The 56615-nt window shown below is 70.4% G+C and carries 53 protein-coding genes and 1 pseudogene (1 of these 54 only partly in view); 21 read left to right on the plus strand and 33 right to left on the minus strand.

What is annotated here, in order from left to right; genetic code table 11:
• Positions 1-250: 250 nt before the first annotated feature.
• Positions 251-3247, plus strand: coding sequence for an RICIN domain-containing protein (locus ACXIZN_RS16380; protein WP_457955459.1), 2997 nt, complete (start codon positions 251-253; stop codon positions 3245-3247).
• Positions 3248-3330: 83 nt separating this feature from the next.
• Here ACXIZN_RS16380 and ACXIZN_RS16385 read toward each other — a convergent pair whose 3' ends face one another.
• Genes ACXIZN_RS16385 through ACXIZN_RS16400 form a run of 4 tightly spaced genes read right to left on the minus strand, consistent with a single transcriptional unit; the run spans position 3331 to position 6432 of the window.
• Positions 3331-4056 (minus strand): SRPBCC family protein, encoded by a 726-nt coding sequence (locus ACXIZN_RS16385; protein ID WP_457955460.1) that lies wholly within the window; start codon positions 4054-4056, stop codon positions 3331-3333.
• A 30-nt stretch (positions 4057-4086) separates the two neighbouring features.
• Entirely contained in the window at positions 4087-4956 is an 870-nt protein-coding gene (locus tag ACXIZN_RS16390; protein WP_457955461.1) for a sucrase ferredoxin, read from the minus strand.
• A complete protein-coding gene (locus ACXIZN_RS16395; protein ID WP_457955462.1) occupies positions 4953-6236 on the minus strand; it encodes a cupin domain-containing protein in 1284 nt (427 codons plus the stop codon). The genes ACXIZN_RS16390 and ACXIZN_RS16395 overlap by 4 nt, the downstream gene beginning before the upstream one ends.
• Complete coding sequence (locus tag ACXIZN_RS16400) at positions 6223-6432, minus strand: hypothetical protein (protein ID WP_126731016.1); 210 nt, start codon at positions 6430-6432, stop codon at positions 6223-6225. Before ACXIZN_RS16400 ends, ACXIZN_RS16395 begins: the two co-directional genes overlap by 14 nt.
• A 335-nt stretch (positions 6433-6767) precedes the next feature.
• Here ACXIZN_RS16400 and ACXIZN_RS16405 point away from each other — a divergent pair, with 335 nt between their 5' ends.
• Positions 6768-7136, plus strand: a complete 369-nt coding sequence (locus ACXIZN_RS16405; RefSeq protein ID WP_457955463.1) for an STAS domain-containing protein — start codon at positions 6768-6770, stop codon at positions 7134-7136.
• Here ACXIZN_RS16405 and ACXIZN_RS16410 read toward each other — a convergent pair.
• The 3 genes from ACXIZN_RS16410 to ACXIZN_RS16420 all read right to left on the minus strand — a co-directional run bounded on the left by ACXIZN_RS16410 (position 7122) and on the right by ACXIZN_RS16420 (position 10345).
• Positions 7122-8345 (minus strand): FAD-dependent oxidoreductase, encoded by a 1224-nt coding sequence (locus ACXIZN_RS16410; protein WP_457955464.1) that lies wholly within the window; start codon positions 8343-8345, stop codon positions 7122-7124. The genes ACXIZN_RS16405 and ACXIZN_RS16410 overlap by 15 nt on opposite strands.
• A gap of 35 nt (positions 8346-8380) precedes the next feature.
• A complete protein-coding gene (locus ACXIZN_RS16415) occupies positions 8381-9394 on the minus strand; it encodes a DUF5914 domain-containing protein (RefSeq protein WP_457960531.1) in 1014 nt (337 codons plus the stop codon).
• Positions 9395-9463: 69 nt separating this feature from the next.
• The gene (locus ACXIZN_RS16420) at positions 9464-10345 is read right to left on the minus strand and encodes a MerR family transcriptional regulator (RefSeq protein ID WP_457955465.1); all 882 of its coding nucleotides are present in this window, start codon (positions 10343-10345) and stop codon (positions 9464-9466) included.
• 418 nt (positions 10346-10763) lie between these two features.
• Here ACXIZN_RS16420 and ACXIZN_RS16425 point away from each other — a divergent pair, with 418 nt between their 5' ends.
• From ACXIZN_RS16425 to ACXIZN_RS16455, 7 genes are read left to right on the plus strand one after another with little or no spacing between them, the layout of a single operon-like run.
• Positions 10764-11846 (plus strand): polyprenyl synthetase family protein, encoded by a 1083-nt coding sequence (locus ACXIZN_RS16425; protein ID WP_457955466.1) that lies wholly within the window; start codon positions 10764-10766, stop codon positions 11844-11846.
• The gene (gene crtI, locus ACXIZN_RS16430) at positions 11843-13360 is read left to right on the plus strand and encodes a phytoene desaturase family protein (RefSeq protein WP_457955467.1); all 1518 of its coding nucleotides are present in this window, start codon (positions 11843-11845) and stop codon (positions 13358-13360) included. The genes ACXIZN_RS16425 and crtI overlap by 4 nt, the downstream gene beginning before the upstream one ends.
• Entirely contained in the window at positions 13357-14319 is a 963-nt protein-coding gene (locus ACXIZN_RS16435) for a phytoene/squalene synthase family protein (RefSeq protein ID WP_457955468.1), read from the plus strand. The genes crtI and ACXIZN_RS16435 overlap by 4 nt, the downstream gene beginning before the upstream one ends.
• Positions 14320-14661 (plus strand): lycopene cyclase domain-containing protein, encoded by a 342-nt coding sequence (locus ACXIZN_RS16440; protein ID WP_457955469.1) that lies wholly within the window; start codon positions 14320-14322, stop codon positions 14659-14661.
• Positions 14658-14978 (plus strand): lycopene cyclase domain-containing protein, encoded by a 321-nt coding sequence (locus ACXIZN_RS16445; protein WP_457955470.1) that lies wholly within the window; start codon positions 14658-14660, stop codon positions 14976-14978. The genes ACXIZN_RS16440 and ACXIZN_RS16445 overlap by 4 nt, the downstream gene beginning before the upstream one ends.
• On the plus strand, positions 14975-15706 hold the full coding sequence (locus ACXIZN_RS16450) for a class I SAM-dependent methyltransferase (protein WP_457955471.1): 732 nt from the start codon (positions 14975-14977) through the stop codon (positions 15704-15706). The genes ACXIZN_RS16445 and ACXIZN_RS16450 overlap by 4 nt, the downstream gene beginning before the upstream one ends.
• Positions 15703-17271 carry an FAD-dependent oxidoreductase gene (locus tag ACXIZN_RS16455; RefSeq protein WP_457955472.1) on the plus strand — a complete coding sequence of 523 codons (1569 nt, stop codon included), beginning with the start codon at positions 15703-15705 and terminating at the stop codon, positions 17269-17271. Before ACXIZN_RS16450 ends, ACXIZN_RS16455 begins: the two co-directional genes overlap by 4 nt.
• Positions 17272-17315: 44 nt before the next feature.
• Here ACXIZN_RS16455 and ACXIZN_RS16460 read toward each other — a convergent pair whose 3' ends face one another.
• From ACXIZN_RS16460 to ACXIZN_RS16495, 8 genes and pseudogenes are all read right to left on the minus strand, one after another.
• Positions 17316-17615: a hypothetical protein gene (locus tag ACXIZN_RS16460; RefSeq protein WP_457955473.1), complete on the minus strand. Its 300-nt coding sequence runs from the start codon at positions 17613-17615 to the stop codon at positions 17316-17318.
• Positions 17608-17961, minus strand: coding sequence for a DUF3253 domain-containing protein (locus ACXIZN_RS16465; RefSeq protein ID WP_457955474.1), 354 nt, complete (start codon positions 17959-17961; stop codon positions 17608-17610). The genes ACXIZN_RS16460 and ACXIZN_RS16465 overlap by 8 nt, the downstream gene beginning before the upstream one ends.
• Positions 17962-17998: 37 nt before the next feature.
• Positions 17999-18226, minus strand: coding sequence for a hypothetical protein (locus ACXIZN_RS16470; protein WP_457955475.1), 228 nt, complete (start codon positions 18224-18226; stop codon positions 17999-18001).
• Positions 18227-18539: 313 nt separating this feature from the next.
• The gene (locus tag ACXIZN_RS16475; protein ID WP_457955476.1) at positions 18540-19112 is read right to left on the minus strand and encodes a hypothetical protein; all 573 of its coding nucleotides are present in this window, start codon (positions 19110-19112) and stop codon (positions 18540-18542) included.
• Between the two features lie 51 nt (positions 19113-19163).
• On the minus strand, positions 19164-20105 hold the full coding sequence (locus ACXIZN_RS16480; RefSeq protein WP_457955477.1) for a ribokinase: 942 nt from the start codon (positions 20103-20105) through the stop codon (positions 19164-19166).
• A complete protein-coding gene (locus ACXIZN_RS16485; protein WP_457955478.1) occupies positions 20090-21124 on the minus strand; it encodes a phosphotriesterase family protein in 1035 nt (344 codons plus the stop codon). Before ACXIZN_RS16485 ends, ACXIZN_RS16480 begins: the two co-directional genes overlap by 16 nt.
• Positions 21117-22112 (minus strand): DMT family transporter, encoded by a 996-nt coding sequence (locus ACXIZN_RS16490; RefSeq protein ID WP_457955480.1) that lies wholly within the window; start codon positions 22110-22112, stop codon positions 21117-21119. The genes ACXIZN_RS16485 and ACXIZN_RS16490 overlap by 8 nt, the downstream gene beginning before the upstream one ends.
• Positions 22109-22895: pseudogene (locus ACXIZN_RS16495) on the minus strand (glutamine amidotransferase). Before ACXIZN_RS16495 ends, ACXIZN_RS16490 begins: the two are co-directional and overlap by 4 nt.
• 109 nt (positions 22896-23004) lie before the next feature.
• Between ACXIZN_RS16495 and ACXIZN_RS16500 the strand changes: the two are divergent.
• Positions 23005-23994, plus strand: coding sequence for a LacI family DNA-binding transcriptional regulator (locus tag ACXIZN_RS16500; RefSeq protein WP_457955481.1), 990 nt, complete (start codon positions 23005-23007; stop codon positions 23992-23994).
• Positions 23991-25049, plus strand: a complete 1059-nt coding sequence (locus tag ACXIZN_RS16505; RefSeq protein WP_457955482.1) for a M20 family metallopeptidase — start codon at positions 23991-23993, stop codon at positions 25047-25049. The genes ACXIZN_RS16500 and ACXIZN_RS16505 overlap by 4 nt, the downstream gene beginning before the upstream one ends.
• Before the next feature lie 9 nt (positions 25050-25058).
• Here ACXIZN_RS16505 and ACXIZN_RS16510 read toward each other — a convergent pair whose 3' ends face one another.
• Positions 25059-25634 carry a TetR/AcrR family transcriptional regulator gene (locus ACXIZN_RS16510; RefSeq protein ID WP_457955483.1) on the minus strand — a complete coding sequence of 192 codons (576 nt, stop codon included), beginning with the start codon at positions 25632-25634 and terminating at the stop codon, positions 25059-25061.
• A 41-nt stretch (positions 25635-25675) separates the two neighbouring features.
• On the opposite strand from ACXIZN_RS16510, the gene ACXIZN_RS16515 reads away from it, so the two are divergent.
• The 7 genes from ACXIZN_RS16515 (at position 25676) to ACXIZN_RS16545 (ending at position 34518) form a co-directional block, all read left to right on the plus strand.
• Positions 25676-26611 carry an SDR family NAD(P)-dependent oxidoreductase gene (locus ACXIZN_RS16515; protein WP_457955485.1) on the plus strand — a complete coding sequence of 312 codons (936 nt, stop codon included), beginning with the start codon at positions 25676-25678 and terminating at the stop codon, positions 26609-26611.
• Between the two features lie 600 nt (positions 26612-27211).
• Positions 27212-28327, plus strand: coding sequence for a FecCD family ABC transporter permease (locus tag ACXIZN_RS16520; RefSeq protein WP_457955487.1), 1116 nt, complete (start codon positions 27212-27214; stop codon positions 28325-28327).
• Positions 28324-29136 (plus strand): ABC transporter ATP-binding protein, encoded by an 813-nt coding sequence (locus tag ACXIZN_RS16525; protein WP_457955488.1) that lies wholly within the window; start codon positions 28324-28326, stop codon positions 29134-29136. Before ACXIZN_RS16520 ends, ACXIZN_RS16525 begins: the two co-directional genes overlap by 4 nt.
• On the plus strand, positions 29129-30127 hold the full coding sequence (locus ACXIZN_RS16530; protein ID WP_457955489.1) for an ABC transporter substrate-binding protein: 999 nt from the start codon (positions 29129-29131) through the stop codon (positions 30125-30127). Before ACXIZN_RS16525 ends, ACXIZN_RS16530 begins: the two co-directional genes overlap by 8 nt.
• Entirely contained in the window at positions 30124-31782 is a 1659-nt protein-coding gene (locus ACXIZN_RS16535; protein ID WP_457955490.1) for an ABC transporter ATP-binding protein/permease, read from the plus strand. Before ACXIZN_RS16530 ends, ACXIZN_RS16535 begins: the two co-directional genes overlap by 4 nt.
• Positions 31779-33440, plus strand: coding sequence for an ABC transporter ATP-binding protein (locus ACXIZN_RS16540; RefSeq protein WP_457955491.1), 1662 nt, complete (start codon positions 31779-31781; stop codon positions 33438-33440). Before ACXIZN_RS16535 ends, ACXIZN_RS16540 begins: the two co-directional genes overlap by 4 nt.
• A 214-nt stretch (positions 33441-33654) precedes the next feature.
• Entirely contained in the window at positions 33655-34518 is an 864-nt protein-coding gene (locus ACXIZN_RS16545) for a hypothetical protein (RefSeq protein ID WP_457955493.1), read from the plus strand.
• 17 nt (positions 34519-34535) lie between these two features.
• Here ACXIZN_RS16545 and ACXIZN_RS16550 read toward each other — a convergent pair whose 3' ends face one another.
• Together ACXIZN_RS16550 and ACXIZN_RS16555 are read right to left on the minus strand one after the other, a co-directional pair.
• Positions 34536-34751: a hypothetical protein gene (locus ACXIZN_RS16550; RefSeq protein ID WP_126730977.1), complete on the minus strand. Its 216-nt coding sequence runs from the start codon at positions 34749-34751 to the stop codon at positions 34536-34538.
• An 80-nt stretch (positions 34752-34831) separates the two neighbouring features.
• On the minus strand, positions 34832-35929 hold the full coding sequence (locus ACXIZN_RS16555) for an NAD(P)/FAD-dependent oxidoreductase (RefSeq protein ID WP_457955494.1): 1098 nt from the start codon (positions 35927-35929) through the stop codon (positions 34832-34834).
• Positions 35930-36115: 186 nt separating this feature from the next.
• Between ACXIZN_RS16555 and ACXIZN_RS16560 the strand changes: the two genes are divergently transcribed.
• From ACXIZN_RS16560 to ACXIZN_RS16570, 3 genes are all read left to right on the plus strand, one after another.
• Positions 36116-36793 (plus strand): sensor histidine kinase, encoded by a 678-nt coding sequence (locus ACXIZN_RS16560; protein WP_457955496.1) that lies wholly within the window; start codon positions 36116-36118, stop codon positions 36791-36793.
• Between the two features lie 3 nt (positions 36794-36796).
• Positions 36797-37447 (plus strand): response regulator, encoded by a 651-nt coding sequence (locus ACXIZN_RS16565; RefSeq protein WP_126730974.1) that lies wholly within the window; start codon positions 36797-36799, stop codon positions 37445-37447.
• A gap of 100 nt (positions 37448-37547) precedes the next feature.
• Positions 37548-38171 (plus strand): response regulator transcription factor, encoded by a 624-nt coding sequence (locus ACXIZN_RS16570; RefSeq protein WP_457955497.1) that lies wholly within the window; start codon positions 37548-37550, stop codon positions 38169-38171.
• Between the two features lie 6 nt (positions 38172-38177).
• Here the strand turns inward: ACXIZN_RS16570 and ACXIZN_RS16575 are convergent, their stop codons facing one another.
• From ACXIZN_RS16575 to ACXIZN_RS16645, 15 genes are all read right to left on the minus strand, one after another.
• Positions 38178-39497 (minus strand): COG1470 family protein, encoded by a 1320-nt coding sequence (locus tag ACXIZN_RS16575; RefSeq protein WP_457955499.1) that lies wholly within the window; start codon positions 39495-39497, stop codon positions 38178-38180.
• A 503-nt stretch (positions 39498-40000) separates the two neighbouring features.
• Positions 40001-44011 carry a DPP IV N-terminal domain-containing protein gene (locus ACXIZN_RS16580; protein ID WP_457955500.1) on the minus strand — a complete coding sequence of 1337 codons (4011 nt, stop codon included), beginning with the start codon at positions 44009-44011 and terminating at the stop codon, positions 40001-40003.
• A gap of 434 nt (positions 44012-44445) precedes the next feature.
• The gene (locus ACXIZN_RS16585) at positions 44446-45420 is read right to left on the minus strand and encodes an NADase-type glycan-binding domain-containing protein (RefSeq protein WP_457955501.1); all 975 of its coding nucleotides are present in this window, start codon (positions 45418-45420) and stop codon (positions 44446-44448) included.
• Positions 45421-45422: 2 nt separating this feature from the next.
• Positions 45423-45962 (minus strand): phage tail protein, encoded by a 540-nt coding sequence (locus ACXIZN_RS16590; protein ID WP_457955502.1) that lies wholly within the window; start codon positions 45960-45962, stop codon positions 45423-45425.
• Positions 45959-47920 carry a putative baseplate assembly protein gene (locus ACXIZN_RS16595; protein WP_457955503.1) on the minus strand — a complete coding sequence of 654 codons (1962 nt, stop codon included), beginning with the start codon at positions 47918-47920 and terminating at the stop codon, positions 45959-45961. Before ACXIZN_RS16595 ends, ACXIZN_RS16590 begins: the two co-directional genes overlap by 4 nt.
• Entirely contained in the window at positions 47920-48330 is a 411-nt protein-coding gene (locus tag ACXIZN_RS16600; RefSeq protein ID WP_126730964.1) for a GPW/gp25 family protein, read from the minus strand. The genes ACXIZN_RS16595 and ACXIZN_RS16600 overlap by 1 nt, the downstream gene beginning before the upstream one ends.
• Before the next feature lies 1 nt (position 48331).
• On the minus strand, positions 48332-48613 hold the full coding sequence (locus ACXIZN_RS16605) for a PAAR domain-containing protein (protein WP_126730963.1): 282 nt from the start codon (positions 48611-48613) through the stop codon (positions 48332-48334).
• Positions 48614-48825: 212 nt separating this feature from the next.
• Positions 48826-50646, minus strand: coding sequence for a VgrG-related protein (locus tag ACXIZN_RS16610; RefSeq protein ID WP_457955505.1), 1821 nt, complete (start codon positions 50644-50646; stop codon positions 48826-48828).
• Complete coding sequence (locus ACXIZN_RS16615) at positions 50639-51403, minus strand: CIS tube protein (protein ID WP_126730959.1); 765 nt, start codon at positions 51401-51403, stop codon at positions 50639-50641. The genes ACXIZN_RS16610 and ACXIZN_RS16615 overlap by 8 nt, the downstream gene beginning before the upstream one ends.
• A 2-nt stretch (positions 51404-51405) precedes the next feature.
• A complete protein-coding gene (locus ACXIZN_RS16620) occupies positions 51406-51852 on the minus strand; it encodes a phage tail protein (RefSeq protein ID WP_126730957.1) in 447 nt (148 codons plus the stop codon).
• An 11-nt stretch (positions 51853-51863) separates the two neighbouring features.
• Positions 51864-54350 carry a hypothetical protein gene (locus ACXIZN_RS16625; RefSeq protein ID WP_457960532.1) on the minus strand — a complete coding sequence of 829 codons (2487 nt, stop codon included), beginning with the start codon at positions 54348-54350 and terminating at the stop codon, positions 51864-51866.
• Between the two features lie 7 nt (positions 54351-54357).
• Positions 54358-54516, minus strand: a complete 159-nt coding sequence (locus ACXIZN_RS16630) for a DUF6760 family protein (protein WP_016333592.1) — start codon at positions 54514-54516, stop codon at positions 54358-54360.
• A complete protein-coding gene (locus ACXIZN_RS16635; RefSeq protein WP_457955508.1) occupies positions 54513-54962 on the minus strand; it encodes a hypothetical protein in 450 nt (149 codons plus the stop codon). The genes ACXIZN_RS16630 and ACXIZN_RS16635 overlap by 4 nt, the downstream gene beginning before the upstream one ends.
• A gap of 4 nt (positions 54963-54966) precedes the next feature.
• A complete protein-coding gene (locus ACXIZN_RS16640; protein ID WP_191250584.1) occupies positions 54967-55410 on the minus strand; it encodes a phage tail protein in 444 nt (147 codons plus the stop codon).
• A gap of 15 nt (positions 55411-55425) precedes the next feature.
• Positions 55426-56615 carry the 3' portion of a phage tail sheath family protein gene (locus ACXIZN_RS16645; protein WP_457955510.1) on the minus strand. The gene runs 352 nt beyond the window's last position, so the window shows 1190 of its 1542 coding nt (coding positions 353-1542); the start codon falls outside the window, past its right edge — the gene reads right to left on this strand; its stop codon occupies positions 55426-55428.

A 56615-nucleotide genomic window follows, 5' to 3' on the forward strand; every position in this document is an offset into this window, starting at 1 on the left:
CCCAGACCCCAGAATTGCGTGCTCGCGCACGCCTGAGGACGACTATGGCACAAGGACACAACGCCCGTAAAGGACGTGATCCACATCACAGTCGCGGTCTTTTTTTCGCCATTAACTGGTCTCCTATTCGAACTCGCGATGGAGACCGAATGACGGTCTCGCGCGTTACATCCAAGGAGAGGATGTCTTGAACGGATACTGGGGTCCCTCCGGCGTGCCATCGGCACGGCGAAGAGGGGTTTTCAAGAGATTGATCATCGCCACCGCGATCGTCGCGACGACGGCGGGCGTCGCGGCACCCGTCACGGCCTTCGCCGCCCCGCCGTCCGCGCCGGCGGCCGCCGCGCAGTCCACGGACATCGACAAGGGCAACGCCGCCGCCGTCCTGAAGATCGTGGCCGGGCCCGATCTCCTGGTCCTCAGCGACCGGGGCTTCGTCGCCGCGATGTACTACGCGGCCGACGACATCGACAAGCAGCATCCGCTCGAACCCGAGCACCAGAAGCTCAAGGAGACGGCCATCGCCGCGCTCGCCGCCGACGGCGAGGCGGCGTCCACGCAGTGGATCAAGGTCGGGATCCACGACGCGCACCGGGAAGACGAGAAGATCGTCACCGACCGCCGTCAGCAGCAGGAACAGGAACGCGCCGCCAAGGCGCTGGCCGCCTCGACCCTCAGCATCCCGGTGGACAACACCGTCCTGGCGAAGTCGATCTTCGACTTCATCGTCCACTTGGAACTCAACGCCGACGGCTACAAGGACATGGCCGTCAAGGAGGCCGCCCGCACGGCGCTGCGGGGCACCGCGGACGATCAGTGGCGCTTCCTGACCGTCGTGCTCTTCGCCGAGCACAAGAAGGACGTGGACCGCGTCATCCAGGACGACGCCACCAAGGACGAAGCGGCGAAGGCCGCTGAACGGGCGAAGGCCGCCAAGGCGAACGCCGTGTCGCACACGCTGGGCTCCGTGCCCCCGGCGCGGCTGGAGTACCTGATCAACCTGAAGGACCGGGATTTCGTCGTCGAAATCTGGAAGTCGGTGCCCCGTGACACCGAGGTCCACGGCGCCGCCGAAGACGCCGTCGGCAGCCTCGACCCCGCCGATTGGGCCTTTTTCATCAACCAGGGCGCCGAGGAAGCGCACCTGCGGGACATCGTCAACGAGCTCGCCAAGCGCGACCAGGAGTACATCCGCCTGATCACCGAACTGCGCACGCGCGCGGCGAACCAGCTGATCCGGCCGGCGCTGGTCGCCGCCGCGGACGCGGCACTCGCCGCCAAGCGCAGCGATCGCGAGAAGTTCCTTCGCACCGGCCAGTACGAGAACCTGGTCCAGACCTTGCGGGTCGACGCGTACAGCGGTGTCGACGTCTACCTCACCGACCGTAACGGCGACGTGGTGCTCGAACAGTGGCAGCCGGGCGACCGTCCGGAGGCGCGGTGGAGGATCGAGCCGGGGCTGAGCAATCCCGAATGCTTCTCGTTCCAGTCGGTCAGCCGTCCCAACCACTATCTGCGCTGGCGCTCGGGAGCGTCTTCCGCAGCGAACACGGCGATGATCCCCCCGCAGTCGCAACGTGTGCGGGCCTACGTCGACCCGACCGACGGCTCCAACGCCTTCAAGGGCGACGCGACCTGGTGCGTGCGGGGCGACGCCTCCAGCGTCTCCATCCGTCCTTCGCGCAGTTCCGGCAAGTACCTGTTCGTCACCGGCGCGATCGATGACGACGCCTACGCGATCGCGACGAAGTGGCACGCCGAGGCTCCGCTGGCCCCGCATCCGATCGACCGGCGCTACGCCGCGGAGCAGCCGCTGCGCGACAAGCTCGGCAAGCCCGTCGGCGACTTCGTTCCCGAAGGGACTTCCAACGGGGTCGGCCTCGGCCACCGGTTGTACGAACGGGGCAGGCTCTACCTCACCGCCGGCAACGACGGGACCACTCAGCGCTTCGCGGTGCAGGCGGTCTACAACGGCCCGGTCCTCGACAAGCTCCTGGCGCTCGGCGGGCCCGCCGGCGTCGGCGGCGCGATGACCGACCAGGTGCCCACCAAGGACGGCAACGGCCAGGTCCTGCGGGTCGTCAAACCCACGATGGGCGGGCCGAACCTCCACATCATGTGGAGCGCGTCGACGGGGGTCCACATCGTCTTCGGCCTGATCGGGGAGATCTGGGCGAATTCGGGCGGGGAAACGGGTCCCTACGGCTACCCGCTCTCCGACGAGGGCACCGTCAGTGGCACGAACGTCCGGTACAACCGGTTCGTCGCGGGCACCATCTACTACGTGCCCGGTAGCGCGATCCGGCAGGTCAAGGGTGAGCTCCACCGGAAGTTCGCCGCCATGGGCTTCGAGGCGGGCATGGGTTATCCCCTGGCGGACGCCGGCACCTACGGCCCCGACGCCAGCCCCATGCAGCGCTTCACGTCGGGCTCGGTCTACATCACCCGCAACGGAACCGTGGCGATCAACGGTGACATCCACCGGAAGTTCGCCGAGCACGGTTACGAGACCGGCCCCCTCGGGCATCCGACGGGCGATATCCGGTCCACTTCGGACGGTGTGGGCAAGGTCGCCGACTTCGCCACCGGCTCGGGCTCGATCTACTGGCATCCCAGCACCGGCGCACGCCTGGTCTACGGGAGCATCAGTGCGAAGTACAAGTCGATGGGGGCCGAGCGGTCGTACCTGGGCTACCCGAAGTCCGACGAGACCGGGCTCCCCATGGGCAGGCGCAACGTCTTCCAGAACGGCCGGATCGACTGGAGCAGTGAGACCGGCTCGACCATCGCCTACCGGGTCGCGGCGGTCCCCCACAAGACGGTCGACCTCAGGGGAGCCAAGTCGGGCCGCTGCATCCAGACCGCGGGCCTCATCGGGGAAGGCGCGTTGAACGACCTCGCCGGCATGGAGCTCTGGGACTGCGTCGGTGGCGTCAAGCAGCTCTGGGACGTGACCCATCTCGGCAACAACGTCTACGTCCTGAAGAACCGCCACTCGGGTAAGTGCCTCGACCTGCGGTACGGCGAACTGCACAACGGCAACTCGATCGTCCAGTACCAGTGCCACAACGGGACGACGCAGCAGTGGGAGTTCACCACCACCGCGGACGGCTCGGTCGCCCTGCGCAGCGTGCATTCGGCGAAGATCGTCGAAGCCGCGGGTGGCGCGGACCCCAACGCCACCGCCGTCGTCCAGCAGGTGGACAGCGGTCAGCCGCACCAGCGATGGACCGTCCGGCCCTACTGATCGAAGACAACGCTTCGTGAGGAGCGAGTGCGATGACGGCCGCGACCCGGATCAGGGTCGCGGCCGTTCCGCACATGAGGCCGTCACGAGTCCCGGTGTCCCGTCCAGCCTCCTTCTTTTTCGGCGGCGTCCACATCGGCATCCGCGGTCACGGTGTGCGCCAGCGCGGCAACGGTCTCCTCGAGCCCGCGCTGCACCTCCTCGTCATCCGCGTCCCGGACGCTGTGCAGGGTCACCGTGAGACGGGACGCCGCGGGACCGGCGTCCTCGATCGACAACTCCCCCTGATAGTCATGCGGCCCTTGGGCTCCCCAGCGCAGTGAACGGTTGGCGTCGTCCACCTTCAGCCACGCCTCGCCTTCCACATGCTCACCGTGGACATCGGCTTCGACGTGCACCGCCTCGCCGCCTTCAGGCTCGGCACGACTCATTCGAGGGAAGTAGCGAGGCAGGTTCCGCGGCTCTCGCAAGTAGGCGAACAGGTCCGCGGCGGGCATCTCGATGGTCGCGGTGTGCCGGTATTCGGTCATGCGGCCGGATACCCCGCGGCTCCTGCGCGAAACGGCACCGAGGCGGACGAGCAGCGGAACCGCGAGGACACCCAGCACGATCACGCTCAGGATCGTGATCCCGAGGACGTTCGCCGGGACCAGCGGCCCGATCACGAACAGGGCGACCAGCATCCAGCCCGCCGACGTGACGATCCCGACGGCGAACGATCGCCACTTCCGGTCGCTCGGCCGGCGTATCAGCAAGCCGCCGACGACCATCACCGCGCCGATCGCGCCCCACCACCACTGCTCCCCCATGGGCTCCCCCACCTTCCTGGCGGCACCCGGTCAGTACCGGAGATCCACCAATTCGAACACTCTTATCGTCCGCACGGGCTCGGACGCGCACGTGAGCCGCCTGCCCGCCGGGACCCGGCCTTCGCGCAGGTACACGGTGCAGTCGGGTTCGGCGAAGCCCACCTGCCAGGTATCACCTGCACGCGTGGTCTTCGTCAGCCGGAGATCGTCGATTCCAGCGGCGCCCGTGGCGGCGCGGGCGTGGTGGTGAGCCGCTTGGACGATCGGCGGATACGAGGAACGGCCGCGCAGGAACCTGGGATCGAGGATGCCGTCCGCGTACTGGTGATAGAGACCGATCGCGTCGTCCGGACGCAGGCCGCCGAAGGTGAAACCGTGTGGCAGCAACACCATCGAGGGAGCGAAGCGGCAGCCGCCGAGGTGGCTGCATTCCCAGGTGGCCCCGGCGAACTCCGCCGCCAGCGCGGTCGCGAGCGAACGGCCGCGCACCGCGCAGCAGGTGTCGTGCCTGCCGTGGACGCACACCAGCGCGAGGGGTTCCGGCCACACGCTCCCCGCCGCGGAGGTGACGCGGGAGAGTTCCGCGGCGTCGGTGAATTCCCCGGTCCGGATCTGCTCGTGGCCGGGACGAGCGTCGACCCGGAACCAGCGGAAGGGGCGGTCGCGAGTGGACGGACGCCGGGCGACCCGGCGGACCAGAGCGATCCGGCCGCCGACCCGCGCCGCCCACGAACCTAGGTGGGCGACCGCCGCCGGATCGATCCCGGACTCCTTGAGCGCGAACCGGCCCCACGGGCCCGGATGCTCGATCAGGAGCCAATGCTCCGCGGGCGGGGCCGTCCCTTCCCCGGGATCGCCCGCGGCTTCGGCCAGTTCCGCGCACCGTTCCGCCGCGGTCATGCGGTCGAGGCCATCAGCACGCCTTCCCGGAGCAGGCGGCGCACGAGTACGAGCTGGTCGGCCCGGTCCATTCCCGGGATCTCTCCCAGCCGCCACGTCCTTCCGTCCAGCAGCGCCGCCAAGGCGGTCGAGGTGGAGGCCGGCAACGAGAGGCGGCGATCCGGGAGTTCGAGAACGATCCGGCCGTCCGCTGGCTCACCGATACGGAAGCGCAAGCCGTCACGAAGCCGCACCGAATCCCCGTCGCCGAGGCCCAGAACGAACCTGGCCGTCGCGATCGGCGCCAGCGGTTCCGGACGATTTCCGCGCCATGTCCTGTTCCGGACGCGCCGCGCGACGGCGTCGCCGGGCACCGCCCGCAGGGCGGCGATCAGGTCTTCCCGGACGGACTCGACATGGGCTTCCAGCAGACTCGGGTCCGCGACGTCGATCCCCAGCGGGAGCGACGTGCGCAGCCGTTCCTCGGAACCGGCGAGCGCGGTGAACGCTTCCGCCAAGGCGAAGGCGGTGATCACGTGGACGCCGACGGTCAGATGCGCGGAGACGTCACCCAGCGCCGTCGCCGAATGCAGCCAGCCGCGGGGCAGATACAGCACGTCCCCGGGCTCGAGGACTTCGTCGATGACCGGAGCATCGTCGCGGGCCCGCCTGGTGACGGCGTCGGCGTGCTCGCCCCACGGCTGGTCGCGCAGGGGCGACCGGTGGACGGGCGCGTGCACCTTCCACCGCTTGCGGCCCGCCGTCTGAAGCACGAAGACGTCGTGCACGTCGTAGTGCGCCGAGAAGCCCTGCGACGACGGCGGGGTGATGTAGGCGTTGACCTGCGCGGGGTGGCCGAGCTCGCCGGTCAAGCGCGTGGTGAAGGCGATGATGGCAGGCCAGATGCGGTGCAGCCCCTGGAGCACGATGGTGCTGCCTTCGGCGAACAGGGCGGCGACCCGGTCGTCACGGACCTGGTCGCCGATTTCCGCGCCGACACCGGCTCCACCGGTGAACGAACGGGAATCGACCACCTCCCCGTCGCGGGCCAGCCGCAGGAACGGCGTCCGCAACCCACGGCGGGACAGCATTTCGTCGACGCCGTCCAGATCGAGCAGATCACCGAAGTCGCCGCAGGTTCGCCGCAGCAACGGTTCCCTGCCCCAGTGCCGGGTGGCGAACTCCTCGACGTCGGAACCGACCAGACGCGACAGGACACTTGCCGGCACGTGGCCGTCCACCGGCTCCGGGACGCTTTCCCCGGTGCCGGTGGACGGCTCGCTCAGCTCAGCTCGCGCCACTGTCCGCGCCGCCGTCGGCTCCACCGTCGTGCTGGCCCGCGGTGCCTTCGCCGGCGCCGGAATCGGCAGGCCCCTCGGCGCCACCGTCGGCCCCGCCGTCGTGTTCGCCGGGAGTCCCCTGGCCGGCACCGGCGTCGGCCGGTCCTTCCCGGTCCTCGCCCGAGGTGGTGGAGATGTCGTCGTCGTTCAGGCTCATGTCGATTCCCTTTCCCATGATCCGGATGAAGCAGTGGCCGGTTACCCCGGTTCTTCCCGGAGCACACTTGCGCGGCCATCACGATCGGCTTACCCGCCACCACCGATCGCAAACCGATTCGCGACCGATTCACCGCGTCGGATTTCTCTGCCTCGCAGACTGCGGAGGCGGCTCCGGCGACGTACGGTGAGAGCACGTGAGGTTCAACTCGCAGCTTCGCGTGTTCGGTGACCTTGCCCGGCCCCGCACCGTCCGGCCGAAGACCGGGTGCGTCCGGCGACGTGCTGCTGCGGGCACTCGAAGTGCGCGTCATACCGCTTCCCGAGGAGACCTCCATGTCATCACCGCACCGAAAAACATTTGCCCCCGTACTGGGGCACGAGCACACCGCCGGTCTGCTGATCCTCACCGTGACCGGCGAACTGGACGCGAGCACAGCCCCGCTACTGGACCGGCATCTGGACGGGAACCTCCACGATCGGACGGTGATCGATCTGTCCCGTGTGACCTTTCTCGGCGTGGCGGGGCTTCAGGTGCTGGAGGCCGCCGTCACCCGGGCCGGTCACGAGCGCCGCCGGCTGGCGTTGGTCACTTCGTCGCCGACTGACCTCAGGATTTTGCGGCTCTTCGGCCTCGACGTGCGGGTGCCGGTGTATCCGCGGCTGTCGGACGCGATCCGGAAAGTCGCCTCACAGGTCCCGTAGCACCGCGCGAGCGGTCCGTCCGCCGGAGGCGAGCGCGCCCTGCAGCGAACTGGTGTCGCGGTGATCCCCGCAGACGTAAAGCCGTTCACCGAACCGGATCTCGCCGCGAACGTCGTGCGGCGGAGGCATGGCCGGGAGCGCGCGGGGGATCTCGTAGCGCGCGACCAACGGCCAGCGCGAAGCGTCCACACGGTACATCCGGCTCAGTTCCCGCCGCACTTCCGATTCGCCGAGCGGCGTGAGCGCCGAGGCGCTGACGAGGGCCGCGCCTTTCGGGGCGTAGCTCGGACAGACCTCGCTCAGGACCGAGGTGTTGAGGATCGGGCCGCCGCGGGCGTCGACCACGATCACCGGCTCTCGCAACGGTGACCGTGGTGGCGCGAAATACCAAGTCGTGACGCTGTTCCACCGCGGTTCGGGGACGCCGTCGACCAGGCCCGCGGCGGTGGTGCCGTCCGTGGCGACGACGACGGCGCGCGCGGTCCAGACGTCTCCGCCGGAGGTGCGTACCTCACCGTCGCCGACTCGCTCGACGCGCGTTCCGGTCCGCACCGCGGAAACGGGCAGCAGCCGGGCGAGTTGCCGGGGCAGCTCGCCCATGCCCAGCGACGGCAACGACGGCGCGGACCGCAGGAAGCTGCGCCAGACGAGCCGGAAGAACCGCGAGGAGGTACTCAACCCGGCCTCCAGGAAGACCCCGGACAGGAACGGGCGGAGCACCGTTTCCACCGCGCGGTCCGACAATCCCGCACCGCGCAGTTCGTCGGCGGTCGTGCCGTCGCGTCCCTGGACGATCGACCGCGCCGGACCGCCCGCCGCCCGCGCGGTGAAGGCACCGAGCGCGGCTAGGTCCTTCGCCGACAGATAGCGCCTTGCCGCGACGTCCCGCAGCGCCTTGGGAGTGTCGAGCGGGTTTCCGAGGAGGCTGAGCCGGTCGTCGTCGGCCACCCGGACCGCGCGCCAGAACCTGCCCAGCCGCAGCGCGTCGACGTCCACCAGACGCTGGATCGCGGGGTACGCGGGATTGAGGATCTGGAAGCCGCGGTCCAGCCGGAAGCCGTCGACGACGTCGGTCCGCACGCGGCCACCGACCTCGTCCCCGGCCTCCAGGACGGTGCAGACGACGCCGGCGCGGTGAAGGTGCAGCGCGGCCGAGAGGCCGGCGAGTCCGGCACCGACCACCACGACGTCGGTTTCGTGCACAGCCATCGGGAACGCTCCTCGGAGTCACGGTGGACGCGAGCTCAGACGTGTCCTGCTCGCAAGGCATAGCGGCGTTCCGCGTAGGCGAGATCGTCCCGCCACAGCCGCGCGGACGCCCGGCGCATCAAAGGCCGCAGTGCCGGGGCGATCCGGGCGGCCTTCGCGAACCCAGGACGATCGGAGGTCGCGATCGTCGCCTCGATCACGGCGGTGCGCGGACGGCCGTCGGGGCCGGTTCCGAGCGGGGTGGCGTGCGTCTCCACCACGCTTCCGGTGCCCTCGCCTTCGACGATGGTCATCAGCACGGTCCGGGGCTCGGGACAGGTGAATTCGGCGATCACCGGCACACCCAGCTTCCCGGCGAGCCGGAAGGTCACTTCGACCACGAACTTGTCGTCCGCGTCGGAGACCTCGTTTCCTTGCGGCGCCGAAACAACCCGCAGCCGCGTGAACGAATACGGGTGGAACCAGGCGCCGTGCCAGGGGTCGAGCCGGTTCGCGACGACGTCCATCGGTTCACAGATCCCGGTCAGCGTCGCGACCGCGTCGACCGCGAGGTCTCCTTGCGGGCGGTCCGGCACGACAGGCCGTTCCGTCGGAGCCTCACCGCCGAAGCGATCGAGGCGGACCCAGGCGAGCACACCGTCGTCATATGACGGCAATGGCGTCCAGCCCGGCCGATCGGACCCGACCCGCAGGCCGTGCCATCGGCAGACCAGCTCTCCACAATGGACACGCGCCTCCGCCAGCGGAGCGCCCAGATGAGGACAGGCACCGGGTCCGATGGTCAGGACACCGTCCGGACCGCGCCAGGCGACCAGTTCCCGGCCGCCCGCCCGCAGGCCGAGTGGCTTGTCCGCACGGATTTCACGGCTCGCCGCGACGACGAACCAGTTGCCGGCCACCCGGGCGTCGGCGCGTTTGACGGCGGCGTCGATCAGCGCGGGGCCGCATTCCCGATACGTCGGTTCTTGCCGCGCCCAGGCCGGTTCCCGGAAGGGCTGGACCGGCCAGTCCGACGGCCACCGCTCGAGCACCTGCCGCCTGAGATCCACCACAGACTCTCCCGTCCCGCGATATCCGACGGAACCATCCTCTGGCACTTGGAGCGATCTCGCAACGGTTCAGGACTTCAGCCGCTCGGCGGCGACCTCCAGCGCGCCGTCGAGATCGTTGACCCACGGGGTGCCGTGCACATCGAGTCCTTCCCAGCCGGGACCCGCGACGACGACCTCGAAACCCTGTTGCTGGAGACGACGGCGGAGCAGGTCGTCCACCGTGGTGACGGACATCGACCAGAGCACGATCAGCACCGGATCCAGTTTCGAGGCCATTCCGGCGATGGTCTCCGCGGGGACCATCTGACCGAGATAGAGCGCGGGGATACCGACCTCGACCAGTGAAGCGCGAAGGATCTCGACGGGCAGGCTGTGCCGTTCGTCCGGACAGCAGGAGATGAGCACGCCGCGTTCCGAAGGTGCCGTGGCGAATCGGGCGACGTAACGCTGCAGCGCCAGGGAAACCTCGGTGGTGAGCGCCCATTCGGATTCGAAGCAGACGTCGCCCCGCTGCCAGCGGCCGCCGAGGTTCCGCAGGATGGGCAGGAGCACGTCGGTCCATGTCGCCGCCGCGCCGAGCGAGTCCAGCGTTTCGTCCAGCAACGCCGCGATGGAGGCGAACTCCAGATCTTCCGCGGCCTGTTCCAGTTCGTCGACCCGCCGGTCGGCCGGGACTTCGGGAAGCGCGCCGCCGGCGCCGGAGAACGCGGCCGCGGCGGCCTCGCGGGCACGGATACCGCGGTCGATCAGCCGCTGCATGTGCTGGAGCCTGCGGACGTCCGCGTCCGAGTACCGGCGATGACGCCCGTCGGCCCTCAGGGAAGGCCCCACGCCGTACCGCGTCGCCCACGTCCGGAGCGTGACCGGCGAGATGCCCAGCACCTCGGCGACCTTGCCGGGCGTCCACGAACCCGTGGGCCGAGGGCCGTTCTCCTCGTCGACTTCCATTCAGTACCACGTTTCGCACGGAGACATCCGGTGCTCGAGCTTACGTGCTCACCGTCGGTCGGACCTCGAACACGGTACGTATGGCGTCTACTAGGGAACGAACGCCCGGCGGTGCCGAGGGCGACCGGGAGGGGACCGATCCGCCAGGCACCGCCGGGCATCCGGAACCCGGCTCAAGGGGAGGGACGCCGGATTCCCGGAGAGTGGCGAGGTCCTGGCCACCTCCGTCGCTGGGCGGTCATCTTCGATTCGTGAGCGATCCGCGGTTTGAGCCCGGAACTCGAGGGAACCCCGGCTTCTGGTGTCTACCGGAGGATCCCGCTCGAGTTGCGAGCCTGTCACCCGATCCAGTAGACAAGGTACACCAGCAATGAAACGGTTGCGAATCGAATCACCGGATTGCGGAAGGGACGGTCGGATGGCGTCGATCATGGCGGAAGAGGCGCCGGCCGCCTGGCTGGACACCCTTGGCCGACGTTGCCTCGCCGAGGCATACGGTTTCGTCGAGGCACGGGCCGCCGAACATTTCGCAGGCCACGGCGAGGGCGAACTCGCCGAGACCGCCATCCCGGAGTTCGTCGCGGGCGGGAAATTCCTTCGCCCGATGTTCGCCTACGTGGGCTGGCGATGCGGCGGACCGGAATCGGACGCCGCCTTGCGGGCCGCGGCGAGTTTGGAACTGCTCCACTGTTTCGCGCTGGCGCAGGACGACGTCATGGACGGCTCACCGCTGCGCCGCGGCCGCCCGGCGCTGCACGTCCGGTTCGCGCGCTGGCACACCGAACAGGGCTGGAGCGGATCCGCCGACCGCTTCGGGGAATCCGCGGCGACCCTGTCCGGCGATCTCTTCCTGGTCTGGTCGGAGCGGATGCTCCGGGAATCCGGCCTCGACGCGGCGGCGCTGGCCCGCGGCTGGCCGCGATACGACCTCATGCGCGCGGAACTGGCGGTCGGGCAGCTCGCCGATCTCGTGAACGACGCCAGGACACTCCCGGACTGGGAGACACTGCTCGACGTCCTGCGCCGGAAGTCCGGCAACTACACCGTCCGCAGGCCGCTCGAATTCGGCGCCGCGCTGGCGGGGTGCGGGCCGGACGTCCTGGCCGCGCTCGCCGAATACGGCGGCCTGGTGGGTGAGGCGTTCCAGTTCCGGGACGATCTGCTCGGCGTCTTCGGCGATCCGGCGGTCACCGGCAAGCCCGCGGGCCAGGACCTCCGTGATCGCAAGGCGTCCAGTGTCGTGGTGCTCGCCGCCGAGATGGCCGACCGGCGGCAGCGCGCGGAACTCGGCGAACTGCTCGCGCCGTCGACGGTGGACGACGAAGCCGTGGCCCGATGGCGCGCCCTGATCACGGCGACCGGGGCGCGGGAACGCCTCGGCGAGCTCATCCGGGAACGGGCAGAGAAGGCCCAGGCCGTGATCGATCCGGCCGTGTTCCCCCGGCACGCCGTGGATTCGCTGGCCGTCCTGGCCACCAAATGCACGGAGCGCGACCAATGAAGACGGTGCCCGGGCCCACGAACCGGGTCGTCGTGGTGGGAGCGGGGCTCTCGGGACTCGCGGCGGCGCTGCACTTGGCGGGCCGGGGACGCTCGGTCACCGTTCTCGAACGCGATCCCGGCCCGGGTGGTCTCGCGGGACGCGTGGAGCGCAAAGGCTATCTGCTCGACACCGGGCCCACGGTGCTCACCATGCCTTCGATCCTGCGGGACACCTTCGGCGCCGTGGGTGCCGAACTGGGCGACGAACTGCCGCTGTCCCGTCTCGACCCCGCATACGTGGCGCGCTTCGCCGACGGCAGCACGCTGCCGGTGCACACGGACGCCGCGGCGATGACGGAGGCCGTGCGCGAGTTCGCGGGGCCGGCGGAGGCCGCGGGTTACGTCAGGCTCCGCGAATGGCTGACTCGCCTGTATCGCACCGAGTTCTCCCGGTTCATCGACTCGAACATCGACTCGCCGCTGGGCATGCTCCGTCCGGAGCTGGCCCGGCTGGTGGCGCTCGGGGGTTTCCGGCGGCTGGATCCCAAGATCGGCTCGTTCCTGTCGGACGAGCGGCTGAAGCGGGTGTTCACCTTCCAAGCCCTCTACGCGGGCGAGTCGCCGATGCGGGCGCTGGCGCTCTACGCGGTGATCTCCTATATGGACACCGTCGGTGGCGTGTATTTCCCGCCCGGCGGTATCGCCGCGCTCCCCGAGGCGCTCGCCAGGGTCGCCGCGGCGAACGGGGTCGCCTTCCACTACGGCGACCCCGTGAACGCGCTGGAACGGGACGGCGACCGGATCCGCGCGGTCCGCACCGCCGGCGGCGAACGCCACCCGTGCGACGCCGTCGTGCTGACGACCGAACCGGCCGTGAGCTACCGGCTCCTCGGCCGGACGCCGAAGCGGCCCGTCCGGCTGCGGGCCGCGCCGTCCGCGCTGATCCTGCACACCGGCGGCCCCGGTGACCATCCGGACATCGGCCACCACACGATTTCCTTCGGACAGGGCTGGGCTTCGACCTTCGACGAACTCATTTCCACCGGACGCCGCATGACCGATCCGTCCCTGCTGATCACCCGGCCCACCGCGACCGATCCGGGACTCGCCCCGCCGGGGCGGCAGCTCTTCTCGATCCTCGCGCCGGTGCCCAATCTCGACCGTGGCCCGGCGGACTGGACCGCCGATGCGGGCCCCTACGCCGAGGAGATCCTTTCCGTGGCCCGTGAACGCTTGCTGCCGGATTTCGAACCCGAGTTCACCGAGGTGATCGGCCCGGCCGATTGGGCGGACCGCGGCCTGGCCGCCGGGACACCCTTCAGCTACGCGCACTCGTTCGGCCAAACCGGGCCGTTCCGCCCTCGGAACCTCCCGCGCGGTACCGAAAATGTCGTCCTCGCCGGCGGCGGGACGGTACCCGGCGTCGGAGTCCCGACCGTGCTGATCTCCGGCAGGCTGGCCGCCGACCGGATCACCGGGACACCGGGGCGCGGTGCGCGCGTGCTCGATCTGGCCACGGGGGCGAACCGATGACCAAGCGCGAACTCGACGCCGCCGGCATCCGCGATCCTCACCTTCGTGCCGCCTATACCTGGTGCCGCGGCCTCAACGCCCGGCACGGGCGCACGTACTTCCTGGCGACCCGCATGCTGACCGCGCCACAGCGGCCCGCGGTCCACGCGCTCTACGGTTTCGCCCGGTGGCTGGACGACATCGTCGACGAACCGGATCCCGGTGCCACGCCGCGGTCACTGGCCGCACGACTGTCCGAAGTGGAGGGTCGCTTCCTCGCCGATCTGGCCTCGGGCACGAGTGCGGATCCCTTGCTCAGAGCGGTGATCGACACGGCGGCCAGGTACGAGCTCGAAGAACACCTCTTCCGCGCCTTCTTCACGTCGATGCGGATGGATCTGAGCGTCACCGGCTACGCCACGCGAGACGACCTCGACGTCTACGTGCACGGCTCGGCCGAGGTGATCGGTCTGCAGGTGCTGCCGATCCTCGGCGCGGTGACCCACCGCGAGGAGGCCGCCCCGCGAGCGGCCGCGCTGGGCAAGGCGTTCCAGCTCACCAACTTCCTCCGCGACGTCGCCGAGGATTTCGCGCGAGGGCGGGTCTACCTGCCCGCGGACGAGCTCAAGGCCCACGACGTCGACCGGGAACGGCTGGCCTGGTGCGCCGAGCACGGCCGGGCCGACGCACCGGTACGGGCGGCGATCAGGGACCAGATCGCGGTCACCAGGCGGATCTACGCCGAGGCACGGCCCGGAATCGCGATGTTGCATCCGGTCTCACGCCCTTGTGTCGCCACCGCCGCGACCCTCTACGGGGAGATCCTCGACCGGATCGAGGACGCGGGCCACGACGTGTTCGCCCGCCGGGCGAAGGTGACACGCCGCCGGCGGCTCGGGGTCGCCTGTGGCGCACTCGCTCGTTCCCAGTGGGCCCGCAGGCGGCATCCGGCGCCCGCTCCCCCCGCGGCGGTGAGCTGAGTGGGCAAATTCGAGTACCTGATCGTCCTCGCGGCCTGTGTCCTGGTGACCCTGCCGCTGGAAATGGCGGGCGCCCGCGTCTACCGGCAACCGAAACGGCTCGCCCGCGCCCTGCTCCCGGTGGCGCTGGTCTTCCTGGTCTGGGACGCGCTGGCGATCGCCGCCGGGGTGTGGGGCTACGCACCGGAATTCATGACCGGCGTCCACGCCCCGTTCGCCATCCCGCTGGAGGAGATCCTGTTCTTCGTCGTCATCCCGATCTGCGGCCTGCTCACCTACGAGATGGTCCAGCTTTCGCTCACCGTGGCCCGGCGCCGCGGCGGACGGGCGGTCCGCCGGTGATCCCCTGGGGTTACACCGTTCCGGCCGTCGTCGCGGTGGTCGTGGTCGTGCTCGCCGAGGTCGTCGTGCTGAAGACCGGGCTGTTCCGGAAACCCGCCTACTGGATCACGATGGCCATCGTCTTCGGCTTCCAGATCCCCGTCGACGGCTGGCTGACGAAGTTGTCCGCGCCGATCGTCCTCTACGCGCCCGAGCACGTCACCGGCTGGCGCTTCCCCTGGGACATCCCGGTCGAGGACTTCCTCTTCGGCTACGCGCTGGTGACCGCCGTATTGCTGCTGTGGGAACGGTCCCGGCCACGCGAGGAGGCACAGTGAACGCCCTGGCGCGAGACGGCCTGCCGCGCGACACCGTGCCGTCGGCCTTCGACACCGAAGCCCGCTTCTACGACCGTCTGGTGCGGGCGAATCCCGGCTATCACCGGCATCTGCTGCTGTCCGCCCAGCGGCTCGATCTGCCGTACGACGGAAAACACCTGCGCTTGCTCGACGCGGGCTGCGGCACCGGCGCGTCCACCGCCGCGCTCGTCGCGGCGGTACCCGGAGCGAAGATCACGGCGTTCGACGCCTCCCGCGAAATGCTGGCGCGGGCCCGGAGCAAGACCTGGCCAGACGGGGTCGAATTCGTCCACACTCCGGCGGAAGAGCTGGCGGGGGTGAAGGGTCCGTTCGACGCGATCCTGGCCGCCTATCTCCTGCGCAACCTCGCCGACCCCACGAGCCAGTTGCGCCGTTTGCGTGGCCTGCTGCGCCCGGGCGGCCGGATCGCCGTGCACGAATACTCGGTCCGGGACTCCCGGCGGGCCCGCTGGGTCTGGAACGCGGTCTGCGCGGCCGTGATCATCCCTCTCGGGAAGATCGTCACCGGCGACGCGACGCTCTACCGCCATCTTCGCCGCAGCGTCGCCGAGTTCGACGGAATCGGTTCTCTCGCCCAGCGCCTCACCGACGCCGGCTTCACCGACGTCCACACCGCCACCGTCCCCGGCTGGCAACGCGACATCGTGCACACCGTCGTCGGCACAGCTCCCGAGGAGAATCCGTGACCCCTCCCCTGGACCGCCGCCTGGTCACCCATCCGGCGCCGCGAGGCCTCGCCGACGCCGGGCAGCTCGGCGCGCGCCCCACGGTGGCCGTCGTGGGCGGCGGCATCGCCGGGCTCACCGCGGCGACCGGACTGGCCGAACGCGGCGTCACCGTCACCGTCTTCGAACGAGAAGACCATCTCGGCGGACGAGTCGGCGGCTGGCGGGAGCGGCTGCCGGACGGCACTCCGGTGACGATGAGCCGGGGCTTCCACGCCTTCTTCCGCCAGTACTACAACCTGCGTACCTTGCTGACCCGCACAGATCCGCATTTGGAGCGGCTCACCCCGCTCTCCGACTATCCGTTGCTGGACGCGCACGGCCGCATCGACACCTTCGCCGGGCTCCCCCGTACACCGATCTGGAACGCGGCGGTCTTCGCCTTGCGGAGCCCGACTTTCACCCCCAGGGACCTCTTGCGGCTCAATGGGCGAGAGGCTTTGCCGCTCGCCACGGTCAGCGTGCCCGAGACCTATCACCGGCTCGATCACATCGACGCGTCGACCTTCCTCGAAGCGATCAACTTCCCAGCGGCCGCACGGCATCTCGCGTTCGAGGTGTTCTCGCGCAGCTTCTTCGCCGACCCGCGGGACCTGTCCGCCGCGGAACTGGCGGCCATGTTCCATCTCTATTTCCTCGGTTCCAGCGAAGGACTCGTCTTCGACGTGCCGACCGAGCCGTTCCCGCAGGCACTCTGGGATCCGCTCGCGAGCTACCTCGCCGGGCGCCGCGTCGACATCCGCACCGGCGCGGCGGTCACCGCCCTCGGCCGGACGCCGGACGGTTTCGAAGTCGAGACCGGTGGCCGCACGGAGGGTTTCGACGGGGTGGTGCTCGCCTGCGACATCACCGGGCTGCGCGACCTCGTCACCGCATCCCCGGATATCGCGACCGAGTCCTGGCGGCGCGCGATCGGTGAACTGCGCACCGCCCCGCCCTTCCTCGTCCGGCGGCTCTGGCTCGACCGTCCGGTCGACGGAGGACGCCCGCCTTTCCTCGGCACCGGCAGCGTCCCGCCGCTGGACAACATCAGCCTGCTCGACCGGTACGAAGGCGAAGCACGGCGCTGGGCGGCACGCACCGGCGGCTCCGTCGTCGAGCTGCACGCCTACGCGGCCGCCACCGCGGATCAAAGCGGATTGGAGAAAGCCCTCGAACAACGGCTCCACGAGATCTACCCGGAGACCCGGGACGCGCGGGTGGCCGGGGAAAGCACGTTGTGGCGCGACGATTGCCCGCTGTTCGGAGTCGGCGACTTCGCCCGGCGGCCTGCCGTGCGGACCCCCGACCCGCTCCTCGCGCTCGCGGGCGACGGCATCCGGATCGACCTGCCGGTCGCCCTCATGGAGCGCGCGGCCGCCACCGGATGGGCCGCGGCCAACACCCTTCTCGGGCATTGGGGTCTCGCCGGTCACCCGATTCGTTCGGTCCCCAACCGAGGACGGATCGGCCTGTTGAACCGGCTGGCCGCTTCGAAGTACGTCGGCGGGGAACGGAGTCGGCCTACCGGGCTCGCCGCGGGCTGAACGGCCGCCGTCCTGGTCTTTGTCGAGCAGGCGGACGACGGGCTTCAGCTCAAGAGGTCGAGGCCGCGCTGCCACCGCTGCCGGCGCTCCGCGGGTTCCTGCTCCCACCACGGAGTTCCACGCTCCCCCAAGGCGACCTTGGCGATGTGCACCCGCGCCCGGGCCTGCCGCTCGGCTTCGGGATCCTGAGCGCGCCGGGCCGCGCCGACGTCCCGGCGAGCCCGCATCAGCAGGCCGCGCAACCGGGCCGCCGTCTCCTCCGGTATCTCCGGATCGGTCGCGCGCCAGCGCCGGCCGCCGATCACGACGAAACGCCCGTCGGGGGTGCGGTCCGGCTCAGCCATTCGCGTCCCCGGCCGGCCGGATCCTGATGGGTCCCGCCCACTCCCCGTCCGGGTCGAGCGACCGGCCGCCCTGGGTCAACCGCACCTCACCCGCCCGCGCGAGCTCGCGCGCCAGTTCCCGAGCCCGCGGCAGCAACGGACGCCACTCGTCCGCGAGCGCCCGGGCCGCGTCGGAAGGGCAGCAGCTGCCGCCTTCGCCTCGCGCGAAGGCCAAGGCGAGGATCGCCGCCCGCAACCGATCGGGCACCGGCCCGGTTCCCAGCGCCGTCCGGGCATGAACCGCATCCGGCCCGGCGTTCTCCAGGATCCGCTCCAGTTCTCGTCGAGGCCCTGCCCTGCTCGTCATACCGTCAGGATCGCACCGCCCGGCCGCGTCAGCCCGGTCAAGACCGGTCCGTGGCGCTGCGTTCGACGACTTCGGTGGCGCCTCGTTTGCTGAACGCCGCCCACAGGTTGAACCCCACCACCCCGACGCAGAGGGCCGCCCACAACCAGACGAAGCCGTTCCCGCGGCCGATTCCGCTGACCAGAACGAACACCAGCACCGCCATCCCACCGACCGCTCCGAACACGGCGACAGGTTTGGAGGGTTTCACCTTGAACGACGCCACCCGGAGACTCCTCGCGTAGAACGGATTACGGCGAGACCCTGATTCCCCTGCCCGGCACTGTCCAAACGCAACCGTCTTCGTGGGCGGTCGATGTTGATCCGTTCGCCCCAAGACGGTGCGGCGAACGGACGCGCCCGGGCACCGAGGGGTCGGCGAAGTGGCCACCGCGCGGCAGTTCCTCGAGCGTGCCGACGCGGTGAGCCAGTAGACCGAGATCGCCGTCGTGATCCGTCCAGGCCCAGAACTTCTCGGCGATCCCGCCGGGGAACAGAGCGCGAACGCTTTCGATCGCGCCCCTGAGAACCGGTCTGGGTCAAGCCCTGGTCCAGAGGTTGACGTCGCTGCTGGTCGCCACGACCAGCGTCGCCCCGGACGGGGAGAACCCGGCCGCACGCAGTTCGGAGTGGCGCGAATGGAAGATATGCCACCAGGTCTCGCCGTGCGCCCCACCGGTGTACGGATTCCCTCTGGACAACAGCACCCGTTCGTGCGGCCAGTCCGGGGCGGCGACATGCACCGACCACCCCGTGGTGCCGGTGTGCAGGCCGCCGCCGTCCAGCCCGGCCATCGGCACGCGACGCCCCGCGATCAGCCCGATCCCTTGGCACGTCAAGTCGTTGCCCTCCGGCTGATCCGGATCGGGGTCGCGGGCCAGCCGCTCACCGGTGACGGTGTCGAACAGCCCGAGCCCGTTCGTGGATTCCACCAACAGCAGGTCGCGACCAGTGCCGGGATCAGCGGCGAACCCGACACCTAGCAACCCGCCGACAGCGGCCACGTGGCGGCCGGCCGGACGCCACGGCGGAGGTGCCGCCCCCGCCGGCGCGGCCAGAATCCTTGCCCGCAGGCCCCGTTGATAGTCGGTGAGCGAAAGCTGTTCCGCCATCCCGCGAGTATGCCGGAGACCGAGCGCTGGATCAGCGCATACTCATCCGGCTCACCGCCCGAATGCCTGCACCTCGGCCAAAAGCGGCAAAGAAGGGTGCGCTCCGTGCCGCGTCACGACGACAGCGGCCACCCTCGCCGCGAAACGGCAAGCCGCCACCACGTCCGCGGTCGCCGGCTCACCGGGAACTTCCGCGAGCCGGGCGGCGAGCGCTCCGACGAACGAATCTCCCGCGGCGGTGGTGTCCACGGCCCGTACGGGGACGGCCGGGACGCGCGTGGACGACGACGCGTCGAGGACGGCGCATCCTTCGGCGCCCAGCGTCACGATCACCCACCGGCATCCCGCGGCGAACAGTCCGGCACCGCCGCGCCGCAAACCGTCGTCGTCGAACGGATCCTGACCGGTGAGCTGCCGGAACTCGATTTCGTTCGACACCACGACATCGCTCAGCGGCACCAGTTTCCCGGCGACGTCGTCGGCGGGCGCGGTGTTGAGCACGGTCAGCACGCCCCGTGAGCGAGCGGCCGCGAAAGCGCGTTCCGTCGCTTCGGGTGCCGCCTCCAACTGGCCCGCGACGACCCTAAGCCCCGGCAGTTCGAAGATCGCCGCTTCGGCCGCCTCCGCTGGGATGTCGCCATTCGCCCCGGACACGACGACGATCGAGTTGACGCCCTCCGCGTCGACGGTGATCGCCGCCCGGCCGGTGGGCGACGCGGACCTGCGCACGTTGGTCACGTCGGCACCCTCGGCGCGCAGGGCTTCCAGATACTCGTCGCCGTCCTCGTCCTGGCCGACGCAGCCGATCACGGCCACTTCCGCGCCGAGCCGGGCGGCGGCGACCGCTTGGTTGCCGCCCTTGCCGCCCAGCTCCCGGCTCGCCGAAAACCCCATCAGGGTCTCCCCCGGCTCCGGGATGCGCGGCGCCTGGACGATGTGATCGACGTTGAGCGACGCGACCACCGCTATCGCGCGGCTCATGCGGTCAGCCATCGGGCGGGAACGTCTCGCATCAGCCGGGCGACGGCTTCGGCCGCGACACCTTCGGCTTCGAGCAGATCGGCGAAGACCGTCGGCACGAACACGAGCCCGTTCCCGCCGTTGCGCGTCCACATCTGCTTCAGGAACAGGTCGTGCGACAGCATGATCTGGTCACCGAAGCCCTCGTTCACCCACCGGGCCACGGCGCGAGCGGTCTGGGAAACCGTCGGGGCGACGCCTTCACCGGGAAACGAGATGTCGAGGCCGATCATGTCGAACTCCAGCAGCACACCGCGTTCGAGAAGCTCCCGCTGATATCCCGGGTCTTCGCCGGACGGATCGCTGTGCGCCAGCGCCACTTTCGCCGGAAGCGCACCGCATTCGTCCAGCACGAGGTCGAGCACTTCGTGCCCGCGGCGCTGCCAGCCCGGCATGTGGATGTTCAGCCCCACGGTCGGCCGCGCCGCCTGCGCGAGCGCGGCGGCCCGCAAGGAGGCCCGTTCCCCGTCGGTGAAAAGCGGCGAAACACCGACCTCGCCGATGACCCCTGCCCGGATCCCCGTCTCGCCGACACCCTCGTCCAGTTCGGCGAGGATGCGCTCGGTCTGCGCGTCGACGGCGACCGCGGTGATGCGCTCCCCCTCGAACTTCTCCAGATACGCACCGGTGCCCATGACGATGGTGACCCCGGTGGACTCGGCGACCGCCGCCAAGGCGAGCGGATCCCGGCCGATCGCCGCGCTTCCGGTCGCGTCGACCACCGTGCCGCCGCCCGCCGCGGCGAACGCGGTCACCTCGCGCACGACGCTCGCCCGGTCCTTCGCCGCCACGTTGTCGGCGCAGCAGTAGGGATCCTGACGGAGGAGGAACTGCCAGCCCGGCCCCACTTCCGCCTCGGCGAGCCGCCGCGTGGAGGCATAGGCGGGCTCGGCGACCGCGGAGGACAGATCGTTGAAGAGGTGCTCGTGGGGCAGCACCAGCCCGAGGTCCGCCGCGTCGACCGCGCCGAGGACACCGCGCACCTCAGCCACGGCGCACCTCGGCGGGCTGGGCGAGGACCACCGGTTCGGCCGTGTGCCGGGACGGGATCATCGCGATCGCCGCGGCCGCCAGCGCCACGACCGCGCCGATGACGGTGACCAGGTGCAGGCTGGAACCCGCCGCGGGAGCGACGACTTCGAGCAGCAGCGACCCGATGAGCTGACCGGCTGTGGAGGCCAGCCCCAGCAACAGGAGCCCGAGACCACGCACCAGCAAGGCCATCAACGCGATCGACAGGAGGCCGAGCGGCCCGCCGAAGTACATCCACCAGGTACCCGGCAACGCGAAATGCGCGCCTGAGACCACCATGCGCACCACGTACACGAGGCCGAGCGCCACGAAGCCGATGAGGAAGTTCCAGGTGATGGAAACGAACATCGAGCCGGACAGCAGGCCGACCTCGGAGTTGCCCGCGGGCTGCCAGCCGGCGAGCAGGCCGCCGACGAACGGCATGATCGCCAGCGCGATCATGTGCGGGGCCGACCAGTTCGGGGACACCACCAGCACCGTGGCGCAGATGGCGAGGATCGCCCCGGCCACACGGGGCGCGCTCATCGCCTGCTTGAACGGGACGCCGATGCCCAGGCGGTCGCACACCACGCCGGAGATGACCATGCCGGAGATCAGCGAAGTCTGGAAGATCGCGACCCCGAGGAAACCCACCGTGACACCTTCGGAAAGCACGATCACCGCACCGCACAGGCCGGCGAAGAAGTTCCACCGCGGGATCTCCCCGCGCACCAGCTGACCGGGCAGCCGGAAGAACGCGTCGCGTGTCCTGGCCCGCGCCAGCACGATGATCAGCATCAGCACCAGGCCGGTGCCGAAGGACACCAGGGCGGCGGCGTGCCCGTCGGCGAGCGCGGTGCCGAGATGTCCGTTGACGAGTGACTGCAACGGGCCGAGCATTCCGGCGAAGACGGTCGCGATCGTCAGGACGACGACCGAGGCCGCGCGGCCGGTGGGTGACGTACTCATCGAATCCTCCTTGATCCCGAGTGCGCGCGGCTGGAGTTTTCGCGGCCGGCGAGCCAGGTCATCGCCTGCGCGAAGAGTTTGCGGTAGCCGTCCCAGTCCATGAACTCCTCCGGAGCCCAGTGCGGGGAGATGTCCGAGGTGAACGCGAGCGTGCGGCCGCGGCCGACCTGACGCGTGGCCAGCATGACGTCGCCTTCGACGGTGGCGAGCAGCTCCGCGTCCGGTTTCAGCGTGGTGTGCTGGTAGCCCAGCAGGATCGGCCACTCCTGGTCGAGGCCGGCGACCACGGGGTGGTCGGCCCGCACGACGCGGGCACGGACGCCCTCCGGCGTCTCGACGCGGTCGTCGTACGGGTCGATGTCGACCGGGAGGATCTCCTCGATCGGGGTCCGGTGGTAGTTGGCCTTGCCCTCGAAGCCCTGGAAGCTCAGGTAGCCGCCGGCCATCATCAGGCCGCCACCGTTCGTGACCCATTCTCGCAGCAGCTTGAGCCGGTTGGGTGTCGGACGGCCGCGGGTGAAGGTGTCCGGATAGCAGCAGCGTGTTGGAGCCGACGTCGGAGAGCAGGACGACGTCGTAGGCGCCGAGTTCCTCCAGCGTCTGCGGGAACTTCTCGGCCACGTCGTGCGAACGCAGGTGAGTCACCTCGACCCCTTCCGCCGCCAGCGCCGCCAGCAGCCGCTCGCACCCGATCTCCACCTGCGTGTGCGCGAACGGGTCGTATCCCTTGTGGTCGATCGTCGCACTGACCCACGACTCCCCGGCTAGCAGGACCTTGACCATCGACGACTCCTTCGGGCGAAAGCGTTAGCGTTTGTTGCGCAACATAGCGCAACGCCGCCAATATAGGATGCGCTGCAGTCGCCGTCAACGCTCAACGGGGAGGAGCCGGATGTCGCTGGCGAAGGTGGCCCGAGAGGCCGGAGTGGCCGTGTCGACCGTGTCGAGGTACGTCAAGGGAGAGCTCAACGTCGCCTCCGAGACGGCCCGGCGCATCGACGCCGCGCTGTCGGCCCAAGGGCATCCGCCCGTGCAGAAACAGGTGACCGGGCTCAGCCTCGGCCTGGTGGTCCCGTCGCTGGACAACCCGTACTTCTCCACGCTGGCGGACGCGGTGGTCGACGCCGCCGCGGCGGACGGCATCGACGTGCTCACCACGCTCACCGGCTCGTCGCCGTCGCGGGAGCGCGCCGCCGTCGAGCGCCTGATGCGGGTGCCGGACGTGGGCGGGCTGGTCTACCTGGGGATGCACAACACCAACGAAGCCTTCGCGAGCCGGCTGGCAGGCGACTTCCCGGTCGTCTTCCTCGACGAGTACATCGAGGCCACCGGGCCGCGGATCGCGCACGTCACCGCGAACGGTTTCGGCGGCGCCTACCAGGCGACCACCCACCTGATCTCCCTTGGCCACCGGCGGATCGCCCATGTCGGCGGACCGGCCGGGCTGCGGACGGCCGACCAGCGCGAGGCCGGTTACCGGGCGGCCATGAAGACCCACGGGGTCGAGGTGGACGAGTCGATGATCGTGCGCGGTGCCTTCAGCTCGGCGTTCGGCATGAACTTCTTCGCGCATATGGCACGGGCAGGCGCGGAGCCGACAGCCGTGTTCACCGCCAGCGACATCGCCGCGGTCGGCCTGCTCGAAGCGGCCCGCCGCGCCGGGGTGACGGTGCCTGGAGACCTTTCGGTGATCGGCTGCGACGGGATCACTCTCGGCGAATGGACGTCGCCGCGGCTGACCACCGTCGCGCAGCCGACTGAGCAGATGGCCCGCAAGGCGGTCGACGAGATCACCCGCCTCGCGGCCGGCCGCGTCCCCGCCGACCACGTGCTCTCCATGCAGCTCGTCGTCCGCGAATCGACCCAGGAGTACGCCGCATGACCGACGAAGCCCTCGCGTTCCTGCGCGACCTGGTGCGCCACGACACCACGTCAGGCGACAGCGCCGCGCAGGCCGCCGCGCAGGAGCTGGCCGTCTCCTACGCCACTGCCACCGCGGGCGTACGCGTGCTGCGACGCTCCACCACCGGGCGACCGTGGGTGCTGCTCGGCAGCCATTCCGGCGACGGAGCGCTGTTCGTGTGCCATATCGACACCGTCCCCGTCGGCTCCCCCGCACGGTGGGAACGCGCGCCGTTCTCCGCGGACGTCGACGAGGAGTTCCTGCACGGCCGCGGCAGCGTCGACATGAAGGGCGGGCTGGTCGCCGCACTGGCCGCGTTGCGCAACGCCGCGGAAGCCGGTGCCGGCGCGCAGGTCCTCATCACCAGCGACGAAGAGATCGGGTGCCTCGGCGCGACCGAGGCTTCGGCCTCGCTGGACTTGACGCCGCGGATCGTGGTGGTTCCGGAAGCGACCCGGAACCGCGTCTCACTCGGACACCGCGGCGCCACCTGGCTGCGGCTCACCGCGGAAGGGAAAGCGGCCCACGGCTCCACGCCCCAGCTCGGCCGCAACGCGGTCCGGTTGCTCGCCGACCGGGCGCTCAGCGCGCTCGATTCACTCCCGCTGGCCGCCGACGACTATCTGGGCGAGGAAACCGTCAACGTCGGCACCTTCGAGGGCGGCACCGCGACGAACATCGTGCCCGCGTCGGCTGTTCTGACGCTCGATGTGCGCACTGTGGACGGTGGAGCACCTGCGACCGCCTGGGCTTCGTCGCTCGATCCGGCGATCACCGCGGAGGTGGATCTCGATCTGCCCGCCGTCCGGACCGCGCGGCTGCCCGAGCTGCTCGCCGGCCAGACCACCGCACCCGCCGCCACCTATTTCACCGACGCCTCGGCCTTGGCCGGATCGGTGGCCGGAGCCCCGATCGTGATCTGGGGCCCGGGAGATCCCCGGCAGATGCACGCGGCCGACGAAAAGCTCGAACTGGAATCCTGGCGGCAGGCTTCGCGCGACTATCTACGGCTGGCGTTGTCCGCCGCGTGCTGACCGGTTCGGTCACCCACGCCGGATCCCGTCGATCAGCATGCGCACGAGTTGCTCCACGGTGACCTGCCACGTGTCCTTCGCCAGATGACCACTGAGTTCCAGTCCCGCGATGCCGTGCGCACTCGACATCAGCAGCGCGCCGTACCGAGGCGCGTCGGATTCGCCGACCATGTCCGCCACCAGTGCCAGGAACACACCCTCGAGACGGCCCGCGGCCTCGCGGGCGGCGGGGGTGTCCGCCGGAGTGCTGAACATCAGCGCGTACCGGTGCGGCCACCGGCGGGCGACGCCGATCAACGCCAGGATGGCTCGCTCCAGCCGTATGTCCGAAGTGGACTCGACGGTCGCGCGAAGGTGCTCGACGTCGTCCGCCAGTGAATTCCACGCGTTGATGGCGAGCTGAGCCAGCAGATGCTCTTTGTTCTCGAAGTGCCCGTAGGGCGCGCCTCGTGAGACCCCGGCCCGGGCTCCGACCGCACGCAGGGTCACGGCGTCGGGACCACCCTGATCGAGTAGCTCGGAAGCCGCGCGGACGAGGGCTTGCCGCGTGGCCTCGGCGGTCTCGGTTCGTGTCACGCCGGCCATTCTAGTTGACAGTGTCATCCGAACCGGGCAGGCTCTTTCATATGACATTGTCACATGAGCTGCCCGATCTGACGGGCCGGACCATCGTCGTCACCGGGACGACCTCCGGACTCGGTCTCGCCCTCTCCGGCGCGTTGGCGGCGGCCGGTGCCCGGATCCTGATGACCGTGCGCGACACCGCGCGTGGAGGGGCGGCCCTCGACCAGGTGCGAGCCGGGATCGACGGCACCGGTTCGGCCGAACTCGTGCTGCTCGACCTGGCCGACCTCTCCTCGGTACGGGCCGCCGCCGCGGAGCTCCGGGAACGCACCGGGGATCGGATCGACGCGCTGATCAACAACGCCGCGGTATCGCTGGGGCCGCACAGCCGGACCCGGGACGGGTTCGAGCTGCAGATCGGGACCAACCACCTCGGTCCGGCCGCGCTGACCTGGCTGCTGATGCCCGCGCTGCGGGCGGCCGGAGACCGCGGGCGGCCCGCCAGGGTCGTGACGACGTCCAGCCTCGGCCACCGCACCGGCGGACTCGACCTCACCGACCTGCATTGGGAACGCCGGCGCTACTCGCCGACCCGCGCCTACGGAGCCTCCAAGCTCGCGAACCTCCTGTTCGCCGCGGAGCTCGATCGACGGCTTCGCGCGTCCGGCGACCCCGTGCTGTCGATCGCCGCCCACCCGGGACTGACGACGTCGCAGCTGCTGACCAACGCCCTGGCCCGCGGGAGCACGTGGAGGTCCCGCCTTCTGGTGCTACCGGACCGATACCTCTCGCAACCGGTCGCCACCGGTATCGCGCCCCAGCTCCTCGCCGCCACCGGACCGGTCGAGGGCGGCGCCTACCTGGGCCCGACCGGACCGTTCGAGATCCGCGGACCGGCCGGTCCCGCACGCCGCTCGGCGGCCGCCGAAGACCGGGAGCTGGCGGCCGAGCTGTGGCAGATCACGAGCGCCGCCACCGGGGTCACTCCCGACCCGTGATTTCGGCCGTCGCCGTGGTACCGGCGTCGCCCGGATCCCGCAAGCATCGGCACAACGCGGAAAGCGCGGCAGCCGCCCGTCGCCGAAATTCGGCCACGGCCTGCCAGGCGTCCGAGGCGTGTACACACAGCCCGGCGCATGTTGGCCTGCGCCGACGATTTCAGGCCGCTTCGCCGACTGGGCCACCGTGCCTGTAGTCCAAAAAGGACGATCCTCGGGGACAACGTCGCGAAAGTGGCTTTCGCGACACTCCTCGCCACCAGCGGCCCACCCCATGTCCCGAAAGCCACTTTCGGGACACCAGACGTCGCGAAAGTGGCTTTCGCGACACTCTCGCCACTAGCGTCTTGCGCCTTGCTCGGCGCGTTCGGACGACGACCGTCGATGCCGTGCGCAAAGCCCACTGGGCGGCGGGGGTACGTCATCAGCCGCGACCGTCTCGAAGTGCTCCACCGCTGCCGCCGCACGCCTCCCTCGAGGGCCGAACGGAAAGCGACCGTCAAGCTGTGATGATAATCATTACCGATTATCTGTTGATAACGATTATCGGGTGCAGTTAGGCTCCGGTGTCCTCCCACCACAGACCGATCGGCGTCCCACATGGTTGTTCGTTCGCGGCCGTCCGCGTCGCCCTCGGGCGTTCGCGATCGGCAAGCGGCACTCGCCCGGTCCCGCCTCCTGCACCGGGGGGCGGTCACGGTCCTCGCCGTCGCGATCCTCGGACTGCTGGTCGTCTCCGGCTCGGTGGGGACGGTCGAGGTCGGGCTCGCGGACGCGGCCCGCATCGTGATCGGTCATCTGGTGCCGAACGTGCCGTGGATGTCGGACGGCAGCCTGACCGTCTTGCAGGACCAGGCGGTATGGCAGTTCCGGCTCCCTCGCGCGCTGCTGGCCGGGCTCGCCGGGGCGGGGCTGGCGCTCGCCGGGGCGATCATGCAGGTGATCGTGCGCAATCCGCTCGCGGAGCCGTACCTGCTCGGCGTGTCGTCCGGGGCGGGGGTCGGCGCGGTCCTCGTGATCACCCTCGGTTCGGCCGCCGTGGGCGGGCTTCCCCTGGGCGCGGCGGCCTTCGCCGGGGCTTTGGTGGCCAGTGTGTGCGTCGCGCTGGTCGCCCGGCATCGCGGCATCCTGTCGCCGACCCGGATGATCCTGTCCGGTGTCGCGCTGGGTTCCCTGTTCAGCGCGATCACGAGCTATCTGACGTTGACCACCGAGGCACAGAACGTGTTCAGCGTCCTGTTCTTCTTGCTCGGCAGCGTTTCCGCCGCCTCGATGGCTTCCTTGGCCGTGCCGGCGGTGGCGTTCGCGGCCGCCTGTGTCGTCGTGGGACTGCGGACCAGGGCCATGAACGCGCTGCTGAGCGGCGACGAGTCCGCGACCGCGCTGGGAGTCGACGTGAACCGCCTCCGCGCCGTGCTTCTCGTGACCGCCGCCCTCCTGACGGGGTCGATCGTGTCGGTCAGCGGCGGCATCGGTTTCGTCGGTCTCGTGATCCCGCACGTGGCACGGATCCTCGTCGGCTCGGACCATCGCCGGATGCTGCCGGTCGCGGTACTCGGCGGTGCCCTGTTCCTCATGGTCGCCGACCTGCTCTCGCGCACGGTCGCGGCGCCCGGCGAAATACCGATCGGGATCCTCACCGCGGTCGTGGGCGCGCCGTTCTTCCTGTGGCTGATGCGCCGGGACACGGCCACGCGGGCGGGGTTCGGCCGGTGAAGGTCCATTTCCACGAGGTCAGCGCCACGCTGGGCGGCGACCGGGTGCTGCGGGACGTGGACATCGAGGTCCGCTCCGGCCGTTTCCTCGGTCTCGTCGGCCCGAACGGCAGCGGCAAGTCGACCTTGCTGCGCACGCTCTACCGCGCCGTCGCGCCGTCGTCGGGCCGCGTGCTGCTGGGCGAGCACGACGTGTGGCGCACCGACCGGCGGACCGTCGCCAGGGCGGTGGCGGTGATGACTCAGGAGACGTCGTCCGAGTTCGACCTGACGGTCCTCGACGTCGTGCTCCTGGGCCGGGTGCCCTTCCAGCGCGGATTCGGCCGTGACACCGAAGCCGACCTCGATCTCGCGTGGGCCGCGCTCGACCGGGTCGGCGCCACCGACATCGCCGGACGGCCCATCGGACGGCTCTCGGGCGGACAGCGGCAGCGGGTGATGCTGGCCCGCGCGCTGGCGGCCGACTCCCCCGTCCTCGTCCTCGACGAACCGACCAACCACCTCGACATCGCCTTCCAGCTGGAACTCATGCGGATCGCGGCAGGGCTCGGTCGCACCATCGTCGCCGCCCTGCACGACCTCAACCTCGCGGCCACCTACTGCGACGACATCGCGGTGCTCGACGCCGGCCGCGTCGTCGCCACCGGAACGCCGGACGAAGCGCTCACCCCACGCGTCGTGGAAGACGTGTTCGGCGTCGCCGTCGACCAGCTCATCCATCCACGCGACGGCAGGCCGGTGCTGGTCTTCGGCCGTCGCGGGGAGACCCGTTCACCACTCGGCACACCCGGAAAAGAGAACCATGCGTAAAACCCTGTCCTTCGCCGCGTTCGGAGCCGGCCTGTCGCTGATCGCGGGCTGCGGTACCTCGGTCACCCCGGCCGCGCCGTCGAACAACGCGAACACGGCGGTCACCGTCTCCAACTGTGGCCGGGATGTCACCGTCAATGCCGTTCCCCGCGCCGCGGTCGGGCTCAGCCCGTCGCAGACGGAACTGTTGCTGCGGCTGGGTCTCGCGGGCTCGCTCGTCGGACAGGCACAGACCGCCACCGCGCCGCTCCCGGAAGACGTGGCCGCCCAGGCCGCCACCATCCCGGTGCTGAGCGAGTCGGGGCCGCCGAGCCGGGAGAAGCTCCTGTCCGCCAAGCCGGACTTCGTCTTCTCCCCCACCACCTACGAATTCACCGCGGAAAAGGGCTTCGCCAGCTTGGAGCAACTGCGGCAAAGCGGCGTCGCCGCCTATGTCGCCGCGGGCGGCTGCGCCGAACGCCGGATGAACGGCACGGTCGAAGATCTCTTCACCGATCTGGAGAACCTCGGCAGGATCTTCGCCGTGCCGGACAAGGCGAAGGCACTGGTCGATCAGGGCCGAACGGATCTGGCCGCCGTCGACAAGGCCGTCGCGGGCCGCCCCCGCCCCACCGTCGCCCAGGTTTTCCTGGAAGGCACCACCGTCACCGCGATCGGCGCCGGCATCGAGTACGACATCATCCGCAGGGCGGGCGGGGACAACGTGTTCTCGCCGAAGGACCCGCAGTTCGCCAAGTTCTTCGCCGCGCAGATCACCCCCGAGGCGCTCGCCGCGAAGAATCCCGACGCGATCGTGCTCGCGGTCAACGGGCCCGCGCAGAAGCAGGCGAGCATCGACTACCTCACCCGTACCTTCCCCGCCATGACCGCCGTCCGCGAACAGCGCTTGATCGCGATCGACGCCGCCGACACCTATCCCGGCACCCTCGGGAACATCTCGGTGGTGCGGGAGATCGCGCAACGACTCCACGCGGACGCGTTCACCCGGTGATCCATCGCAGGCTCCTGCGCCTGGCGGGTGTCGTCCTCGCGCCCGTCCTGCTGCTCGCGCTGCTCTCGATACTCGTGTCGGCCTGCTATGTCGGCGGAGCCGTGCTGACGGCGTCCGTCCTCGCCGATCTCACCCGAGGCGGGGACTTCGCGACGGTGGCACCCGCGATCGCGGCCTTGACCGGCGTCGTCGGGGTGCGCGCGCTCCTGCTGTGGACGCGGGAGGTCGCCGCGGCCAGGTTCGGCATCGCCATCCGCACCCGGCTGCGCGGGGAGCTACTGCGCCGCATCGCCGCACTGGGACCGGCCTGGACGCGGGGAGAGCGCGCGGGCGCGATCACGCACACGGTCGTCGACGGGGTCGAAGCCCTCGACGCCTACTACAGCCGCTATCTGCCGCAGCTGCTCGTGACCTGTCTGGTTCCCGCCGCCATCGCCGGGTGGCTGTTCACCGTGTCGGTGCCCGCCGCCGCGATCCTCGCGACAGCGGTCCTGTGCGCCGTGGCCGTCCCCCGTTTCTGGGACGCCCGGCTGCTCCGGACGGGCCGAACCCGGTGGAGCGCCTACGAAAGGCTGGCCGCCGACTATCTGGAGGCGACCCAGTCGATCGGCGTCCTCCGGCTCTTCGGCGCGGGACGCCGGGCAGGCGAGGCACTCGCCCATCGCGGCGACCGCCTGCACCGGGCGACGATGGCCCAGCTGCGCGTCTCACTGGTGGAAGCGGGAGTCAGCGCCCTGGCACTGCACCTCGGCCTCGCGGCCACGATCGTCGTCGCGTGCGCCGGGGTCGTCGGCGGTCAGGCGCCCGCCGCGTCGGTGTTCCTGTTCTTGTTGTGCGCCAGGGAATGCTTCCGACCGGTACTCGACCTGTCCGCCCACTGGCACATCGGTTACCAAGGGCTGGGCGCGGTCGAGGGCATCGACGAGATCATGACGGCGCGTCCGCGGGTCGCCGACACCGGCACCCGCACCGAACCCGCTCGGCACGGGGCCCGGCTGCTGCTGCGGGACGTCGGATACCGGTACCCGAACGGCGCGGGCGTTTCGGGCATCGGCTTCGAATGCGCGCCGGGGAGCACGACCGGGATCGTGGGCCCGTCGGGTGCCGGGAAGAGCACGATCGCCCGGCTGCTCGTCCGCGAGGCCGACCCGCAGCAGGGGACGATCGAACTCGACGGAACCCCGCTCACCGGGTACACCCTCGCCGCGCTGCGCGCGAGCATCGGCGTCGTCGGCCAGCACACCTATCTTTTCCATGGCACCGTGGAAGAAAACCTCCGGCTCGCCCGGCCCGGCGCCACGCACGACGAGGTCCGCGCCGCCGCCCACGTCGCGGACGCGATCGAATTCGTCGAGGCGCTCCCCCAAGGCTTCGCGACCGTCCTCACCGAGAACGGGACCCAGCTGTCGGGCGGGCAGCGGCAACGCCTCGCCATCGCCAGGGCGGTGCTCGCCGCGCCTCCGGTGCTGCTGCTCGACGAAGCGACCTCGGCACTGGACGTCGACACCGAGAAACGCGTCCTCACCCGGCTTGCGGAGCACTGCGAAGGCACCACCCGGATCGTGATCGCCCACCGCGAGACCGCCCTGCGCGACGCCGGCGCGATCGTCACGATCGAGTCCGGCCGCGTCACCGGCCAGGCGGTCCACTCGTGAGCGGGCCGCTCCGCCGGCTTCTGCCGGTCATCGGCGAGCAGCGGGCCATCTTCGTCTGGACGGTCGTGAGCAACGCGGCCGTCCAGCTCGGCGCGCTGACGACGACCGTGCTCGGCACGTGGCTCGCCGGACGGGCCGCGGCGACCGGCACCGCGCCACCGGCCGTCGTCGCGACCGTCCTGTGCGGCCTGGCCGTGGTGACCGCGGCGATGACCTGGCGCGAGTCCTGGGTCTCCCACGATCTGGCCTACCGGCTGATCGGCACCTTGCGTGCCCGGGTGTTCGACCGGCTGCGCGTGAGCCTGCCCGACCGCCGGAAGCCCCGCCGGAGCGGCGATCTCGTCTCCGTCGCCTTCGCCGACATCGACCGCCTCGAATGGCTCTACGCGCACACCGCGGCCCAAGCACTCACCTCGGCCATGATGCTCGCCGCCACCGCGACCCTGTCGCTCATGGTCACGCCGTGGCTCCTGCTGGCGTGGGTACCGTTCGTCGCCGTGACCGCGACGCTGCCGTGGCTTTCCGGCCGGGCGGGAAGGCGGCAGGGCACCGAACTCACCGAGGCCGCCGCGACCCTCAACGCCGAACTCGTCGACACCGTCCGCGGCCTCGGTGAACTCAGCGGTGCGGGCGCCCTGGACCGTCGCACCGCCGCGCTGGCGGAACGGACGCGTGCGCTGACCGCCGTGCAAACGAGGATCGGCTCCCGGATCGGTGGGGAACGCGCTGTCACGGACGCGGCTCTGGCGCTCAGCGCGATCGGCGCGCTCGCGGTCTGCGCGGCGAATCTCGACACGATCGACCGCGCGCTCGCACCGGTCGCCATGGTGCTGGCCACCGCGGCGCTCGGCCCGATCGCGCAGATTTCGGATCTGCTGCGCAACGTCGGCACGTTGCGCGCCGCCGGTACCAGGATCACCGGAATCCTCGACCGGGCACCGGCGGTCCACCAGCCCCCCGTGCCCCGGCCCCTTCCGCCCCGCGACCTCGCAACCGGACTCGTCTTCGATCGCGTGTCCTTCGGTTACCGCGACGACGCTCCACCGGTCCTGCGCGACGTGTCGTTCACCGTCCGCCCCGGCGAACGGGTCGCCCTCACCGGGCCGTCCGGCGCGGGCAAGACCACGTGCGCGCTGCTCGCGACCCGGATGTGGGACCCGGACGCCGGCCACATCACCCTGGACGGCGTCGACCTCACCGAGCTGGCCGACGACGACCTCCGCCGCGCGATCAGCGCCGTTCCCCAGGAACCCGGCCTGCTCACCGGGACGGTCGCCACCAACATCCGGCTCGGGAACCCGGAAGCCGTCGACACCGAGGTCGAACGGGCCGCGCGGCGGGCGGGGATCCTCGACCCGGGAGCCGGATTCCCCGCCGGACTCGCCACCGTCGTCGGCGAATCCGGTGACGGGCTGTCCGGTGGCCAGCGAGCACGAGTCGCCGTCGCGAGGGCGCTGCTGATGAATCCGCGGATCCTCGTCCTTGACGAGGCCACCGCGAACCTCGACCCCGAAGCCGACGAAGCCATCACCGCGGCACTCGCCTCGGCCGGGAACGACATCGGTGTCCTCGTCATCGCCCACCGCCCCGCCACACTGGCCGGCTGTCACCGGGTGGTCGCCTTGCGAGAGGGTGGAGGCGAGGCGAACGTGTCGTGATCGCGGCCCTGACCACTGACGACCACCCGCACCGAGCACATCACCGCCGGCGCCCATGTCGCGAAAGCCACTTTCGCGACGCCTGATGTCCCGAAAGTGGCTTTCGCGACACGTTCGATCGGCGGAAGCCCGTGAAAGAGCGCGGCGGCCCCCTGCGCCACGTTTTCCTTAGCCCTCAATAATCTCGTTCGTGCTCGGTCGAGGGAGGGTTCCTGTGGCAGATTCAGGTCGGCGCGGCACCGGCTGGCTCGGTGTCTTCACGATCGCGACCATCCTGCTCATCGGGTTGGTGGTGTTCTTCGGAGGCCCGGCGACGAGCGTCGCGGGGAAGGACGTCGGCTACATCTCCGGTGACGAGGCGAACCTCCGGCGATGCCCGTCGGTCGACTGCGAGCCGACCGCGACATACCACCGGGACCAGCAGCTGATCATCGTCAAGGCCGATGTCACCGGTGGCGAGTCGCACGGGTCGCGGCGATGGCTGGAAGTCCAATACGGCGACGAAGTCCGTTACGTGCATTCGTACTTCGTCACCGAAAAGTCGGACTCGCGGGCAGCGTCGCTCGAACTCCTGGTTTCCGGAGGGGCCGCGCTGGTCGCCATCGCGATGGTCGGTCTCGCCGGCTGGCGACGAGGCCAGACCTGGGCGGCCATGAAGGAGAAGACGGCGAACACCCTGCTCGCCGCGGGTACTTTCGCGGCCGGGCTGATCGTCGGGATCGTCGCCTTCCTGGTCGCCAGTGCCGACGGCCAGTCCAGGGCGGCCTTCCTGTCGAGCGCGCTCGCCAACGTCGGTGCCGGCCTGGTCGGTGCGGCGGTGACCTTCGTTCTCTTCCAGGTCTTTCTCAGCCGCCGAGCGCCCTCACGAGAACAAGTGGTGGAGCTGCGGGCGCACTTGTCCGAGCTGAGCCGCGCCATCGAAGGAACCCGCGTGGCGACCGCACCACCGACCCCGTCCGCCCCGCCCGCCGAGGAGCGGCGTGGCGGTTCCCGGATCGTGCGCTTGGCTCTTCTGGCGACGGCGGTCGCGTGGATCCTGCGGCGGACGCGAGGCTCCGGCAGCTCCTTCCGGCGCTGATCGGCTCGCACCCAGCGTCAACCCGTCGTCAGAGCCCGCTGCGACACACTGCCGGAATGCACCGGCGCGACGAACACACTGCGAGGCGGCGCCGGTCTCTCGTCGTCGGGCAGGTCGAGGGCCGCCAAGCCGTCCTGCCATCGCACCCAGTCCTGGACGCACAAACCCAGCCAGAACTCCACACCGTCACAGTCGCGGCGGCGGCAACGGTTTCTGCCGCTATCGATCGTCATGAACTCAAGGCACCCTCCTCCCCCCATTCGTCTCCACACAGTACTGCGACGACCTGCCCACCCGTTTCGCGACTCGCGCCTCACCGCACCGGGTCGTAAGGCTTCAGGTCGATCCCCGGATCGGCCTGGCGGGCCAAGCGCGCCGCGATCGAACCGACGTACGGGCCCATCGTCAGCCCCGACGCGCCCAGACCGTTGGCCACGACCAGTCCGGCCACCCGCGACACGGTGCCGAGGAGCGGGCGGATGTCCGGCCCGGCGGGGCGGAACCCGACCCGGGTCTCGACGTACGTCGCGTCGGCCAGTCCCGGCGCCACCGACAGCGCTTCGGCCAGGACTTCCGCCATCCCGGCGGCGGTGACCCGGTGATCGAAGCCGGTGCCGTCCTCGCGGGTCGCACCGACCACGATCCGGGAATCGTCGAAGGCCAGGAGGTAGTGCCGCGACCGTGGCAGGATCACCGGCCAGTGCGCGGTTTCCACGCCCGGCAGCCGGAGATGGACGATCTGACCGCGCTGCGGCTCGACCCGCACCTCGACACCGATCGGTTCGAGCAGCCGCGGCGACCAGGCACCGGCCGCCGCGATCACCGCGTCCGCGCCGACGACCTCCCCGTCCACCCGCACTCCCCGAACCGCGCTGCCGGCGACCAGGGACGCCGTGCCGTCGACGATCCGCGCACCGTGCCGCACCGCCGCCCGGCGCATCGCGTCGCGGACCGACCGGCCGTCCAGCCGCGCCGCGCCCGGGATGTGGATAGCCGGACCGTCGTGCGCGAGGGGCGGGAAGAACTCCCGTGCCCGGCGAGCGTCGATCAGCTCGACCTCGCCGGCCAACGGCGACTCCTCCGCGCGTCGCGTCACGCGCCGCAGCGCCTGCTCGGATTCGGCTTCGGTGACCAGGCTCAGCGAACCGACCCGCCGGTAGCCGAGCTCGGTTTCGCCGTCCTCGGCCAGCGCCTGCCGCAGCTGTTCGTAGTACTCCGCGCCCGCCACGGCGATCCGGTACCAGTCCGGATCGTCCACTTGGGACGACCAGGGGCAGATGATGCCCGCACCCGCCGACGTCGCGCGGCCCGGCGCCGGCGAGTCCACCATGACCACGTCCACCCCGGCCCTGGCCAGTTCGTATCCGGCCGCGGCACCGACGATCCCGGCACCGACGACGACCACCCGCATCTTCTTCACTCCTTCTCGCCGCATCGACCAAGGCGGGGTAAGTATCGGGCCCAAACCGTTACCCGGCCCGGCGGCGGGCGGGGAAACGCCGGGGCGCCGTTCCGCGACTAGTACAGCGAGTGACCAGAACGCTACGCACGATCGAGACGCCGAGGCATCCAGGTCCTGCTGCCGGACGGGGAGAAAATGCGCCGGACATTCGTCGTCACCGACGTAGTCCGTCCTGCCGGGTACGAAGACCGGCTCAGGACGGTGCTCAACGATCTCCACGACGGCCTCGGACCGACCCTCGCCGTCGCGGTGCTCGGGCTGCGCGCGGCCCGTGATCTGCTCGTCCGCGACCGGGCCGGGGCCGAGCGCCTCCTGGCCCGGCTCGAGGAGGAACTCCACGGCGCCATCACGGAGTTACGCCGCATCGTGACCGACGCGCGCCCGCCGGCGCTCGACGAGGCGGGCCTCGTCACGGCCGTGCGCCGGTATGCCGGGCTGCTCGCCGACCGGGTACCCGCCGAGCACGGCCCGCTGGCGGTGGCGGTCGAGGTCCGCGGTGAGCTGCCTCCGCTGTCGGCCGAGGTGGAGGTCACCGCGTACCGGATCATCCGCGAGGCGCTCGTGAACATCGCCCGCCACTCCGGTGCCCGGCAGTGCGCGGTGCGCCTCTGGCCGCTGGACGGCGATCTGCGCGTGGAGATCGTCGACGACGGTGTCGGCCTCGGCGGCGAGGCGCTGCCCGCGGTCGGCGGAACCGGGCTGCGGTCGATGCGGGAACACGCCGGCGACCTCGGCGGCGGCTGCGTGGTCGAGCCGGTGTCCTCGGGCGGTACCCGGATCGCCGCCTGGTTGCCGTTCGCCACCAAGGAGTGAGCGATGGTCCCGGAACTCCGTGTCCTCGTGGTGGACGACCATCCCGCCTTCCGGGCGGCCATCTGCGCGATCCTCGACGGTACCGACGGCATCGAGGTCGTCGGCCAGGCGCCGGACGGCCTCACCGCGGTCGCGGAGGCGGGCAGGGTGGCGCCCGACGTCGTCCTGATGGATCTGAACCTCCCGGACCTCGACGGCGTCGAGGCGACCCGCCGGATCGTGGCCGCCGCCCCGCACACCGGAGTGCTCATGCTGACCATGTTCGAGAACGAAGCCGCGGTGTTCGCCGCCATGCGCGCGGGGGCGCGGGGTTATCTGCTCAAGGGGGCGCGCAACGAGCAGGTCGTCCGCGCGGTACGGGTGATCGGCGACGGCGAGGCGATCTTCAGCCCGGCGATCGCGACCCGCGTGCTTTCGCTGCTGGGCACGGAATCCCCGCGCGACGAGTCCTTTCCGCAGCTGACCGCGCGCGAGCGGGAGATCGTGCGGCTCATCGCGCAGGGCATGGGGAACGCCTCCATCGCCGACCGGCTGGTGCTCAGCCCGAAAACGGTCCGCAACCACGTGTCCCACATCTTCCGCAAGCTCCAGGTCACCGACCGGGCGCAGGCAATCGCCAAGATCCGGAAGGCGGGCGTCGCCCGATCGGAGTAGCGAAGCGGGACAAATCGGGACACCGGGTCCCTGTTCGCGGAACCCTCCCCGAACGATCCTTGAAAAGGACGAAACGCCGTTCGCGGGGAGGGGTTCATCCATGCTCGTCGACCAGATCCCGGTGCTGCTTCACGCCACCGACACCATCACGCACGCGGGTGTCACCGCCGCGCTGCGCTCACGCCCTGAGATCCGCTTCGCCGAAGACTGCGACGAGCCGGCCGTCGTCCTGGTCATCGTCGAGCGGCTGAACGAGGAGGCACGGCAGTTGCTGCGCAGCCTCCACTGCGCCGGACGCGCGGGAATCGTGCTGGTCGCCGGCGAGGTGGAGGACTCGGAGTTGCTGGACGTCGTGGGCAACGGCGTCTCCGCCATCATCCGCCGGGGTGACGCCACCCCCGACACGCTGGTGCGGCTGGTGAAGGCGGCGGCCGCCGGGGAAGGCGCGCTGCCGCCGGATCTGCTGGGCCGTCTGCTTTCCCGGGTGTCACGGTTGCAGCGGGACGTGCTGCAACCGAACGGCTGGGATCTGGCGGGGATGTCGCAGCGCGAGACCAAGGTGCTGCGGATGATCGCCGACGGGCTCGAAACGAAGGAGATCGCCGACCGGCTGAGCTATTCCGAGCGGACGGTGAAGTCGATCCTGCACGACATCACCAACCGTTTCCAGCTCCGCAACCGCGCCCACGCCGTCGCGTTCGCCTTGCGCGAGGGGCTGATCTGATCCGGTCTATTCGACCCGGCCGGAGAAGGAGACCGACGGCGTGCACCGGGCACCGCCTCCCGGTGCCTGGCAGCTGACGGCGAGCACGATCTTCTCCCCCGGGGCGAACCGCCAGGCCTGCAACCAGTGGTGGTCGAGGTCGCGGAAGTTCGCGAGGCCGACCTCCAGCAGGACGGTCTTGGTGCCGCCGGCGTCCCGCAGCAGCCGCAAGGTTCCGTTGTCGCCACGCGGGTTCTGCAGGATCAGGTCCGTGACGACCAACGTTTTCGCGGCGTCCGGCAAGGTGTAGGGGAATTCGGCGAAGCGGTTGACGTTCGAGTCGACGGCCGCGTCCGCCGCCACCCGGAAGTCGGTCGGTGTCCCGGCGGCGTTGCCCGCCGGATTGGGGACGCCGTTCGACGGCCGGGGGCCGGGAGCCGCGCCGTCCACGGGCGGGGTCAGCCCGACGGCCTTCATCGCGTCTTCGGAGTTCTGCTTGGCCTGACCGGCGTCCTTCTTCGCCTCGCCGGCGGCGCCACCGGCCTCCTGCGCCGCCTTGATCACCTCCTGGTTCTGTTCCTGAGCGGCTTCACGAGCGGCCGATTTCACCGCGGGCCTCAGCACGGTGAACCACAGCGCCACCAACGCCAGCAACAACAGCAGCAACGCGGCCAGCGCGGGCAGCAGCCATTTCGGCAGCAGCTGCCGCTGCACCATGGTGCCTTCGGTCTTGAGCGGTTCGGCGTCGTCGGCGATGACGAACACCTGGAAGCGATGCCGCACGGGCTGACCGCGCAGGAACCGTTTCCGCGGCCTGGCCCGGAGACGGACGAACGCGGCCGTGCCCGGTGCGAGGTCGGCCCGGCTCCGTTCGAGCTCGAAGTCGAGTTCGTCCTCGGGGTCGAGCGCGCTCAGTTCGACGGCGACCGGATGGTTCCCGCGGTTGTCGACGGCGACTTCGAAGTCGGCCTTGGAACCGGCCTCCACCTTCGCCGGAACGACCTCGGCGGTCACCTCGGTGAAGGCACCGAGCCGGACGGTGCCCTCTTCGACCACCGACCCCGCCGGATCCTCACTCGAGAAAACCCTGACGCCGAAAGGAATCACGCCGGCCGGGACGTCGGAAGACCGCGGCGGCGCGAACCGGACGACGACCGTGCCCGCCTCCCCCGGCATCAGGTTCACCGTCGCCGGTTCCGCGGTGGCCCAGGCACCCGGGTCGCCGACCACCTCGATCGCGAACTGATCGACCACCCGTCCGGCATTGCGAACGGTCACCGAGCAGCTGATCTCCTGGCCCGGTTCCGCGACCAGGCCCGCCTCCGACAGCGTCGCCGTTGCTCCCATACCCGGAAGTCTGCGCGTCCGGCATTCCCACCGGCACCGGCGGACGGGTGTGCGGCCGTGCGCCGGTCGTTGCCCATAGGGGCAGTGCCCTCCTCGGCCTGGTGGCGGGATCTCCGTTGCCGGTCTGGCCGGTGTACGGAGTGGCTGACATGTCGCGAAAGCCACTTTCAGGACGTCAGACGTCTCGAAAGTGGCTTTCGCGACATGTCAGGACGGGTCAGGAGAAGATCAACCGTGCCGTGTTCGCGGGCAGGGCCGGTGGTGGGCTGAAGGCTCCCATCGCCGCGTCTGATGCGACGNGCCACTTTCAGGACGTCAGACGTCTCGAAAGTGGCTTTCGCGACATGTCAGGACGGGTCAGGAGAAGATCAACCGTGCCGTGTTCGCGGGCAGGGCCGGTGGTGGGCTGAAGGCTCCCATCGCCGCGTCTGATGCGACGAAAGGAGCCTGCAGCCCGGCGGCGGGAAACCGTGACTTCCCGACCCGAATCCACCGACGGACACTCAGCCCCGGGTGATGAACGGCGGTTGCAGTGTGCGGAGCACCACCAGGATCGGCTCCGATCGCGCCTGCCCGAATTTCGGGCCGGCCACCGAGGTCACGTTCACGGTGCGCGGGCCGATCAGGTCGTGGTGGAAGATCAAGAAGCGCGCCTCGAACCGTCCGTCCGCGCCGACCGTGACCAGCCCCGGCGCGGAAATTCCCGCCGACCAGGCCAGCCGGACCATCGCGCCCGGCGGGAAGTCCGTTCCCCGCACCCGTGGGACGAAGCCGAGCGTGCCGACCTTCGGATCCAGTTCGACCACCGGCTGCCGGACCACCACTCGCGCGTTCGCCGTGTTGTCCGCGGCGTTGTTGTCCGGCCCGGTGGTGCTCACCGTCCCGGACACCTGGCCCTCGAAAGCGGCCTTGGCGGCCAAGGAGATCCGGACCGTCACGGTCTGACCGGGCGCCAGTGTCCCGAGCGCGCAACTTCCGCCGCCCGGCACACATCCGGGCGCCCCCGAGGTCGCCGGGAGCCGCGGTGGCAGCTGGGTCACGAGCCGGACAGCCGGCATCGGAGCCTGGGAACCGTTGTGCACCAGGTACGTCAGCACCACGTCGTCGCCGCCGGTGAACAGCGGGACCGCCGAGACCGACATCCCGACCGACAAGGAGCCGGGAGTCACCGGCGGCGCCGGTTTCCCGCCGACCGTCACGACCGCCGTCACGGAGTTGTCCCGCGGGTCGGCGTCCTGGCCGGTGGCGGTGATCGTGCCGGTCGCCGCCTGCGTTCCCGCCGTCAGGCCCGCCGCGCCGAACCGCACCCGTACTTCCTCGCCCGGCACCAGCGTGCCGAACGCGCACACCGGTTCGGGGGTGCAGGTGCCCTTGGTGGGAAGGACCGCGGACGGCCGCAGCCCGGCGGTCAGCCGGACGAACAGACCCACCACGGGTGACGCGGTGGCCCCGCGATTGGTGACCACGAACTCGAACGTGGCGAGCCCCTCGAACGGGATCGCGGCGGGTACGGCGCTCGCGCTCACGGTGAGGTCGGGAATCCGCTGGAACGCGGGCTGTTCGGCTCCGCCGGGGCCGTCGATGAGGACCCGGCTTTCGCCGCCGGTGAACGGCACGACCGCGACCCGTGGCGGGGACTCGCCCGGGAAGTTCGTGTAGGCGACGAGCCCGCCGTCCGGCGACCAGGCCGGATCGTCGACGTATCCCGTGCGCTGCACCAGGACCCGGCCCGGCCCGCCGTCCGCGGGAGCGACACAGACCAGCGTGTTGCCGCTCTGGAACGCCAATGTGGCCCCGTCCGGCGAGACGTCCGCCGCGCCTTCCGCGCCCGCGCCGCAACCCGGCCCGAACTGCGACGAAAGATCACGCTGGTCTCCCGGCACGACAATGTCGGGCGAAGGCTGGGTCAGGGCGACCTGCCACACCAGCTTCCGCCGGTCCTCTCCCGGCGGGACGACGGCCATGACCGCGGTCTCGACCGCCGTGCCGTTCCTCCCGGTCGCCCGGCACGTCACCGTGGTGGCACCGACCGGGAAAAGGCTGCCGGACAAGGGAGTACACCTCGGACTGAGCTGGCTCCCGTCCACATCCACCGCGCTCACGGGATACTCGATCACCGTGGGGCCGGCCCCGGTCACCGTCCGGTCGTGCAGCGTGATCAGTGGCAGCGCGGGATCCTTGACGCGCACGGTGACGTTCTCGGTGTAGCCCGGCCGCACGGTGGTTTCCCCGTTCAACCGGAACTCCACGCGGCAGCGCAGGAAGGAACCCGGCGCCGCCGTCGGGGACACCGTCACCGTTTCGGTGAACCGCGCGTCCGTGCCGCCCGGGACACGTTGCGGCACCGCGGGATCGAACGTCATCGTGAGGCCGGGATCGCAGAAGCTCACCGGCTGGACGCTGACCGGGAGGTCGCCGATACCCGCGATGATCGCCTCCGAGATCTGGCCGGGGTCGGTGCCGGGTGTGAGGACACCCTCGGTCGCCTTGGTGATCGCGGTCGCCTGTCCCCGCGCGTCGAGGCCGCGGTCGGGATCCTCGCTCGGCCCGCCGGTGACCGCGGGCACGGCCACCACGCTGATCTTCGCCGCGTTCAGTGCGGCGATCACCTCCGCCCTCGGTGGGGTCTCGTGGCTCGCCGCGTCCCCGACCAGCACGACGACCCGGCTGCTGCCCGGACGGAAGGTGATGGCTCCGGTCGCGACCTTCTGCAGGGCGAGCAGCCAGTCCTCGGCGGTGTCTCCGCCACCCGCCGCCTTGATCCGGGCGAACGCGTCGGACAGGAGCTTCCGCTCGGCGTCGGTGCCCGCCGGGGTCAGCGGCTGCTGCACGACGAACGGCCGCGGGGCGGGGTCGCCCACGTCCCCGAACGCCGCGACCGCGAACCATGCGTCCTTCTCCCGGTCCCGCACGCTGTCGACGACCTTGCCGAGGTTCGTCTTGACCTCCTCGATCACCCCGCCCATGGAACCGGTCTGGTCCATCAACAGGACGACGTCCGGCAGCGACCGGATCCGGTCGGTCCGCACCGTCTTGCCGATCCGAGTGGAACCGCCGCGCCCGACCGGGACGTCCACCATCGCGGGGTCCACTCTGGACGGTCCCGGTGGTCCGATCCGGGTGGCGGCCCGGGTGAACGTGATCTTCGTTCCGTCCGCCGACCACACCGGCTGCGAGTCGTCACCGCGCAGATGCGCCGGGATCGGGATGTCGGCGAGAAGACGGCCGTCCGCGGCGCGCACGATCCGCACGAAACTGTCGGAACCATCCCCGACCGGCACGGTCCGGGTGAACGCGATCTTCGTGGCGTCCGGCGACCATGCCGGGTGGCGCTCGCGCTTACCGTCCTCGGCCCCGGTCAACGGCCTCGGCGCGCCGCCGTCGGCGTTCGCCACGACGATCTGACTGCTTCGGAACTCACCAGTGCCGAATTCCGTGTAGGCCAGCGAAGCCCCGTCCGGTGAGAAGGCGGGGTCGGCTTCGTCGGCGTCCGGCCGGTTCGTGAGGTCGCGGCGATCGCCGCCGCGCGCGTCCGCGCTCCAGATGTCGGTGGTGTCCCCGCCGCGGAGCTGGGTGAACACCGGCTGGCCACCGGTGCGGAACGTCGGTTCGGTCTCGCCGGTCCCGGGCTGCGCGGAGATCACCGAGACCTGACCGCCCACGACCTGTCTGACGTCGCCGAGCGGATCCGGTTGACGCGTGGTGAAGGCCAGCCGCGCACCGTCCGGCGACCACGCGGGCTCGGACGAATCGCCGGGCTCCGGGACCGCCCTGGTGACCGCGCCGCCGGTGTCGGCCATGACCACGACGTCCCCTGCCGGGTCGAATCTGGTGGTGGTGAACGCGATCCGCGAACCGGTGGGGGCCCAGGCGGGCTGGGTGTCCGCGCCGGGGTCGTTGGTCAGGCGCGTCGGCTGGCCGCCGCCCGCCGGCACGATGTAGAGGTCACCGGCCGGGTCCTCGCCGGTACCGCTGAACACGAGACGGCCGCCGTCGGGCGACCAGCTCGGCGAATCCTCCACCGCCGGCCCGGAGGTCACCTGGCGCAGACCGCGGCCGTCGACGCCGATGACGAAGATGTCCTTGCTGCCCGTGCGTTCCGAGACGAACGCGACCGACGAACCGTCGGGCGACAACGCCGGACGCGTGTCGGCGGTCGCGTCGTCGGTCAGGCGCGCCGGAACCCGGGTGCCGTCCCGCAGGTACCAGATCTCGCCGTCGCGCTCGGCACCGTCGCGGACGGCCCGTCTGCTCACCCACACCAGGCCGCCGTTGCCCGCGGACGCGTCGGAATCGACGCTCGCGGCACCCGCGGGCAGCGCCTCCACCACGCCCTCGCCGGTCGCCTGGACCAGGCCTGTGGTCGCGGCGCTGACGTAGCCGACGCGGTAGGGCGCGGCGGGCGGCGCGGGCTGCTGCGCCGCGGTCGGCGCGAACACCCCGGTGATCGCCGCTCCGCCCAGCACCGCGACCAACGCGATCGCCGCCGCCGCTCGGTTCGGGCGCATGGTCATCCAGTCCTTCCTAGGTTTCGAGGGCCTCGGGCGGCCTGTGAAAGGGCGAGGTGACGTGTTGCGAAAGCCACTTTCGCAACGTCGACGGCCTCAGCGGCCTGCCCACATGGCTTGGACGCGTGTCGCGAAAGCCACTTTCGAGACGTGTGGTGTCCCGAAAGTGGCTTCCGCGACATGAGCGCCGACGAGACCACGACCGGACTGCCTGCCCGTCAGGCACGTTCGCCTCACCCCTCGGGGAACGAATCGGGAGCTTCACGTGANGCGAAAGCCACTTTCGAGACGTGTGGTGTCCCGAAAGTGGCTTTCGCGACACGCACGCCGACGGAGCCACGAGCCGACTGCCCACCCCACCAGAAACATTCGCCTTACCCCTCACTACAACAGCCATTCCCACCCACGCCCCCACGCAAAGCGCGGTCTGGTGTGGACGGTCAACCCGCCTCGAACAGCTCGATCTCGGAGATCGCGACGTCCATGCCGTCCAGCGAGCGATGCAGCCCGACCACGTGCAGCTCGACGCCGGTCGCGCCCGCGCTGTTCTCGATCGGGACCTCCTGGGCGTCCGGCGTGTCGGCCAGCACCATGTCGTAGGTCTTGCCGGTGGAGAACACGAGATGCAGGGTCTTCGGCCGGTGCGCGGCCTGGAAGTTCGCGCCGTTGCCGGAATGCACGATCGCCTTCCGCAGATCGACCGGACGGTCGAAGGTGAACACCAGTACGGGTTCGCTCTGGGCGGGCGCCGCCCAGAAGGTGTTCGTGGCGTTGTCGCCCGCCAGGTTTCCCGGATGCCCTGGCGCCTGCGCGGTCGCGGTCACCTTGCTCGGGCGTACCGGGTTCAGCTTCGTTTCGAAGATCCCCGTCGTCTGATTCCACAGGCCGACGGCGGCGGTGTTGATCGCGCCCCGGAACGGCTGGTACAGCGCGTAAATCAGCGCCGCGAGCAGCAACATCACCACGATCACCCGGCGGACGGCCTTGCCGACGCGGCGTCGCGCGGCACCGGCGCGGCCGGCGCGACGGCGGACACCGTCCTTACCCGGCCGCTCCCCCGCCTTGTGTTCCTTGGCGCGGCGGCCGAACAACCGTCGCCACCACGAGGTCTTCACGACCTCCGACTCGGCGAGAGAAGCGCCGCACCGGCCGCAGAAGTTGCGCGTGGGCACGTTGCCCTTGCCGCATCTGCCGCAGATCAGGTCGCCCGGGTTGAGCACCTGCTCTTCGGCCGTCCGCTGCTGCGGCTGCCGGACCGGGGCGAGCTGCTCGCCGGGCTGGACGACGTGTGGCTGGGCGGCCGGTCGCCGCGCCGCGACGGGTTCCTCATCGTCCCATTTCAAGTACCGCCCGCATTCGCCGCAGAACTCGACGTCGGCGGGGCCCTGATGCCCGCACTCCCGGTAAATGACCATCGCTACCCCTCCACCACTTCCACCGTGACGCGCACGTGTGCGGGCACCGAGTCGACGACCGTCGCCGTCAGCCGTCGTTCGTCGATCCGCTCCCGCTCGGCCACCCGGACCCGCACGTGGACCCACGGCGGTCCCGGGTCCGGGAGCGGCGCCCCGGGCTCCGGCGACGCCACGACACCGCCGCTGTCGGTCACCTCGACCGCGCCGCCGGTCAGCAGCCGCACGTGCTCGGCGAGCCCGCGCTGCGTTCCGCGCCACCGATGCAGCTCGACCGAGCGGAGCACGAGTTCGCGCAGCCGGGCCGGGCTCCAGCCCTCGTCGACGCGCAGCGCCACCCAATGCGCCAGCCAGCCGACGAAGTCCTCCGGCGCCAGTTCCGGGTCGAGGTAACCCGGGAAGTTGTCCAACGTGGCGAAGACCGGTGCGAGCACTTCGTCGAGCGCACCGGTGAAGCCCTGGACGAACCGGTCCTCGGCGTAGACCGAGGGCAGTTGCTCACCGATCGGATACGGGCTCGGCAGCCCGGGCACGGCCGCTCTCATCCGTCACTCTCCCGGACCCGGACCTGATGCCCGAACGAGAACGCGAGCGCGTGCGGCGGCAGGTCGAGCCGGTCGACCTGCTCACCGCGTTCCCGCGTGATCGGATTGGCCGCGAACAGGCGGACGTCCTCGACCATCTCGACCCCGGGAAGCCGTTGCAGCACCGCGAAGACCTCGCCGGACCGCACCGGCCGCCCGAACGGCCAGCCCTCGCCGTCCGGGCCGCCGGTGAGCGGGTTGAAGTAGTCGTAGAGCGCCTGCGTCGCCCGCGGGCCGAGGGCGCCGGGGCTGGTCCGGCGGCGCGCCTTCAACCGGGCGACGACCGTGACCCCGTGGTAGAACGGCGCTTCCACGGACACGAGCGCGCCGACGCAGCGGCGTTCGTCCAGATACCGCTCGATCCGTGTCCGCATCCCGGATTCGAGCATCAGCGTCGCGAAGTTCAGCTCGCCGGTGTCGGGAACCGCTGGCACCACGAGGACTCGGACCGCACCGGTCTCGCGACCGTCTGCGCCGTGCGCGGGCACACAGCGCACCCTCGCCGCCTCGGGCGCCGCTTCGCGCGCGAGCTGTTCGTAATCCTCGGCGGTGACCGCGCGGTCGCGGGTGCGCAGCAGCAGCGGACCGCGGACCGCCGCGTCCCGTACCGACTCGCCGTCCACCCCACCGGTCGCCGGGCGGCGGTTCACCACGGTGCTGACGAACGGGATCGGATCCCGTTGCACTTCAAGCACTTCGCGGGCGACGTTCCCACGCCGGCCGCCACCGGCCCGGTACGCGGGCACCCGGATCGCGGCGGCCTTGGCCGGAACGGCACCGTAGTACCTCAGGCCGCCCTCGGGCTGGCGCACGGCCGGGCCGAACGCGATCTCACCGTTCACCCGGTCGAGCTGGACGTGCCGGTCGTCCGGACCCGACTCGGCGAACGAGGACACCTCGGTCCACTCCTGCCAGCCGTCGGGACCGGACACCTCCACGATCAGCTCGTCCCCGCCGGCGACCACCGGACGCCTGCCGAGCGGGAACCGCTGTCCGGGCAGGCCGTCCGAGGTACCGACGACCTCGCCGCGCACGACCTCGGCGTGTACCGCGCCGACCGTGCCGCCGATGGTCGACGCCTCGACCGAACGCAGCCGCGGCGGCCGCTGGAAGAACGGCTGATACTGCTTCGGTTCCGTCAACCGGCACCGGACCCAGCCCGCGTGCCTGCCGGCGAGCACCGACACCGCGTGCCCCGGCGGTACGTGCAGGACGACGTCACCCGGCCGGTTGAACGCGCCGGTGCTGTCCCGGTCGATCTCACCGGCCACCCAGCCGTGCCCGTCCCATGCCTCCCACACCCACGGCGGGTCGTGCGGGTCGACGCCCTGTCCCTCGACCTCGCAGTCCATCCGCAGCAGCACCGCGCAGCCGGGCACGGCGTCCGACAGTCCGAAGTAGACGGAATCACCGGGCGCGGGATTTTCGGCGAAACACGCGGGTTCGCCGCCGACCAGCAGCTCGTCGGTGCGGTCGACCGGTGGCGCACCGGTGGCGGAACCGCCGGTCGCCAGGCCCGCGAGTGAACACGGCACGATCGTCAGCGTCCGCTCCACGGTGAACACGACCGGGTCCTCGACCTCGTCGCGCACACTCGCGACCTGGTTTCCCGCGGGGACGACCACGGGGACGTCGCGCGCCGCCGAGAGCCAGAACGTCACGTCGGCGCGCGCGGCGGCCGGTGGGAACAGCCGCACGCCGATGAGGTCGAGGAACCGAAGATAGTGCAGGTCCGGCACGCGGTTGAGCCGGTAGAGCAGCTGGTCGACCATCTGCGCGAACGTCTCGATCAGTGTCACGCCGGGATCGGAGACGTTGTGGTCCGTCCATTCCGGACAGTTGCGCTGGACGAGGTACTTGGCTTCGTCGACCAGGTCCTGGAACCGCCGGTCGTCGAGGTTGGGCAGGGGCAGCGACATCACACACCGTCCTGAACGGACTCGTGCGGCGGGATGACGTAGAACGGGAAGACCAGGTTGCGCGGGTCGTTGGTCCCGCGCAGCCGGTACTTGATGTCGATCAGCAGCGTGCCGCGTTCGGCCTCGGAGAACCCGACCACGACGTCGGTGAGCGTGATCCGCGGCTCCCATCGTTCCAGCGCGGTGCGGACCTCGTAGGCGATCTGCCCGGCGGTGGCCGAATCGGCGGGCGCGAACACGAGATCGTGCACCGCGCAGCCGAACTCCGGCCGCATCGGACGTTCACCGGGGGCGGTGGCCAGTATCAGCCGGATACTCTCGACGACCTCGCGTTCACCGCCGACCAAGGCGATCGAACCCGTCGCGTCGGTGCGCACCGGGAACGCCAGTCCCCTGCCGAGGAAATCCACGTCAGCCTCCGATCAGGACGGTCGGGCAGCCCAGGACGATCGGCGCGCCGCAGGCGGCCAGGTCCCCCATCCGCGCCGCGGGCAGGCCGCCGATCAGCACCGTCGGGCAGCCCGGTGGCGCGATCGGCGTCGGCGGATGCACCGCGGGCGGCGGGAACGAGCAGGTGTGCACCGTTCCGACGGTGGCGGCGGGCATCCCGCCGATGAGCACGGTCGGCACCCCAGGTCCGGCGATGACGCCCGGATGCCCGGTCGGGTCGCCGACCCTCGCTGCTGGTGGCATGCCCACTCCCCTCGGTTGCTCAAGACCCGGCGGGTCTTGGTTGCCGGTCTGCCTGGTGCGCGGAGTCGCCGGCGTGTCGCGAAAGCCACTTTCGGGACGTCAGGTGTCGCGAAAGTGGCTCGCGAAAGCCACTTTCGGGACGTCAGGTGTCGCGAAAGTGGCTTTCGCGACACGCCGCGAGCGTCTGTCGCAGACATCCCGGCTCCGCCCCCTCAGTTGATCTTGACCACGCTGCCGCGCACGGTCACCATGCCGCTCGCGGTCAGCTCCGCCTGGCCCTGTCCCTTCACCGATACCGTCGCGCCTTCGACCTGCACGCCCGCCGTGCCCGACAGCTTCAGGCCACTACCCGCCTCGACGGTCGCCTCGGTCATCGACTTCACGGAGACCTTCTGCCCCTTGAGCTCCAGCGGACCGCTGCCCGCGTCGATGCTCACCCCGTTCCGCGCCTTCACCGTGATGCCCTTACCGCTGGTGACCTCGATCATCTGGTTCTTCTGGTCGAGTTTGACCACCAGCTTCCCGTCCCCGGAGGCGACGACGATGCCGTCCTGTTCGGCGAATTCGAGCTTGTGCCCCTTGCGCGAAACGAAGCCCCGGACGGCGATCTCGCCGCTGTTGCCGTCGATCGGCGACGCGGCGAACTTCGGGACCGCGTCTACGCCGTTATACAATCCACCGAGGACATACGGCGCCTCGAAGTCGCCTTGCTCGAAGCCGACGAGCACTTCGTCGCCGACCTCGGACAGGACCATCGCGCCCCGCCCGTTCCCGGCACCGGGCTGCACCGTGCGCGCCCAGTTGCTGGTGAAGTTCCGATCCAGCCAGGGAAAGGTCAGCTTGACCCGGCCGAGCCCGGCAGGATCCCTCGCGTCGCTGACCACCGCCGGCACCACTCCGGGCCACGCCGACGTCCCCTGGCCGCCGGCGACCAGCCCGTAGAGCGAGCGTTCCTGCCTGCCGGAGACGGTGAACTCGGTGGTGTAGCCGACTTCCGCGTTGAACAGGTGCCGGGTGCTGGTGAGCGTGTACTTGCCGGCGAACGGTTTGCCGACGCCGGTCAGCGTCACCGCCGCGCCCGCCCGGAGCTTCGGATTGCCCTTGGCCACCCCGTCGAGTTCGGTGCAGGCGCCGCCGAGCCGCTCGGACAGCGCGACCGCCGCCGCTTTGGCTTCGGCCTGGGTCCGCCGCGGCGTGTCCGCCGAGACGTATTTGGGGCTGGCGAACTTGTTCGCGAGCGCGACCGGGTCGACGCCCTCGACCTCGGTTCCCGCGTTCGTCGGCTTTTCGACGGCCACCAGGGGCTGCTTCCGCTCGATGTCCCAGCCGCGGGCCTCGACCTCGGGCACCTGCTCGGCCGCGGTGACGCTGGCGCGCAGGCTGACCAGCGTCCGATGTGCTTCCAGCACCAGCGGGTCGGTGTTGGCCTTCGCGGTGACAGCGGGCGCGGCCGAAGGCTTCTCGGCGAGGCTGAAGTCCAGCGCGCCGCCGCGCACCGCGATCTGGGCGCCGACCGATTCGGCCAGCCGGGACAGGAACTCCCAGTCGCTCACGTTGTCCTGGCTGAACTGCGTATGCGGGCGGCCGCCGACCCCGCGGACCGAGTCGACCTTGCCGACCTTCAGCCCGGCCCGCTGGGTCACCTTCCTGACGACGTCGGCGAGGCTCATCCCCGGGTAGACCGCGACCCGTCGGCCGCGGAACAGCCGGTGCGCGTGGTCGTAGCCGCGTACCTCGGTGAAGGTGCCGATCCGGTCGAGGTCGATCGCGACCGCGGTGACCTCGCCGGAGAGCAGCTCCTGCGGCCCTTCGGGATCGGAGGTCTGCACCTTCAGCTTGACGGGCACCCCGACGGTGAACTTCCCCTTGTCCAGCACCACGTGCCCGGAGTCGCGGAAGCGCAGGACGAACATGTCCGGCAAGTTCCGGCTGTCGTCGACATAGGCGTAGGAGAGCAGCGTCTTCACGTCGTCGGGCAGCGGTCCCCCGGCGACCTCGACGATGAGGTTGTTCGCGAAGCTCTCGTTAGCCATCGAGTTCCTCCAGCGCCGGCACGAGCAACCGGGTGCCGGGCCGCATGCGCATCGGGTCGTCGATGTCGTTGGCGTCGGCGATCTCGCGCCACTTCCCCGCGTCGCCATAGGCCCGGAACGCCACCGCCTGCAGGGAATCGCCGGCGACGAAGACATGCGTGTCGCGTGCCGCCAGCGCGCCCGAGGTCGGGTTCTGGCCGCTCAGCTCGCCGGCGATCTCCTCCAGGTTCACCGTGCACACCGCGCGCACCGGCGTGCCCGACGGTGTGAACAGCGTGTACTTCGCGGTGACGTTGGCGACGTAGGCGGGGAACCCGGTCATACCGCCCCATTTGAAGATCACCCACGGCGGCGAACCCTTGCCGTGCTGCCGGCTTTCCTCGGTGGCGACGCAGCAGGTGAAGAGCTGCTCGACCTTCTTGACGACGGCGTCGTCCATCTTGTCGGTGGCGTCGAGGAACATCTCCAGTGCGAGCTTGCACGGGTCCGAGCCCTTGAACTCGGGTGGCCCGCTCTTCTTCGCGTTGCGCTGCGGGTCACGGCCCCATTTGGCGTTCTTGGTGAGCGAGAGTTCCTTGGGGTTGAACTGGAACTTGATCTCGAACAGCTTGGCGCCGGGCTGCCCGGTGCCGCCGGACTGCGGGGGTTTGCGGACTTCGAGCAGCGCGCGCTGAAGGTTGTTCGGGGCCGGTTCGCCGGAGCCGTACGCCGCGGGCGGCTGGGACCCGGCGGAGGTGAACGTGACGGGCGAGGACATGGCTAGCCCTTCTTCGCCGGGCTCAGAAAGCCGTGGTGGGCCAGTTCGAGGGTCTCGGTGGCGACCTTCGGCGAGTCGGGCGAGAGCTGCGGCCCGCTCCAGCGCACGGGGACGACACCCTCCAGCGACCAGCTGGCGATCACGGTGCCTTCGAGGGTGCGCGCTTCGATGGTCGCGGTCTTGCGCTGGATGCCGCCCGCCATGTCGGCGAACCACTTCGTGATCTGCGAGCTGGCCTCGGTGACCGGACGGGAGAGCTTGACGTTGGAGTACTTGATCCGCGTCGGGAGCTGCCAGACCATCCCGTTGTTGCCGCCCTCTTCCCGTTGCTCCATGACGAACTCGCAACCCAGCCCGTCACAACTGCTGAAGGCGCCGAGGTTGCCGAGGTTCTTGTCGTCGAGCTTGACGACGTAACAGACGGCGACGGCTTCTTCCGCGTCCGGCATCGGTTTCTCCTTCAGTGCGGGCGATCGGTGAGCGCGCCGCGGCGCTCACGGTCGAGGCGGAGTTCGGTCTTCAGCCGCCGGAGCAGCGGGTCGAAAAGCTTCTTGACGAGTTCCTCGGTCTCCGGCTGCGCGGCCGGGACCGCCGCCGCGGCCGACGTCGTGACCGGCGGTGCGACGGGGTCCGGCGGTGGTGCTTCCGGCTCGCGCTGGAGGACCGGGGCCTCGGACTGTCGCGACACGACGACGGGCGGCACGTTGAGTACAAGGCCCGTGCCGTGGTCGGCGGTCTCGCCCGGCGAGGCGCGTTGCACGGTCCGCAGGGAGTCCATTGTGGATGGTCGACCGGCCCGCACGGGTGGCGTGGCTTCGGCGATCCTCGCCACCGGCAACGGTCCGGTTCCCTCGGCGCTCACCGGGTTGCCGTTGCGCGGCAACAATGGTCGTGGAGCCGGGTCGGGACGGTCGGCGATTCTCGAGACCGGAAGTGCCGCCATCGGCGGGTGAACCACTCCCCCGTCCTCCCGGGGAGCGGTCGGTGTCAGAAGAACCGTGCTGGTCGTTTGCGGCTCCGCGCTGGGTTCGGTCTTCGGCGGTGCCGGGCTGTCCAGGACCCGGACCGACGGTAATGGGTTCGTGTTTTGGCGAGCCTCGACCGTCCGGGACACGGTCAGTGCGGGCAGCTGTGCGCTCCCGCCGGCCTGGCCCGTGAGCGTCGGCCGGCTCGCCGGTACTGGTGATGCGACGGCCGTATCTTCGATGACTCGTGCCACCGGCAGCGGCGCCATCCGCTCCGTTGGGGATGAAGCACTCACCGAGCCGCCCGGCGCCCCGGGCGGCTCCACGGCTTCAAGGGCGTCGAAGGTAGTGACCGGCGAAGATCGCGAGGAGACCGTGATCGGCGCGTCTTCTTCGAGCGTCCCCGGCGATCCGGCACCGGCAGGTCCCGGTAGCGCGGCTTCGTCGCGGAGACGCTGCACCGGCTTGAAAACCGGCGGCATGGCCTGCCGCTTCGGCGACGGCACCTCCAGCGCCGGTTCGACGATCGAACGCTGGACCGCCTCCGCCGCCGATATCCGCATGGCCTGCCGCTTCGGCGACGACACCTCCAGCGCCGGTTCGACGACCGAACGCTGGACCGCCTCCGCCGCCGATATCCGCATGGCCTGCCGCTTCGGCGACGGCACCTCCAGCGCCGGTTCGACGACCGAACGCTGGACCGCCTCCGCCGCGGATGTCCGCGACACCGTTGCCGAGGTGCCCAGCGTCGGCGTCTCGACCGGCCCCGCCGGTGGGATCCGTTCCGCTCCCTCCGTGATCCGTGCGACCGGCCGCGGAACGTCGTCGGGGACCGGCGCGGTCTCTTCGGCGGGCGACGCGGGAAGCACCGTGGTTTCGACGGCACCCGCCAGTGGCGCGTCCGGCTCCGCGGCACTGTCTTCGGCTGCCGTTACGGGCGCCTCGGGTTCGGTGGCGGCCGACCCCGCGACGGTCAGCTCGACGGCGGTCAGCCCGGCAGCGGTCGGCCCGGCAGTGGTCGGCTCGACGGGGGTCAGCCCGGCGGGCGGCGAAACCGGCGTTCGCGGCTCACCCGCGTCCGGCACGATCGGTGCGCCGAGCCCGAGCCGCCGCGGCGATGGCGCGGCCTGCTCGGTCCGTTGGACGACCGGTAGCGCTGGCCGCACCGGCTCACCCGGAGCCTTCTTCGAGGCAGCCGGTTCGATGACGGGTGGCTGCGCGGAATCCGGCACCGGCTGGACCGGCACCGTCTCGAACGACCGGGTATCCGCCGGTTCTGCCTCCGAATGCACCGTGCCGTGGTCCGATGTCGCAGTGTCCACCACTGGCAGCTCGGACGGCGCCGGACTGTCCACAGGAGACTGCTCGACCGCCGGAATCCGCGAATGAGCCGGAGGCATCGGGGCTTCCTGCCGGACGGCCTGGACGGTCCTCACCGGCGGATCGGCGGACGGCGACGGCATCGCCGGCCGGTCGGTTTCACGCGACGCGGCCGCGACGACCGGTAGCACGAACGCGGGCGCCGGCTCGGAAACCGGCCCGGGCTCGTCTGACGACGGCTCGTCCGGATGCACGGTCGTGGATTCCAGTTCCGACGCAGGACTTTCGCCCACAGGTGAGTCCGGCTCGGCATCGCGTTGCACCGCCATCCCCCACAGTCGTGACAGCACGCCACGTTTGCGGGCCGACCGCTGCACCACGGGCATGTCCGGCGCCGGCATCGCTGCCCGCGCGAGACCAGCGATGACCCCCGCGGGCTCCGCCGGACCGACGCGATGGCCCAGCGGTTCCAGGTAGGCCGGGCTCCGCCAGGACGTCAACGAGGAACTGAACCGCTGCACCGGGTTGATCAGCGGATGCTCGGCGACGACGCGCTGGATCGGCGGCAGGCTTCGCCATTCGGCACGCGTGACCGGCAGCACGACCGGAGCCGTCGCGGGCCGCGAGGGCGAGTCCGGCTCCTTCCTGCGCCACCTCCACATCGCCACGTCACCGTCCCTCGCTCATCCGCGTGTTGATCCGGGCGATCTCGGCGACGTAGGTCAACCGGTCGTGGTGTTCGAGGTCGAGGATGTCGTCGAGCGACCAATGCAGGTGATAGGCGACGTACGCGACTTCCTCGTGCAGCCGTCCGGCCGCGTACGTCACGATTCCCCCAGGCGGCCACCGGCGACGTCGACGACGAACTCGTGGCCGCACTCCGGGCAGGCGACACCCGCCCGCGTATGGCCTTCGCTGTTGATCCGGCGGTACATGTCCTGCAGGAACGCCAGATCCGAAGCGAACAGGTTCTCGATGACCCCGGCGTGCACGTCGGTGACGTCGCCGATCCGGGTGATCACCCTCGCCAGCAGCACCACCGTGAGGAAGGCCGAGTTCTCGCGGACCCGGTCGTCCCGCAGCGGGACGAGCTCGTCCCGCGCGGTCGCCAGCCGCATCACCCCGGCGTGGTGCACCTTCCCCGCGTCGTCGACGTACCCGCGCGGGAGTTCGAAGGCGAACTCGGTCCGCAGTTTCGGCCGAGCCTGCTCCTCCGGCACGACGGGGGCTTCGGCGGATTCGGAGGCCGGCGCCGACGCCATCACCCTGCGCATGGGCTCACTCGACTTCCATCTGCTCGTAGGTGACCACGAGCTTCTCGGTGAGCACACTGGTGTCGCCCGCCTTCAGCGCACCGATCTCCAGGCTCTTCGGCCACGCGTTGGTGAGCTTGTAGCGTTTGAGCGGGGTGCCTTCGTAGTCGTAGACGATGATCGCGCCGCCCTTACGAGCGGAACCCATCTTGCCGAAGTGCGCGTCCTTGACCCACTTCTCGAAGCTGCTGTCTTCGGTCAGGCCGCGGGTCAGCGTCACCTCGCCCGCCTTCGGGCGGCCGGGGAGCTTCTTGATGACGTACTTGCCGTCCACGGTGTTCTGCTTGAGCTCGATGACGTCCTGCTCCATCTTCAGTCCGGAGACCTCGGAGATCTGCTTGATCTGAACGCCGTCGATCTCGAGCCCGAAGGAGCAGCCGACGGCCTTGTCAAGATCGGGAAGTGCCATTTCGGAGCCCTTTCACTATTCGTTGACCAGGCTGGTGCCGCCGGACATCTGAGCCAGCCGGAAGATCACGAACTCCGCCGGTTTCACCGGCGCGATGCCCACTTCGCAGATCACCTGGCCGAGGTCGATCCCCTCGGCCGGGTTGGTCTCCCGGTCGCACTTCACGAAGAAGGCTTCGTCGGGAGTGAGGCCGAACAACGCGCCCTTGCGCCACTCCATCACCAGGAAAGCGCTGATCGTGCGCCGGATCCTGGCCCACAGCGCGTCGTCGTTCGGCTCGAACACGACCCACTGGGTGCCGTTGAGGATCGACTCCTCGAGGTAGTTGAACAGCCGCCGCACGTTGAGGTATCGCCACGCCGGATCGCTCGACAACGTGCGCGCGCCCCAGATCCGGATCCCCTTGCCCGCGAAGGAGCGCACGCAGTTCACGCCGATCGGGTTGAGCAGCTCCTGTTCCGCCTTGGTCAGATGGGTTTCGAGCGCCAGCACGCCGCGAACGACCTCGTTGGCCGGTGCCTTGTGGACACCGCGGGTCGCGTCGGTGCGCGCCCAGACTCCCGCCATGTATCCGCTCGGCGGCACGAACGTGTTGGTCCCGCTGGCGGCGTCGAGCACCTGCACCCACGGGTAGTACAACGCCGCGTACTTCGAGTCGTATCCGGCCTGGTCCATCCGCCAGGTGCGGATCTCCTGCGGGTTGAGCCCGGGCGGCGGGTCGACGATCGCCATCCGGTCGCCCATCAGCTCGCAGTGCGCGATCATCGCCAGCTGGACGGCCTTGACGCCGTCGAGATCGATCAGGTCGCGCTGGTGGGCGGCCATCAGGTCCGGCACCGCGACCATGGTGATCTCGTCGATCGCCTCCAGGCCACCGAAACCGGTGCGATCGGCGACGTCGCCGACGTAGTCGTCCGCCGCGATGCGACGCGGGACGGGCGGCGGCTGCGGCGGCTCGGTGAGCACGGCGGTGCCCCGGTCCGGTTTCGCCACCGCGCCACCGGTCGCGAGCTCTTCGATGGTGATGAAGCTCGACTTCTCGCGCACCGACGTGACGACGTTCTCCTTGGTGCGTTTGGTGGTCACGTTGTGGGTCTCGACGACCTTGCCGTCCTTCTTGACGAGCACGGTGAACCGGTCGTCGCCGGGGTTCTCCCCGGTCGGTTCCGTGACCTCGACGGTGAGTTCACCGGGCTGGCCACCGC

This window comes from Amycolatopsis sp. TRM77291 (assembly GCF_054166285.1).

Coding starts and splice junctions, on each gene's coding strand:
- ACXIZN_RS16390 (WP_457955461.1), bottom strand. CDS start 4,956: ATGACCGCGGCGGAACGGTGCGCGGAACTGGCCGAAGCCGCGGGCGAT.
- ACXIZN_RS16475 (WP_457955476.1), bottom strand. CDS start 19,112: ATGGCGGAACAGCTTTCGCTCACCGACTATCAACGGGGCCTGCGGGCA.
- ACXIZN_RS16520 (WP_457955487.1), top strand. CDS start 27,212: ATGGTTGTTCGTTCGCGGCCGTCCGCGTCGCCCTCGGGCGTTCGCGAT.
- ACXIZN_RS16480 (WP_457955477.1), bottom strand. CDS start 20,105: ATGGCTGACCGCATGAGCCGCGCGATAGCGGTGGTCGCGTCGCTCAAC.
- ACXIZN_RS16580 (WP_457955500.1), bottom strand. CDS start 44,011: ATGACCATGCGCCCGAACCGAGCGGCGGCGGCGATCGCGTTGGTCGCG.
- ACXIZN_RS16510 (WP_457955483.1), bottom strand. CDS start 25,634: ATGGCCGGCGTGACACGAACCGAGACCGCCGAGGCCACGCGGCAAGCC.
- ACXIZN_RS16530 (WP_457955489.1), top strand. CDS start 29,129: ATGCGTAAAACCCTGTCCTTCGCCGCGTTCGGAGCCGGCCTGTCGCTG.
- ACXIZN_RS16610 (WP_457955505.1), bottom strand. CDS start 50,646: ATGGCTAACGAGAGCTTCGCGAACAACCTCATCGTCGAGGTCGCCGGG.
- ACXIZN_RS16500 (WP_457955481.1), top strand. CDS start 23,005: ATGTCGCTGGCGAAGGTGGCCCGAGAGGCCGGAGTGGCCGTGTCGACC.
- ACXIZN_RS16625 (WP_457960532.1), bottom strand. CDS start 54,350: ATGTGGAGGTGGCGCAGGAAGGAGCCGGACTCGCCCTCGCGGCCCGCG.
- ACXIZN_RS16615 (WP_126730959.1), bottom strand. CDS start 51,403: ATGTCCTCGCCCGTCACGTTCACCTCCGCCGGGTCCCAGCCGCCCGCG.
- ACXIZN_RS16405 (WP_457955463.1), top strand. CDS start 6,768: ATGTCATCACCGCACCGAAAAACATTTGCCCCCGTACTGGGGCACGAG.
- ACXIZN_RS16550 (WP_126730977.1), bottom strand. CDS start 34,751: ATGACGATCGATAGCGGCAGAAACCGTTGCCGCCGCCGCGACTGTGAC.
- ACXIZN_RS16640 (WP_191250584.1), bottom strand. CDS start 55,410: ATGGCACTTCCCGATCTTGACAAGGCCGTCGGCTGCTCCTTCGGGCTC.
- ACXIZN_RS16425 (WP_457955466.1), top strand. CDS start 10,764: ATGGCGTCGATCATGGCGGAAGAGGCGCCGGCCGCCTGGCTGGACACC.
- ACXIZN_RS16585 (WP_457955501.1), bottom strand. CDS start 45,420: ATGGTCATTTACCGGGAGTGCGGGCATCAGGGCCCCGCCGACGTCGAG.
- ACXIZN_RS16410 (WP_457955464.1), bottom strand. CDS start 8,345: ATGGCTGTGCACGAAACCGACGTCGTGGTGGTCGGTGCCGGACTCGCC.
- ACXIZN_RS16515 (WP_457955485.1), top strand. CDS start 25,676: ATGACATTGTCACATGAGCTGCCCGATCTGACGGGCCGGACCATCGTC.
- ACXIZN_RS16590 (WP_457955502.1), bottom strand. CDS start 45,962: ATGAGAGCGGCCGTGCCCGGGCTGCCGAGCCCGTATCCGATCGGTGAG.
- ACXIZN_RS16620 (WP_126730957.1), bottom strand. CDS start 51,852: ATGCCGGACGCGGAAGAAGCCGTCGCCGTCTGTTACGTCGTCAAGCTC.
- ACXIZN_RS16460 (WP_457955473.1), bottom strand. CDS start 17,615: ATGGCTGAGCCGGACCGCACCCCCGACGGGCGTTTCGTCGTGATCGGC.
- ACXIZN_RS16595 (WP_457955503.1), bottom strand. CDS start 47,920: ATGTCGCTGCCCCTGCCCAACCTCGACGACCGGCGGTTCCAGGACCTG.
- ACXIZN_RS16420 (WP_457955465.1), bottom strand. CDS start 10,345: ATGGAAGTCGACGAGGAGAACGGCCCTCGGCCCACGGGTTCGTGGACG.
- ACXIZN_RS16570 (WP_457955497.1), top strand. CDS start 37,548: ATGCTCGTCGACCAGATCCCGGTGCTGCTTCACGCCACCGACACCATC.
- ACXIZN_RS16635 (WP_457955508.1), bottom strand. CDS start 54,962: ATGCGCAGGGTGATGGCGTCGGCGCCGGCCTCCGAATCCGCCGAAGCC.
- ACXIZN_RS16605 (WP_126730963.1), bottom strand. CDS start 48,613: ATGCCACCAGCAGCGAGGGTCGGCGACCCGACCGGGCATCCGGGCGTC.
- ACXIZN_RS16560 (WP_457955496.1), top strand. CDS start 36,116: ATGCGCCGGACATTCGTCGTCACCGACGTAGTCCGTCCTGCCGGGTAC.
- ACXIZN_RS16565 (WP_126730974.1), top strand. CDS start 36,797: ATGGTCCCGGAACTCCGTGTCCTCGTGGTGGACGACCATCCCGCCTTC.
- ACXIZN_RS16505 (WP_457955482.1), top strand. CDS start 23,991: ATGACCGACGAAGCCCTCGCGTTCCTGCGCGACCTGGTGCGCCACGAC.
- ACXIZN_RS16435 (WP_457955468.1), top strand. CDS start 13,357: ATGACCAAGCGCGAACTCGACGCCGCCGGCATCCGCGATCCTCACCTT.
- ACXIZN_RS16555 (WP_457955494.1), bottom strand. CDS start 35,929: ATGCGGGTGGTCGTCGTCGGTGCCGGGATCGTCGGTGCCGCGGCCGGA.
- ACXIZN_RS16575 (WP_457955499.1), bottom strand. CDS start 39,497: ATGGGAGCAACGGCGACGCTGTCGGAGGCGGGCCTGGTCGCGGAACCG.
- ACXIZN_RS16400 (WP_126731016.1), bottom strand. CDS start 6,432: ATGAGCCTGAACGACGACGACATCTCCACCACCTCGGGCGAGGACCGG.
- ACXIZN_RS16490 (WP_457955480.1), bottom strand. CDS start 22,112: ATGAGTACGTCACCCACCGGCCGCGCGGCCTCGGTCGTCGTCCTGACG.
- ACXIZN_RS16385 (WP_457955460.1), bottom strand. CDS start 4,056: ATGGGGGAGCAGTGGTGGTGGGGCGCGATCGGCGCGGTGATGGTCGTC.
- ACXIZN_RS16465 (WP_457955474.1), bottom strand. CDS start 17,961: ATGACGAGCAGGGCAGGGCCTCGACGAGAACTGGAGCGGATCCTGGAG.
- crtI (WP_457955467.1), top strand. CDS start 11,843: ATGAAGACGGTGCCCGGGCCCACGAACCGGGTCGTCGTGGTGGGAGCG.